The following is a 56,387-nucleotide window of genomic DNA, read 5'->3' as shown; positions in this document are numbered from 1 at the left end:
AGTCTACCCCGGCAACATCGCCCACCAAGACCCCACAGAGCTTGCTCAGCACGCCCGCGAGCCGCAGATGGGTCAGTAGCCGGTCGATGCGGTACAGCGGCTCGTTGATGTCCTCAATGAACAGAATGACACCGTCGGCCTCGATCTCGTATGGCGTGCCCAGGGTGGCGGCAATCAGCGAGAGATTGCCCCCCAGCAAACGACCGCGCGCAACTCCCGGCACAATCGTGGTCAATGGATAAGCCGGCGGATGGAGCAACACGCTCCCGGAGGTTAATTCCCCTCTGAGCATGCCGAGCAACGAGGATTCGGTGGGCTGCTGTTTATCCCCCAGCAGATCGGCGTTGAGCATCGGTCCATGGAAGGTCACGAAGCCCGCATAGCGACTGATCGCCAGATGCAGTGCCGTGAGATCGCTGTAGCCGACAAAAGGCTTGGCATTGCGACGCAGCAGCTCGAAATCGATCCGGTCCAGTATTCGCGGGCTTCCATAACCGCCGCGCAGGCACAGGATCGCGTCGATGCGGCTGTCAGCGAACGCCGCGTGCAGGTCGTTCAAGCGGACCTCGTCACTTCCGGCCAGATAACCGTCTTTCTGCTCGACACCGGGAAAGATCCGTAGCGCGTAGCCCCTGGCCTGCATCCATTGCACAGCCTTCTCGGCATCCAGCGCTGCGGGACCGGCCGGTGCGATCAAGCCGATCACGCCATTGGCTGGCAATGCGGGCACTGGCGTGTGAGCGCAGGCTTTGTCTGTTGATCGAATCGTCATCCGTGGTTCTCCCTGCGTAGACTCTTCAACGCACAGTAGACACGAATGCAGGCAAATAGAAGGGGATTAAGCGCTACAGGATGCGAAGGAAAAGTCTGGTTTGCGGTGGCAATATTGTTCTATCCAACTGAAAATCAGACCGCCCACCAAAATGAAGATTCTGGCGGGCGGTTGCAGATCAGGACATCAAGCTGGCTTTAACCAGTTTCGCCTGTTCGTCGGCGTGGTACGAGGAACGTACCAGCGGGCCTGAGGCAACGTTCTTGAAGCCCATCTTGTAGCCTTCTTCGGCGAACCAGGCGAACACGTCCGGGTGCACGAAGCGCTGCACCGGCAAGTGGCTGCGCGATGGCTGCAGGTACTGGCCGAGGGTCAGCATGTCGATGTCGTGTTCGCGCATGCGCTTCATGACTTCGATGACTTCTTCGTCGGTCTCGCCCAGACCCAGCATCAAGCCGGACTTGGTCGGAATGTGCGGCATCATCTGCTTGAAGCGTTGCAGCAAGGTCAGCGACCACTGGTAATCCGAACCCGGACGCGCAGCCTTGTACAGGCGCGGCACGGTTTCCAGGTTGTGGTTGAACACATCCGGCGGCTCGGCGGCGGTGATTTCCAGCGCCACGTCCATACGGCCACGGTAGTCCGGAACCAGGGTTTCGAGCTGCACGTTCGGCGACAGCTTGCGGATCTCGCGGATGCAGTCGGCAAAGTGCTGGGCACCGCCGTCACGCAGGTCGTCGCGGTCCACCGAGGTGATCACCACGTACTTCAGTTTCAGGTCGGCGATGGCGATGGCCAGGCTTTGCGGTTCATTGACGTCCAGTGGCTTCGGACGACCGTGGCCCACATCGCAGAACGGGCAACGACGGGTGCAGATGTCGCCCATGATCATGAACGTCGCGGTGCCGCCGGAGAAGCACTCGCCCAGGTTCGGGCAGGACGCTTCTTCGCAAACGCTGTGCAGCTTGTGTTTGCGCAGCAGGGCCTTGATGCGATCGACTTCCGGCGAAACCGGAATACGCACGCGGATCCAGTCGGGCTTTTTCGGTAGTTCGGTGGTCGGGATGATCTTCACCGGAATGCGTGCAACCTTCTCGGCGCCGCGCAGCTTGACGCCGGCTTCAACCTTGGCACGCGGGGCCGGACGCTCGGTGACATCCAGCGTCGGGATCATGGTTTGCACTGCATCAGTAGTCATATCAGTCGATTCCGCCCGTTAGGGTCGTCTGCTCAGCATAGTCGAGGTGTTTGACGAGCTGCGCGCGCAGCCGGGCACTTACCTCGGCAAATTCAATCGGTCCTGTGTGATCGCGCAGCTGGGTCATCGCCAGCCCGGCGTAGCCACAGGGATTAATCCGTCGGAACGGCTCCAGGTCCATATCCACGTTCAGCGCCAGGCCATGAAAGGAGCAACCGTGGCGTATCCGCAGGCCCAGGGAGGCGATTTTCGCGCCGTCGACGTAGACACCCGGCGCATCGGCCTTGGCCACCGCCGTGACGCCATAACTGGCCAGCAGCTCGATCAGGCACAGCTCCATCCGGCTGACCAGCTCGCGCACGCCAAACCCCAGCTTGCGCACATCCAGCAGCAGATAAGCCACCAGTTGCCCAGGACCGTGATAGGTCACTTGCCCGCCGCGGTCGACCTTCACTACCGGAATGTCCCCGGGTAGCAGCAGGTGCTCGGCCTTGCCTGCCTGGCCTTGAGTAAAGACCGGCGGATGCTGCACCAGCCAGACCTCGTCAGGCGCCGTGTTGCCGCGCTCGTTGGTAAAGCGCTGCATGGCCTGCCAGACCGGCTCGTAAGCCATCTGACCGAGCTCGCGAAAGCCCAGCGTGTCGGACATCACAGCACCATGTGCACGAAACCGGTAGCCCGCAACTCGCTGTTGATGTCGTACAGCTGCTCTTGACCGGTGGCGATGATGTGCAACTGGATGGTCGTGTACTTGCCGTTGGTACTCTGGCGCTCGGCCAGGGTCTGATGGTCAACGGTTGCGTGTTTTTCAAGGATTGCGATGATCTTGTCCTTGAAACCCACGCCGGTGTCGCCGATTACCTTTATCGGGTAATCCGCGCAGGGGAATTCGATTTTTGGCGCCTTTACTTCAGTATCTGTCATGGCGTAACGGCCTCGTAAGCCGTGGCGACGGACATACCTCCCGCTCTATGTCAGAGCGAGAGGCACGCTGGACCACAATAATCAGTTGAACAAGCCGTAGAAGAATAGACGGATGCTATCCCACATGCGGCGGAAGATACCACCCTCGTCGACGGCGTCCAGTGCGATCAGGTCGGCGCTGTGCACGACTTTATCGTCCAGTTTCACTTCGACTTTACCAATCACGTCGCCCTTGGCGATCGGTGCGATCAGTTGCGGTGTCATGCTCATGCTCGCCTGCAGCTTTTTCAGCTGGCCTTTAGGCATAGTCATGGTCAGGTCTTGAGCCAAACCGGCCTTGACCTGATTGGTGGTGCCTTTCCAGACCGGAGCCTGAGCCAGCTCGGTACCCTTCTGGTAGAAGGTCTGGGTTTCGAAGAAGCGGAAACCGTAAGTCAGCAGCTTCTGGGTTTCAGCAGCACGAGCCTGTTCGCTGTTGGTGCCGAAGACCACTGCGATCAAACGCATGCCGTCACGTACAGCCGAAGACACCATGCAGTAGCCGGCTTCGTCGGTGTGACCGGTTTTCAGGCCGTCGACAGTCTTGTCACGCCACAGCAGCAGGTTGCGGTTCGGTTGCTTGATGCCGTTCCAGAAGAACTCTTTCTGCGAATAGATCGCATAGTGAGCAGGGTCTTCGTGGATGATCGCGCGGGCCAGCACGGCCATGTCATGAGCCGACGAGTAATGCTCCGGGTTCGGCAGACCGGTCGGGTTCATGAAGTGACTGTTGGTCATGCCCAGATCGGTGACGGTTTTGTTCATCATGTCGGCGAACGCGTCTTCGCTACCGGCGATGTGCTCGGCAAGCGCAACGCTGGCGTCGTTGCCCGACTGGATGATGATGCCGTGCAGCAAATCGCTGACCGTTACCTGCGTGCCAACCTTGATGAACATCCGCGAACCGCCGGTACGCCAGGCATTCTCGCTGACGGTTACCGGATCGTTTTCACCGATCTGGCCGCGACGGATTTCCAGAGTCGCCATGTAGGCGGTCATCAGCTTGGTCAGACTGGCCGGCGGCAGACGCTGGTCACCATTGTTCTCGACCAGCACATTGCCGCTGCTGGCGTCCATGAGCACATAGGATTTGGCGGCCAGTTGCGGTGGCGACGGCATCATCTCTATCGCCCAGGCGGCAGGCGTGATGAGCAGCGGGACAAGCAGGCACAGGCGTTTGGCAAAGGTGGTGATGTTCATCCGTCTCTCGAAATTGCTAATGGAAACTTGCCCTCGCGGGCAAAACTAATCTGACAACCGGTCCCGGTTGTCGCGTGTTCAGTTGTTCGCCCTAAACCGTGCTCGGTTTTTTTGTTCTTTGACGAGCCAACAACCGGAACCCGACCCCAGGGCCAGGTCCTCAATCAGATGTCACTTATTCCGCTGTTACCAGCTTTGGCTGGCCGAGATTGGCCAGTCGCACGCTGTTTTGCACTTGCTCGATTTCAGCCGGCGTACCGATCGGCCCCAAGCGTACCCGATGGAGTGTCTGTTGGTTACGCACGATCGAGCTGATGAACACCGGGGTCTGCACCATCCCGCTCAGCTTCGACCTCAACAGTTCGGCAGCGTCCGGGTTGGCGAAGGCGCCCACCTGAAGATACTGGCCAGAGGCTGTTGCAGAAGCGTTTTTTTTTGCATCCAGCGGCACCGGGATAACGGGCGCGGCATGTTGCTGCGGTGGTGGCGTCCATTGCTCGACAGTGCCGGCCGAAGCGCTCATCACCGGAGCGGCAGCTTGCGCCACCCGAGGTTCGTTGAGCATCAGCGGCGCCGGCCGGCCGCGCTGGGCCCACCATTGTTGCGGGTCGATCCCCTCGACCTTGACCCTTGCCGTGCCGGTTTCGGCATAACCGAGCTTCTTGGCGGCAGCGTAGGACAAGTCGATGATCCGGTCCGAGTAGAACGGCCCACGATCGTTGACCCGCAGAATCACGCTCTTGTTATTGTCCAGGTTGGTCACCCGGACATAGCTCGGCAGCGGCAGGGTCTTGTGCGCGGCACTCATGCCGTACAGGTCATAGACTTCGCCGTTGGCGGTATTCTGGCCGTGGAATTTGGTGCCGTACCAGGAAGCCGTACCCGAGGCGACGTAATTCTTCGACTCGCTTATCGGGAAGTAGCTTTTACCCAGCACCGTGTAAGGGTTGGCCTTGTAAGGTCCGGTGTGCAGGGTCGGTGTGGCATCGGGGATGCGCGAAACATCGACATCCCACCACGGCGCGCCATCTTTATGGGCGCGATTGATATCCAGGCCAGGTGTCGCGCGAACGACGGTCGGTGATTTCTGCTGCGGCGCGCGGCTGGTCGAACAACTGACAACCAACAACGACAGTGCAGCAACAGCCGCCAGCTTCAGGGGTTTATGTATCGGCATTGCCCGCATTACTTGACGCCCCGTGCTTGGACCAGCAAATCAGACAGCTGATGCACGGCCATTGCGTACATCACACTGCGGTTATAGCGCGTAATCGCGTAAAAATTATTCAACCCCATCCAATACTCGGGGCCATTGTCGCCTTCCAGCCGAAAAGCCGTGACCGGCATATCATCGCGCAGCGCATCATGACTTGACCAGCCCAGCGCTCGCAACTCCCCGACCGTTTTGACCGGCTCGATGCCCTGGGTCAGACCTTCATCGACCTTGTCACCACGCACCGTGGCCAGGCTGACCACCGGCTCGCCGGCTACCCAGCCGTGATGCTTGAAATAGCTGGCAACACTGCCGATGGCATCGTCCGGGTTAGTCCAGATATTGATATGACCGTCACCGTCGAAATCCACAGCATAGGCGCGAAAACTGCTCGGCATGAACTGCGGCAAGCCCATGGCGCCGGCATAAGACCCCTTGAGCGTCATTGGGTCGACTTGTTCTTCACGGGCCAGCAGCAGGAACTCACGCAGCTCTTTGCGGAAAAAATCGGCGCGCGGCGGGTAGTCGAAGCCCAGGGTCGATAATGCGTCGATCACCCGGTAATTGCCGGTATTACGGCCAAAAAAGGTTTCAACGCCGATGATCGATACAATCACCTGGGCCGGCACCCCGTATTCCTTTTCGGCGCGAGCCAGCACGGCTTCGTGCTGACGCCAGAAATCCACGCCACGCGCGATACGCGCATCGGTGAGAAACATCGGGCGGTATTCTTTCCACTGTTTGACCCGCTCGGCAGGCCGGGAAATCGCGTCGAGGATAGACTGCTTGCGCTCGGCTTCGCGGAACACCCCCATCAGCTGCTCTCCGGCGAATCCGTAGTCGCGGGTCATTTCACCGACGAATTCGGCCACCTGCGGCGTGCCTTCGTAATCGCCGGCCAGCGCCTCCTGTGCTGCACCAAGGATGCCTACCAGGCCGACCCACGGAGCGTATCGAGTCGCCCAGCCACGCATTACTTGCATTGAAATCTTCACCTTATTCAAACCTGCGCGATCCACTTACGATGGGTATGGATCGACATCAAAACCCCAAACGCTGACAGCAGCGTCACCAGCGAAGTTCCTCCATAGCTAATGAATGGCAATGGCACCCCCACTACCGGTAACAGGCCACTGACCATACCGATGTTGACGAAAACGTAAACAAAAAACGTCATGGTCAGGCTGCCGGCGAGCAATTTGCCGAACAATGTCTGCGCCTGAGCGGTAATCACCAGCCCACGGCCGATCAACAGCAAATAGATCAACAGCAAGGCACAGATGCCCACCAGGCCGAATTCTTCGCCCAGGACCGCGATAATGAAGTCGGTGTGGCTCTCCGGCAGAAAGTCCAGGTGGGACTGAGTACCGAGCAACCAACCCTTGCCGAAGACGCCGCCGGAACCGATGGCCGCCTTGGACTGGATGATGTTCCAGCCAGTGCCCAGCGGATCGCTTTCCGGGTCCAGGAAGGTCAGGACCCGCTGTTTCTGGTACTCATGCATGACGAAATACCACATCGCCACGGCCACCGGCACCGCGGCAGCGATCACGCTGACAATCCAGCGCCAGCGCAGGCCGCCCATGAACAGCACGAAGGCGCCACCGGCGAGAATCAGCAACGAGGTGCCAAGGTCAGGCTGGCGCACGATCAGGATAAACGGGACTCCGATCAACATCAGGCTGATGCCGACATGCTTGAGTTGCGGGGGCAGTGAGCGTTTGGCCAGATACCAGGCGATGGTCGCCGGCATGATGATCTTCATGAACTCCGATGGCTGGAAGCGAATCACCCCGGGAATGTTGATCCAGCGCGTAGCGCCCATGGCGTTGTGGCCCATGACGTCCACCACCACCAACAGCACTACGCCGCACACATAGGCCAATGGCACCCAGCGCGCCATGAAGCGCGGCTCGAGCTGGGCGATGACGAACATCGAGACCAGACCGATGCCAAAAGAGGTCGCTTGCTTGCCCAGCAGATCCCAGCTCTTGCCGCTGGCCGAATACAGCACGAACAGACTGCCCGCGGCGAGGGTCAGCAACAGAATCAGCAAAGGCCCGTCGATGTGCATGCGTTGCAACAGCGTCGCGCGGCGACGCATCACATCCTCGCTGGAGAGGATGCGATCAAAATTACTCTTCACGGGCCGTAGCCTCCGCGTTTATAGGGCTGGCGAACTCAGGCTTGAGCCGGCCGGCCTGATCGAGTAACCACGCGTCCATGATCTGGCGAACCACCGGGGCCGCGACGCCGGAGCCGGACTCGCCGTTCTCGACCATGACCGACACGGTGATTTTCGGATTATCGGCAGGGGCAAAACCGACGAACAAGGCGTGGTCACGATGGCGCTCCTGAACCTTGGAACGGTCGTACTTCTCGCCTTGCTTGATGGCGACCACCTGGGCTGTGCCGCTTTTGCCGGCAATCCGGTACTGCGCGCCGATGGCTGCTTTGCGCGCTGTACCGCGCGCGCCATGCATTACCTGCTGCATACCGTGATTGACCCTGGTCCAATCGGCTGGATCGCGCAGGATGATGTCCGGCATCGGGTTTTCATCGAGCGGCTTCTCGCCTTCGATGGTTTTCGCCAGGTGCGGGCGATACCACTTGCCCTTGCTGGCCACCAGAGCAGTAGCCTGGGCCAGTTGCAACGGGGTTGATTGCATATAGCCCTGACCGATCCCGAGAATCAGTGTTTCGCCCGGGAACCAGGCCTGACGCCGGGTCGCGCGTTTCCACTCACGCGAAGGCATCAGCCCCGGCGATTCTTCGAACATGTCCAGCGCGACCTTCTGGCCGATACCGAACTTGCCCATATAGGCCGACAACCGATCGATCCCCAGCTTGTGGGCCAGGTCGTAGAAATAGGTGTCGTTGGAACGCATGATCGCCGTATCCAGATCGACAAAGCCGTCGCCGGTGCGGTTCCAGTTACGGTATTTGTGATCGTAGTTGGGCAGTTGGTAGTAACCCGGATCGTAGACCCGCGTGGAAGCCGTGACCACGCCTGAGTCGAGCCCGGCTATTGCTACCGCGGGCTTGATGGTCGAGCCCGGAGGATAGAGACCTCGCAACACGCGGTTGAATAGCGGGCGGTCGATCGAATCACGCAACTCGGCATAGGCTTTGAAACTGATGCCGGTAACGAACAGGTTCGGGTCGAAACTCGGCTGACTGACCATCGCCAACACCTCGCCGGTGTTCGGATCCAGCGCCACCACTGCGCCACGTCGGCCACCCAGCGCGAGCTCGGCGGCTTCCTGCAGTTTGATGTCGAGGCTCAGGACAATGTCCTTGCCGGGAATCGGATCGGTTCGCTTGAGCACCCGCAACACGCGGCCGCGGGCGTTGGTCTCGACCTCTTCATAACCCACCTGGCCATGCAGCTCTGGCTCGTAGAAGCGCTCGATGCCGGTTTTGCCGATATGGTGGGTGCCGCTGTAATTGACCGGATCGAGACTTTTGAGCTCTTTCTCGTTGATCCGCCCCATGTACCCCACAGAGTGCGCGAAGTGCGCCCCTTGCGGATAATGCCGCACCAGCTGCGCGACCACTTCCACGCCCGGCAAACGGAACTGGTTGACGGCGATGCGGGCGATCTGTTCTTCGTTCAGCTCGAACAGGATCGGCACCGGCTCGAATGGCCGGCGCCCCTGCTTCATGCGTTTCTCGAACAGCTGCCGATCTTCCGGCGTCAGCTCCAGCACTTCGACGATCACATCGAGCACTTGCTGCCAGTCCCCCGAACGCTCGCGGGTCATGCTCAGGCTGAAGCTGGGCCGGTTATCGGCCACCACCACGCCATTGCGGTCGAAAATCAGCCCGCGGGTCGGTGGAATCGGCTGCACATGAACGCGGTTGTTCTCCGACAGCGTGGAGTGATACTCGTACTGGATCACCTGAAGGAAATACAGCCGGGCGATCAGCACCGCGATCAGGCACACCACTGCTATTGCACCGAACACGACCCGGCCACGCACCAGACGGGCGTCTTTCTCGTGGTCCTTGATGCGGATCGGTTGGGACATTTAGTAGGGCGCGATGCTATTTGTGATAGGGGTGCCCGGACAGAACTGTCCAGGCGCGATACAGCTGTTCACCGATCAGAATTCGCACCAGCGGATGCGGCAACGTCAGGGGCGACAGCGACCAGCGCTGATCGGCGCGCGCACAGACTTCCGGCGCCAGCCCCTCGGGGCCACCGACCATGAAATTCACCGTGCGCGAGTCCAGCCGCCAGCGATCCAGTTCGACCGCCAGTTGCTCGGTGCTCCAGGGCTTGCCGTGCACTTCGAGCGTGACAATCCGCTCATTCGGGCCGACCTTGGCCAGCATGGCTTCGCCTTCCTGGCGGATGAAGCGCGCCACGTCAGCGTTCTTGCCACGGGTATTGAGCGGTATTTCCACCAGTTCCAGCGCCAGCTCGGATGGCAGACGCTTGGCATATTCATGCCAGCCTTCTTCCACCCATTTGGGCATGCGTGAACCGACGGCGATCAGTCGCAGTCGCACAGCGGTCCCTTATTGCTGGTCTTTGTTGAGCTTGATGAAGTGCTCGTGGGTATTTTCCGGGCTGTGGTGTGCAGCGTTCATCGCACGGCTTTGTTCCGCACCCGACCACAGACGCTCCAGGTCATAGAACTGACGAGCGTTGGCGGTCATCATATGAACGATGACAGTATCCAGGTCCAACAGAACCCAGTCGCTGTCGCCCTTGCCTTCTTCGCCCAGCGGCTTGACGCCTTTCTCTTTGACCATTTCGCGGACCTTGTCCAACATCGCGCCGATCTGGCGGTTGGAAGTACCTGTCGCGATGATCATGTAGTCGGTGATGCTCTGCTTTTCACGAACGTCGATCACCAGAATGTCCTGGCCCTTGACGTCTTCCAGGGCCGCTACGGCGACCTTGACCAGCTCTTCGCCGAGGAGTGCCGGGCCGGTTTCAGCCGGTACTGGCAGCGGGGCGCTCTTGAACGAGCCTTTGCGCTTTACTTTAGATACGTCTTTGTCAGTCATAAAAAACTCGTTTTGCTCATATGTTCGGGCGTTTCAATACACGTTGTTGCCACGTGCCTTGAAGCACTCCCATTCAGTTCGACGCACGGTAAAGACCGTGCGCATCGATGTAGGCCAGGACCGCGTCAGGCACCAGGAAACGTACCGACTTACCGCTGGCCAGCAGTTGACGGATCTGGGTGGCGGATACCGCGAGCGGTGTCTGCCAGACGAATGCAATCTGTCCGCTCGGCCCTTTCAGGGCCAGCGGGTCGCTCACCGAGCGCGCTGCCAGCAGGTTGCGCAAGGCATCCGGCGGTTCGCTGTCGGCATCCGGGCGTTGCAGCACCAGGATGTGGCAATGCTGGAGCAACTCCTCCCAGCGGTGCCAAGTGGGCAGGCCGCAAAATGCGTCCCAGCCCAAAAGCAGAAACAACTGGTCATCAGCGGCCAACTCGGCCCGCATCAGTTCCAGGGTGTCGATCGTGTACGACGGCTTGTCCCGTTGCAGCTCTCGGGCGTCCACCACCAGCGGCGCAATACCTGCCACTGCACATTCGACCATCGCCAGACGGTCGACGGCCGACACCTGTGGCGTCCCCCGATGCGGCGGTCTGGCACTGGGTGTCAGACGCAGCTCATCGAGCTCCAGCGAGCCGGCCACCTCCAGCGCACTGCGCAAATGACCGATATGCACCGGATCGAAGGTCCCGCCCAGCACGCCAATGCGTCTAGGCTGGGGTTCGCTGGGAGTCACGGCAGCTGACTGGCGGATATCGGCCAAGTCAGACCGACTCCTGACCGCGCAACTGGCCATCACCGACCACGATGTACTTCTCGCAGGTCAGACCTTCGAGGCCCACCGGGCCGCGGGCGTGCAGCTTATCAGTAGAAATGCCAATCTCGGCACCCAATCCATATTCGAAGCCATCGGCAAAGCAGGTCGGAGTGTTGATCATGACCGAACTTGAGTCGACCTCAGCAACGAAACGCCGGGCTTCGCCCTGGTGCTCGGTGACGATCGAGTCGGTGTGATGCGAGCCGTAATGGTTGATGTGTTCGATGGCCTGATCCAGCCCGTCGACCACGCGGATCGACAGGATCGGCGCCAGGTATTCGGTATTCCAGTCTTCTTCGGTGGCCGCAACCACCTCGATGATCGCGCGCGTGCGTTCGCAGCCGCGAAGCTCGACGCCCTTCGCGCGGAACTGCTCGGCCATCGCCGGCAGGAAATCGGTGGCCACCACTTGGTCAACCAGCAAGGTTTCCATGGCGCCGCAGATACCGTAACGGTAGGTCTTGGCGTTGAACGCGATGCGCTGGGCCTTTGGCAGTTCGGCGTGGGCACTGACGTAAACGTGGCAGATGCCGTCCAGGTGCTTGATTACCGGCACCCGCGCATCACGGCTGACTCGCTCAATCAGGCCTTTGCCACCACGGGGCACGATCACGTCGACGTACTCGGGCATGGTGATCAGCGCGCCAACCGCAGCACGGTCGGTTACTTCCACCACTTGCACCACGGCGGCCGGCAAACCCGCCTCGGCCAGCCCCTGCTGAATGCAAATAGCGATGGCCCGATTGGAATGAATTGCCTCGGAACCGCCGCGCAAGATGGTCGCGTTGCCCGATTTCAGGCACAGGCTCGCGGCGTCGATGGTCACGTTCGGCCGCGACTCATAGATGATCCCGACCACACCCAGCGGCACACGCATCTTGCCGACCTGGATACCCGACGGCCGATAGCTCATATCGCGGATCGCCCCAATCGGATCCGGCAGGCTGGCCACCTGACGCAGGCCGACGATCATGCTGTCGATCCGTGCCGGGGTCAGTGCCAGACGCTCGAGCATGGCCGGCTCCAGGCCATTGGCACGGCCAGCGGCCAGGTCCAGCGCATTGGCGGCGGTCAACTCGGCGCGAGCGGCATCCAAAGCCGCGGCGGCAGCGTGCAGTGCGCGGTTTTTCTGCGCGGTACTGGCACGGCCGATCACGCGGGAGGCTTCGCGGGCAGCGCGACCCAAGCGGGTCATGTAGTCAAGAACGGACTCAGTCATGGTCTCAATGGTCTTGGCAAAGAGGAAAGCGGCAGATTATAGCTGTCGCGCTCTCCTACTAACAGCAGTGACGGGCGGATGGTCGAAATGGACAGCAAATAGAGGACGTTCAGCTGTGATTAAGCTTGAAATTGCTATCATCGCGGTTCAATCAGCCTCAAATACACTTAGCCATCATGTCCAATCTGACCGCTCCGAGCATGCCCAAGGCGCTGCCTGACGAGTTTTTCGACCGTGACGCTCAAGTGCTGGCCCGTGAACTGTTGGGCAAAATCATCCGCCATCGGGTCGGCGATCTGTGGCTCAGCGCGCGAATCATCGAGACCGAAGCCTATTACTGCGGTGAGAAAGGCAGCCATGCTTCACTTGGCTACACAGAAAAACGTAAGGCTTTGTTTCTCGATGGCGGCCACATCTATATGTATTACGCCCGTGGTGGCGATTCGCTGAACTTCAGCGCTCATGGACCCGGCAATGCAGTCCTGATCAAATCCGCTTATCCGTGGATCGACGAAGCGTCCGGCCCGGCAAGCCTGGCCCAGATGCTGCTGAACAATCCGCATGCCAACGGTCATCCGCGCCCGTCGCAGAAGCTCTGCGCCGGGCAAACCTTGCTCTGCAAGGCGCTGGGCCTGAAAGTGCCGATCTGGGACGCAAAACGCTTCGATCATGAGCTGCTGTTTGTCGAAGATGTCGGCCTTCCACCGATCCACATCATTCAAACCACTCGCCTGGGCATCCCTCACGGACGCGACGAGCACTTGATGTACCGCTTCGTCGATGCCGCCTACGCCCCATACTGCACCCGGAACCCGCTGCGTCGTGGCCAGGTCGAAGGCCGCGACTATTTCTTGAACTAAAACACCACCCTTACCGGTTAATACACAAAAATGGAGTTGAATCTATGGGCCCATGGCTCGATAGCCTGACCGGATGGTTGACGGCAAACCCGCAATGGCTGGCCGCGACGGTGTTCATAGTGGCGTGCATCGAGTGCCTGGCAATTGCCGGGTTGATTGTGCCAGGGACGGTCTTGTTGTTCGCTGTCGCGGTATTGGCCGGTAGTGGCGCGCTGTCCTTGGGCGAGACCTTGCTGCTGGGGTTTCTCGGCGGTTTGCTGGGAGACCTGGTGTCGTATTTCCTGGGGCGGCGCTTCCACCAGAATATTCGCCGCCTGCCGGGATTACGCCATCACCCCGAGTGGATCGGCGGTGCCGAGGTGTATTTCCAGCGTTATGGCATCGCCAGCCTGCTGGTCGGACGCTTTATCGGTCCGTTGCGACCGATGCTGCCGATGGTTGCCGGGATGTTCGACATGCCGTTCCCGCGGTTTGCCGCGGTGAGCATACTGGCGGCTGCGGGCTGGACCGTGGCGTATCTGTTGCCGGGCTGGGCGACAGGTGCGGCCATCCGCCTGCCCCTGCCGGAAGGTTTCTGGCCGCAAGCCGGGGTAATCGTCGGCAGCATCGTCGTAATGATCGGCCTGAGCATCAATAGCACCTTGCGCCGTCACCGCAGTGCCACACGGTTGATCACAGCCATGAGCTTCGCGATTCTGGCAGGGATGTTTATCGGCTATCGCTACCTCAATCAGTTCGACCAAGGCCTGATGACCCTGATCCAGGAACATCGCAGCAGCACCATGGACTCCGCCGCCGTACTGGTGACCCGCCTCGGCGATTTTCGTACGCTGCTCTTTGCCAGCAGCCTGCTGACGATTTTGCTGCTGGTGGCGCGCCAATGGCGCCAAGCGATCTTCGCTGGCAGCGCCCTGCTCTGCACGGCCCTGGCCAATACCGGCACCAAGTGGTTTTTCGCCCGCATGCGTCCGGAAGTGCTGAGCGACCCGCTGACCAGCTTCAGCATGCCCAGTGGCCACAGCTCCGGCTCGTTCGCGCTGTTCATGACCCTGGCAGTCCTCGCCGGTCGCGGCCAACCACCCCGAATGCGCCTGACCTGGCTGTTGGTCGGGTGCTTGCCTGCCATGGCGATCGCTATGTCGCGGGTTTATCTCGGGGTTCACTGGCCGACCGATGTGCTGGCCGGCGCCATGCTCGCGGCCTGTTTCTGCGCCGCTAGCCTGAACTTGAGCCAACGCCAGACCTCATTGAGTGCAATGTCTGCCAAAGTCTGGTGGCTGGTGCTGCCGGCGCTGGTGGCGTTGTTTGGTTTCTTTGCGTTGAGGCATTTGCCTGATGCGATGGTGCGGTATTCGTATTGAGCTGCCCGCTAAAAGATCGCAGCCTGCGGCAGCTCCTACAGAGTTTGAGTACACCCACACAATGGTGGCTGTGCGCAGGGCACCCTCGGGTGCGCCGGTTTCCCAATCGACCGGTCGACTAACCTGTGCGTAGCTGCCACCCCTTCGTTTAGTCGCGAGACCTGGCAGTTCCAACTTTCTGATTGGAGTTTCGCCACATGGACAAAATTACCCCCGACCCACCCATGCCACCCGTCACCCCATCAATGGACAACGCCTTCACCCGCGACCTGCTCAAGGACCGCGCCGCGCTGTACCGTGCCCTGGATCACTACCTGCCCGATGCCAACCCAACCTCGCCTGACGCCATGCGCTTTTATAACGTCAGCAAGGATGTGAGCATCGAAGACACGCTGCTCTACACCGACGACTTGCTGCGCTGGGCATCGGTCACTGCTTACGAATGCGGGGAGCACTTCAAAGGCACCGAACGCGCCATGGTCTTCGCGGTGTGGCACCTGCTGGAAATTGCCAAAGCCATGGTCGACCAGTCCATCGAACATATGTGGCCGCGTACCCACTGATGCGCCGTTCGATCGCTCCCATGCTCTGCGCGGGAACGATCTTTACAGTGCTGGTGCACTCAGGCAAACAACTCCCCCTGCAACTCATCGAGCAACGCCTGAATCGCATCCAGCCGTTGTTGCGGATCGTCGAGTTGCAGCAGGTCGATCTTGTCCAATTCGGAAAATGGCAGCAGGTAGGCCAGTTGGTTGGCCAGGGATTGTTGCCCGGTGGCTTCGGTGCCCATGTTCAGCGCTTCAACCATCGGGTGCTCGGCCAATGCCCTGAGCAAGGCGACCAGGTCGGCATCTTCATCCTGCAGCGGTTGTTCCGGGGCGTCGTCCATCCACTCGACGTCGGCCACCATCAGTTGATCGCGCTGCACCTCGGTGCGCAGCACCCGGAACCTGCGCCCACCCTCGACACGAATGCCCAGCAGCCCGTTGTCCTGCTGTTTGAAATCACGGATCAGCGCCTCGCAGCCGACCAGGGCATAGCCCTCAGGCGCGACGCCCACCTCTTCTCCCTCGAGAATGCACACCACGCCAAAGCCGCCGTTCTGCTTCATGCAACGACTGATCATGTCCAGATAGCGCGCCTCGAAAATCTGCAGATCGAGGGTGCATCCGGGGAACAACACCGTGTTCAGGGGGAAAAGCGCCAGGCTCATATAGGTTTCCTTAAACCATCATCGACACAGCCAGCGGCAGGAACACCGCCGTAGCCACGCCCATCAAACTCATCGCCAATGCGGCAAAGGCGCCGCATTCCTCACTTTCCTGCAAGGCGACCGAGGTACCGACCGCATGCGCCGTCATGCCCAATGCCATGCCGCGGGCTTCAGGGCTATGGACACCCAAACGAGTCAAAATACTCGGCCCGAAAATCGCCCCGATTACCCCGGTGATCAATACGAAGACTGCTGCCAGCGCCGCCACCCCGCCAATTTGCTCGGCCACCAGCATGGCGATCGGTGAGGTCACCGATTTCGGTGCCATGGTCATCAGAATCATGTGTTCGGCACCGAACCACCAACCCAGCACCACGCCGAGACTGGTCGCCACGACACCACCTATCACCAGCGTAGTAAATATCGGCCAGAACAACTGTCGAATCCGCCGCAGATTGAGGTACAGCGGTACCGCCAGGGCAACAGTGGCCGGCCCCAGCAGAATGCTGAGAATCTCGGTGCTTTTACGGTATTCGGTGTAACTCAGACCACAACCGACCAGCACGACGATCACCAGCAGCATAGACACCAGCACTGGCTGCAAGAAAATCCAGCGGGTTTTCTCGTACCCGATCAGCACCAGCTGGTAGGCCCCCAGTGTGATGCCGATGCCGAACAATGGATGATGAATCACTGCCGCCCACGCGCCCTGCCAATCGAAGGTCATTGGGCATCCTCGCGGCGAGCCTGACGCTGGATCAGCTTGTGCATCAATACCCCAACGAAGGCCATGGAGATCACCAGCGACAGCACCAGCGCGCCGACGATCGCCCAGAAGTCCGCAGCAATGGCGCTGGCGTAAACCATTACACCCACCGCTGGCGGCACCAGCAGCAACGGCAAATAACGCAGCAGACTGCTGGCCGCCAGGTTCAGCGGCTCACCGACTTGCCCGCGACTAATCAGAAACACCAGCAACAGCAGCAGGCCGACAATCGGCCCCGGCAATACCGGTAAAAATAAATGGTTGATAGCCGTGCCCAGTAATTGAAACAGCACCAGCCAGGTCAAGCCGCGTAACAACATCTGTGATCTCCCGCAAAATCGCGCCGGGCATTATAAGCATGCCCAACGCTATGAACCGGCATTCGCAAACACCATAAATGGTTGACCGCAGCCATTGGCCATGATGATCTAAAGCAGTTGCCAGGGGGCTGGAGCCCCCACCCCAAAAAACTATAAAAGCGATGAACCCAAGGAGAGTCTCAATGCCCTATGTTCCAGTTGCAGAGCTCAAAGATTATGTCGGCAAGGAACTCGGACGTTCCGAATGGCTCACTATCGACCAGGAACGCATCAACCTGTTCGCCGAAGCCACGGGTGATTTTCAGTTCATCCACGTTGATCCGGTAAAGGCTGCGCAAACACCTTTTGGCAGTACGATTGCCCACGGCTTTCTGTCTCTGTCGCTGATCCCCAAACTGATGGAAGACATTCTGGTAATGCCGGAAGGTTTGAAGATGATCGTCAACTACGGCCTGGACAGCGTGCGCTTCATCCAGCCGGTCAAGGTCGACTCCAGGGTTCGACTCAAGGTCGATCTGGCCGAAGTTACTGAAAAGAAACCCGGTCAATGGTTGCTCAAAGCCACCGTGACCCTGGAAATCGAAGGCCAGGAAAAACCGGCCTACGTCGCGGAACCGCTGTCTCTCTGCTTCGTTTAAGCCCTTGCGGATGCGGAACAGCCCCACGCTGTTTCGCTCGGCTCTATTTATACGACACATAGCTGCGGCATACTCGGCCCCCTAATTGCCCGGATCCCGCTATGCGCTCACTTGTACCCCTCGCTCTAATCCTGTTGCTCACCGCATGCGGCGACGGCGAATCGCTGTTGCCGCCCGATGCCCGTTTGCCGGACGGTGGGCGCTATCGCGGCGATATGGTCGACGGATTGCTACAGGGCCAGGGTCGCATCGACTACCCGAATGGCGGCTGGTACGCCGGGCAATTCGACAAGGGTCAGTGGCATGGCCAGGGCGAATGGCACGGCAGCAATGGCGAGGTCTACCGCGGACAGTTCGAGCACGGGCTGTTCCACGGCCAGGGCTCCCTGACCACCAGCGGCAGCAGTTACACCGGCGGCTTCAAGCTCGGCCGGCGCGACGGCGAAGGCACACTCAAAGAAGGCGGCATGACCTACCGTGGTGAGTTCAGGGCCGACCAGTATTCCGGACTGGGTCGTCTGGAACTCGAAGACGGCAGCCAGTACCAGGGTCAGTTCGCCGACGGCAAACCCAACGGCGAAGGCCAGCGTGGCGATGCCAGCGGCAACCTGTTCACCGGGCACTTCGTCAATGGCCAACTGGAGGGCAACGGCACCTTCAATAGCGCCGAAGGCGACCAGTATGTCGGCGCTTTCAAGCAAAACCAGTTGCACGGCAAAGGTCGCTACGAAAATGCTGATGGCGACGTCTGGATCGGCCAGTTCAAGGAGGGTGCGCTGACCGGCAAAGGTGAGCTGATCGGTGTCGATGGTAGCCATTACATCGGCCAGTTCAGTGACTGGCGCCTTTCCGGTCAAGGCCGCTTGAACCTCAGCGACGGCAGTTTTTATGTCGGCCAGTTCGACAGTGACACCTACCAGGGCTACGGCACCCTCGTTCTTCACGATGGCGTGGTGCAAAGTGGCTATTGGGTCAACGGCCAACGGGTGCGTGATGCCAGTGGCAAGCTGTTGCCAGATACCCTTGAGGTCGGGATGTTGGCTCAGGGCCACTTGCTTGATCAAGCCTTGGCCAATGTACCCGCGTCCACCCCGGCGGTGGAGCTGTACAGCTTGACGCTGGCCGGCGACGGCAAACAAAGCGTGTTCCTGCGCGAGGCCGACTACGTCAGCAATATGCTCGCCAGCCGCTTTGGCGCCCATGGCCAGATCCGCCTGGTCAATCATCGCGACCATATGGGCGACCGCCCCATGGCGAGCCGAGAGAGCCTGCGGCGCGCAGCGCTGACGCTGGCCGAGCGCAGCGGCCCGGAAGATTTACTGTTCATCTACCTGACCAGCCATGGCACCCACCAACATGAACTGGTACTGGACCAGCCGCGCCTGGAGCTGGCCGATCTGCCGGCCGACGAATTGGCCAGCGTGCTCGCACCCTTGAAAAATCGCGACAAGATCATTGTGATCTCGGCCTGCTATTCCGGTGGCTTTATCCCTGCACTCAAGGATGACCGGACGCTGATCATGACCGCCTCGCGAACTGATCGGGTGTCCTTCGGTTGCTCGGAAGAGGCCGACTTCACTTATTTCGGCGACGCATTGTTCGCCCAGGCACTGAACCAGACCGACGACCTGCAACAAGCCTTCGTCCTGGCCAGGGCAACGGTCGCCGAACGGGAACTGGCCGACAACTTCGAAGCCTCGGAACCCCAGATCTGGGCACCCAAGGGCGTCCTCGCGCGCTGGCAGCTGTTACGCAAGCAACAAGCCCGCAAAGCACTCGAAAACGCCTCTTTAAAAGGCACGCAAGCACAAAAAGCACCCGAAAGCGCCACGCTGAAAGGCACGCAAGCAAAGAACAACTAAGCTGAACAGTATCAAGGGGGAAACACTATGTACTTGACGCCTCAGCATGTCTTGCTTGCCGGAGCCACCGGACTGACCGGTGAACATCTACTTGACCGGTTGCTCAATGAGCCGACGATCAGCCGTGTATTGGCACCCTCACGCAGGCCACTGGCCAAGCATCCTCACCTGGAAAACCCGGTGGGCGACCCCGAAGTCTTTCTTCCACAGCTCAGCGGACGCGTCGACATCGCTTACTGTTGCCTGGGCACCACGATCAAAAAGGCCGGCTCCGAGAAAGCCTTCCGTGCGGTGGACTTCGACATGGTCGTGGCCTTCGGCAAACGCGCCCGGGAAATGGGCGCGCGGCACCTGATCGTGATCAGTGCCATTGGCGCCGATCGCAGGTCCTCGGTGCTCTACAACCGAGTCAAAGGCGAAATGGAATATGCGTTGAAGGCCCAGAACTGGCCGCAGCTGACCATTGTCCGCCCTTCCCTGTTGCTGGGTGAGCGTGCGGAACCGCGGCTGGCCGAACAACTGGCAGCGCCGTTTTCCAGGCTGTTACCCGGCAAATACCACGGCATCGAAGCCTGCCAACTGGCCCGAGCCATGTGGCGCCTGGCGCTGGAAGAACAGGATGGAGTGCGAATCGTCGAGTCGGATGAGTTGCGTAAACTGGGCAAGTAAGATCAAAAGATCGCAGCCTGCGGCAGCTCCTACAGGAGGTCAATGTAGGAGCTGCCGCAGGCTGCGATCTTATAGGTGCTACAACCCACCCGTCGCCTGAAACTCAACCCCAATCACCGTCAACAACGACAATGGCAACAGCAAGGTGTCGAGCAAGGCGCTGGCCGGCAGGTCGAGGCCGGGATAGCTCGGCGCTTCGGCACCGAAACGGTCCATGGCACAACACCCGCCCTGCATCGCATACAAATCCAGACGCGTGCCCGAATACACGAGCGGCGCCCCCGGCTTGGCAGCATCCAGGGTTCGGGCCGTGGCGCAACCGGCCAATTGCAGGGCCAGCACCAGGGCCAGTAGTTTATTCATCGCTGCTTAAATGATGTTCGCCCCAACGCGGCAGCATGTCTTGCGGGATGTTCAGCAGATTGAGAATACGCGCCACCACGAAATCGACCAGGTCGTCGATGGTCTGGGGTTGGTGATAGAAGCCCGGCGAAGCCGGCAAAATGGTAACGCCCATGTTCGACAGCTTGAGCATGTTTTCCAGGTGAATGCTGGAATACGGCGCTTCGCGAGGCACCAGAATCAGCTGCCGACGCTCCTTCAAGGTGACGTCCGCGGCACGCTCGATCAGGTTATTGCACGCACCACTGGCGATTGCCGACAAGGTCCCGGTGGAACAGGGCACCACCACCATCGCACTCGGCGATCCGGAGCCGGAAGCCACGGGTGACATCCAGTCTTCCTTGCCATACACGCGAATCTGCCCGGCGGCGGCGCCGGTGTATTCGGTGAGGAAGGCCTGCATCATCTGGGTCTTCGGCGGCAGCGAAACGTCGGTCTCAGTGGCCATTACCAATTGAGCCGCTTTGGAGATCAGGAAATGCACCTCACGGTCTTCGCGTACCAGACAGTCGAGCAGGCGCAAACCGTATTGCGCACCGGAGGCGCCAGTCATTGCCAGGGTGATGCGTTCCGGGCCGTTGTTCATTGCAGCGCCTCGGCCAGCTTGCCGTGCAGGCCGCCGAAGCCGCCGTTGCTCATGATCACCACGTGGGTGCCGGGTTGGGCCTGGCTTTTCACCCGAGCGATGATGCCTTCCAGTGAATCGCTGACGATCGACGGCACAGTGCACTGCGCCGCAGTCGCACCCAAGTCCCAACCGAGGTTGGCCGGCGCGTACCAGATCACCTGATCGGCATCGACCACACTAGCCGGCAAGCCATCACGGTGCGCGCCGAGCTTCATGGAGTTGGAGCGTGGCTCGATGATCGCGATCAGCGGTGCATCGCCGATGCGTTTGCGCAGGCCATCAAGGGTGGTGGCAATCGCCGTCGGGTGATGAGCGAAGTCGTCGTAGATGGTAATGCCGTGGACTTCGGCCACCTTTTCCATTCGACGTTTGACGCTTTTGAAGGCGCTCAACGCGGCGATACCCATGGCCGGTACTACGCCAACATGCCGTGCCGCCGCCAGGGTCGCCAGGGCGTTGGCGACGTTGTGCTGACCAGTCATGTCCCAGTCGACCACGCCTTGAGCCACGCCTTCAAACATCACTTCAAACTTCGAACCGTCTTCGCTGATCAGCTTGACCTGCCATTGGCCGCCGGCTCCAGTGGTTTGCACCGGGGTCCAGCAACCCATGTCGATCACCCGCTGCAAGGCTGGCTCAGTGGTCGGATGGATCACCAGGCCTTCGCTCGGGATAATCCGCACCAAGTGGTGGAATTGCCGCTCGATGGCTGGAAGATCGGGGAAGATGTCCGCATGATCGAACTCAAGGTTATTCAGGATCGCCGTGCGTGGGCGATAGTGGACGAACTTCGAGCGCTTGTCGAAGAAGGCGCTGTCATATTCATCAGCCTCGATCACGAAGAACGGCGTATCGCCCAAACGCGCCGACACCGCGAAGTTCTGCGGCACACCACCGATCAGGAAGCCCGGGCTCATGCCGGCATGCTCCAGCACCCAGGCAAGCATGCTGCTGGTGGTGGTCTTGCCGTGCGTGCCGGCTACCGCCAACACCCAGCGACCTTGCAGCACATGGTCGGCCAGCCATTGCGGGCCGGAAACGTACGGCAGGCCTTTGTTCAATACGTATTCGACCGCCGGATTGCCACGAGACATGGCATTGCCGATCACCACCAGATCCGGTGCCGGATCGAGCTGAGCTGGATCATAGCCTTGAGTCAACTCAATGCCCTGCGCCTGCAACTGGGTGCTCATCGGCGGATAGACGTTGGCATCGGAGCCGGTCACGCGATGGCCCAGCTCTTTGGCCAGAACCGCCATCGAACCCATGAAGGTGCCGCAAATACCAAGAATATGAATGTGCATAGTCGACCTCGTAAAACATCGAGGCAGGTTAGCGTAGGGCGGGGAAAATCGCACTCTTTAGGTGATGGGGCGGGTTGGGATTGGTTATTCGGGATGTGTGTCTGACGGTAGATCGACACCCCAGCCCTATCCCCAGCGGGGAGAGGGTTGTGAGGGGGCGATCTAACCGACTACCGCGCTATCCCATGCTTGCGCAGCTTTCTATAAAGGGTATTGCGGCTGACCCCCAACTGCTCGGCGGTATGAGTCATGTGCCAGCGCTGTTGCTCCAGGGCGTTGAGCAACGCCAGGCGTTCGGCGTCGTCCAGCGGGCGCTCGGAAGGCTCGTCGACGGCCATCAGCAGCGCAGCCGGCCGGCTTTGGCGGATCATCACCGGCAAGTCCTCGAAGCTGATCCGCTCGTCCTCGCACAGCGCTGCCAAAGTTCGCAGTACATTGCGCAATTGCCGCACATTTCCCGGCCAGGCGAAGTCCAGCAGCGCCTGGCGCGCTGGCCCGTCGAGCAGGACGTTTTGCTCGCCAGCCTCTTCGGCCAGCAAAAAATCCAGCAACTGCGACTTGTCGCTGCGCTCACGCAAGGCCGGCAAGGCCACTTCCAGGCCGTTGAGCCGGTAGTACAAGTCCTCGCGAAAACTGCCGTCTTGCACCCGATCGAGCAAATTCCGGTGGGTCGCGCTGATGATTCGTACGTTGACCGCCAAGGGCTCACCGCCGATGGGCACCACCAGCCGATCCTCCAGCACCCTTAATAGACGGGTCTGCAACGCCAGCGGCATGTCGCCGATTTCATCGAGGAACAAGGTGCCGCCATCGGCCTGTAGCAACTTGCCACGCATGCCTTCCTTGCGTGCGCCGGTAAAACTGCCACCGCGATAGCCGAACAGTTCACTCTCGATCAGGCTTTCCGGGATCGCCGCGCAATTGAGCGCAACGAAGGCTTTATCCGCTCGCTGGCTGGCCTGGTGCACGGCCTTGGCGAAGGCCTCTTTGCCGGAGCCGGTTTCGCCATTGATCAGCAGCGGCACATCACGTTCGAACACCCGCAAGGCTTTGCGGAAGTCGTTTTGCAGCGCCGCATCGCCGAGGCAGATGCCGGACAGCCGCACACGCTCGGTCACCAGCGGAGCTGAATTAACCGGGGTCGGCACACTACGTGGCTGACCCCGCAATACTGCGAACAAGCCGCGGCCGTCGCGGGTGCGTAGCGGCCAACTGGCGCTGGCGCTCACACTGGCGCGACCCAGCAGTTCATCCAGGGCGCAATCAAAAAAGGCCTCCACCGGTTTGCCCAGCAGCCCACCGCGCACATGCCCCAGCAGGTTCAAGGCGCTCTGGTTGACCGCACTGATCCGCCCCTCGCCGTCAAACGCCAGCAATCCTTCGCTGAACAACCCCACGGACTCGGCCTGCAAGTGAAAGCGCAGCAACCATTGGTTGTCGAAGTAGCGCAGGAAATAACAGCTCTCGATCATCTTCGCCGAGAGGTTGACCAGCGCCATGGTATGGAACTGGCTCTGACGCGAGACTTCATGGCGCGCCGACGACACATCAAGCACCGCCAGCAGCTCACCATGGGGATCGAACACCGGGCTCGCCGAGCAGGTCAGCCCGGTGTGGCGACCGCGAAAGTGTTCGTCCTGATGAATGGTCAGCGACTGGCGCTCTACCAGGCAGGTACCGATACCGTTGGTGCCTTCGCAAGCCTCGCTCCAGTCCGCACCGAGCCAGAGCCCGGCACGCTCGAAAATCTTCCGTTCTGCGGGCGCGGTGACGCAGTTGAGGATCACCCCACGGGAATCGGTCAGCAGCACGGCATGGCCGGCGCCGGAGAGTTGCTGATGCAGGCTGGCCATTTCGTTGCCGGCGATCTGCAGCACTTGCTGCAAGCGCTCGCGGCTTTCCAGGACCCGTCCATGCTCGAGCACCGTCGGCGCGATGCTCAGGGCCGGGTCAAGGTGATAGTCCTCAAGGCAGCGCAGCCAGGAACGGGCTATGGACGGATCGCTACCCGGGCCATGCAAGTGGGTTTTGCCCTGAGTCACGGTCAACACCTGCTGGGCGTGTCGACTCAGATGATTGTTGTGCATTTCTTATTGTTCTCCCGGCAGAGCCTGGCCCGCTCCGTGTAGCAGCTGCCGAAGGCTGCGTTCGGCGGCGAAGCGGTCGTGAAACCTGAATCCCATATCTCACTGAATAATTGAGATCAACCCGATTGCGAGCGCCCAGCATCCTCCAGCCGTGCACTCATTGCAATCCTGACCCGACCCACCCGTCACAGGCTGTACCGCTTGTGGCACAAAGTGTCACTCAGGCCGTGCCACAACTGTCACAACGCAGGTCCACTCGTCTCTCGGACAACTCGTAACCCATTGATTTAAATGACCTGCAAAGCACTGGCCCGACCTTTGCTCTACGCTTATATAAGCGCTACAGCGCGTCCTTCCCAATAACAAAAGCCAGGAGATACCCACCATGCGTTACGCTCACCCCGGTACTGAAGGCGCAATCGTTTCGTTCAAGAGCAAATACGGTAACTACATCGGCGGCGAATTCGTCGCGCCTGTCAAAGGTCAGTACTTCACCAATACCTCGCCGGTAAACGGCCAACCTATTGCAGAATTCCCGCGCTCCTCCGCCGAAGATATCGACAAAGCGCTGGACGCCGCCCACGCTGCGGCGGACGCCTGGGGCTCGACCTCGGTGCAGGCCCGCTCACTGGTGCTGCTGAAAATCGCCGACCGCATCGAACAGAACCTGGAAGTCCTCGCCGTCAGCGAATCCTGGGACAACGGCAAAGCCGTACGCGAAACCCTGAACGCCGATATCCCGCTGGCCGCTGACCACTTCCGCTACTTCGCCGGCTGCATTCGCGCCCAGGAAGGCAGCGCCGCGGAAATCGACGGCAACACCGTGGCTTATCACATTCATGAACCACTGGGTGTGGTCGGGCAGATCATCCCGTGGAACTTCCCGATCCTGATGGCCGCCTGGAAACTCGCTCCAGCCCTGGCCGCCGGTAACTGCGTAGTCCTCAAGCCGGCAGAGCAAACCCCGCTAGGCATCACCGTGCTGATGGAATTGATCGGCGACCTGCTGCCGCCGGGCGTGCTCAACGTGGTGCAAGGTTTCGGCCGTGAAGCCGGTGAAGCCCTGGCCACCAGCAAGCGCATCGCCAAGATCGCCTTCACCGGTTCCACCCCGATTGGCTCGCACATCATGAAATGCGCGGCTGAAAACATCATTCCGTCGACGGTTGAACTGGGCGGCAAGTCGCCGAACATCTTCTTCGAAGACATCATGCAAGCCGAACCGACTTTTATCGAAAAAGCTGCCGAAGGCCTGGTACTGGCGTTCTTCAACCAGGGCGAGGTCTGCACCTGCCCATCACGGGCACTGGTACAAGAGTCGATCTACGACGACTTCATGAAAGTGGTGATGAAGAAGGTCCTGGAAATCAAACGTGGCGACCCGCTGGACACCGACACCATGGTCGGCGCTCAGGCGTCCGAGCAGCAATTCGACAAGATCCTGTCCTACCTGGAAATTGCCAAGGGTGAAGGCGCGGAGCTGCTGACCGGCGGCAAGGTGGAAAAACTCGAGGGCAACCTGGCGACTGGGTACTACATCCAGCCGACCCTGCTCAAGGGCACCAATAAAATGCGTGTGTTCCAGGAAGAAATCTTCGGCCCGGTGGTGAGCATCACCACCTTCAAGGACGAAGCCGAAGCCCTGGCGATTGCCAACGACACCGAGTTCGGCCTGGGCGCCGGTCTCTGGACCCGTGACATCAACCGCGCCTACCGCATGGGCCGGGCCATCAAGGCCGGTCGTGTCTGGACCAACTGCTACCACCTGTATCCGGCACACGCCGCGTTCGGCGGCTACAAAAAATCCGGCGTCGGTCGTGAAACCCACAAAATGATGCTCGATCACTACCAGCAGACGAAAAACCTGCTGGTGAGCTACGACATCAATCCACTGGGCTTCTTCTAAGCAAGCCCGCGGGTGATACAGGTGAAGCTGTATCGCCCTCTGGATTGCTTTCGCGAGCAAGCTCGCTCCTACAGGAGCGGGTTTACCCGCGAAAGCGGTCTTCCAGGCAACAAAGATTCAGCCCCGCTACACCGATCCGCCCAAAAGGTCGGACAAAAAATAAAAACAGGTGAACTGCTATGCCTAGCGAACCTATCGGCGCCCCGGCGGCCGGCTCTTCCGTCGACTTCGAAAAAGTCGGCTCCGAATACTTTCAGCAACGCGAATTGAAAAAAGGTGCCGCTGGCTGGGTCCTGCTGGTCGGCCTGGGCGTTGCCTATGTGATTTCCGGTGACTATGCCGGCTGGAACTTCGGCCTGGCGCAAGGCGGTTGGGGCGGGATGTTTCTCGCCACCCTGCTGATGGCCACCATGTACCTGTGCATGTGCTTCTCGCTCGCCGAGTTGTCCTCGATGATTCCCACCGCAGGCGGCGGTTACGGCTTTGCCCGTAGCGCCTTCGGCCCCTGGGGTGGCTTCCTGACCGGCACGGCGATCCTCATCGAGTACGCCATCGCGCCCGCGGCGATTGCGGTTTTCATCGGTGCCTATTGCGAATCGCTGTTTGGCATCGGCGGCTGGATGATCTATCTGGCGTTCTACATCATTTTCATCGGCATCCATATTTTCGGGGTCGGTGAAGCGCTCAAGCTGATGTTCATCATCACCGCCGTGGCGGCCATTGCCCTCGCGGTGTTCCTGATGGCAATGGTCCCGCACTTCAGCGTCGCCAATCTGCTGGACATCCCGGTCACCAGCGCCAAAGGCGCCAGCAGCTTCCTGCCGTTCGGTTATGTCGGTGTGTGGGCGGCGATCCCCTACGCGATCTGGTTTTTCCTGGCCGTCGAAGGCGTGCCACTGGCGGCCGAAGAAACCAAAAACCCGAAACGCGACCTACCACGCGGCTTGATCGGCGCAATGCTGGTGCTGGTGAGCTTTGCCTTGCTGATTCTGGTGATCGGTCCCGGCGGCGCCGGTGCCAATGCACTGATGACGTCCGGTAATCCCTTGGTGGAAGCCCTGTCCAAAGCCTATGGCGGTTCGACCTGGATGGGCCACTTCGTCAATCTGGTGGGCCTGGCCGGTTTGATCGCCAGTTTCTTCTCGATCATTTACGCCTACTCGCGGCAGATTTTTGCCCTGTCCCGCGCCGGCTACCTGCCGCGCAAGCTGTCCGAGACCAACAAAAGCAAAGCACCGGTATTGGCCCTGATCATCCCCGGCATCATCGGTTTCGGCCTGTCGCTGACCGGCCAGGGTGATTTGCTGATTCTGGTGGCCGTATTCGGCGCCACCATCTCCTACGTGCTGATGATGGCCGCTCACATCACCCTGCGCATTCGCCGCCCTAAAATGGAGCGCCCATACCGTACACCGGGAGGCATCTTTACCTCCGGAGTGGCCCTGGTGCTGGCCTGTGTCGCGGTAGTGGCGGGCTTCCTGGTCGATCCGCGGGTGGTCATTGGTGCGGTGATCATCTATGGAGTATTAATTGCTTACTTTGCCTTCTACAGTCGCCATCACTTGGTAGCAGGCACGCCGGAAGAAGAATTCGCGGCCATTCAGAACGCTGAAAAAGCCCTGCACTAAACGCCGAAAAACACGACGCAGGCACTGACTGCGTCGTCATGGAGAACCTGTATGGCAAGTTTTTCCCACTCGGTCGGCACCCAGACCTATCGCTTCGACAGCCTCAAGGAGGTCATGGCCAAGGCCAGCCCGGCCCGCTCCGGAGACTTTCTGGCCGGTGTCGCCGCGCTCAACGATGGCGAACGGGTCGCCGCGCAGATGGCCCTGGCCAATATCGAACTCAAGCACTTCCTCGAAGAGATGCTGATCCCCTATGAAGCCGATGAAGTGACCCGGCTGATTATCGACAGCCACGACAGCGCTGCTTTTTCCGTGGTCAGCCACCTCACTGTCGGCGGTTTCCGCGACTGGCTGCTCAGTGATGCGGCAGACGAGCAGAGCCTACGCGCCCTGGCGCCGGGCCTGACTCCGGAAATGGTCGCCGCCGTGTCGAAGATCATGCGCGTGCAAGACCTGGTGCTGGTGGCGCAGAAAATTCGTGTGGTCACCAAGTTCCGCGGCACCATGGGCCTGCGCGGTCGCCTGTCGACCCGCCTGCAACCGAACCACCCCACCGATGAACCGGCCGGGATCGCCGCGAGCATCCTCGACGGCCTGCTCTACGGTAACGGCGACGCGATGATCGGGATCAATCCGGCCACCGACAGCACCGCCTCGATCTGCGCCATGCTGGAAATGCTCGACGCGATCATCCAGCGCTACGAAATCCCCACCCAGGCTTGCGTATTGACCCACGTCACCACCTCAATCGAGGCGATCAACCGCGGCATACCGCTGGATCTGGTGTTCCAGTCGATTGCCGGCACCGAAGCGGCCAATGCCAGTTTCGGGATCAATCTGAATGTCCTGCAGGAAGGCTACGACGCCGGCTTGAGCCTCAATCGCGGGACGCTGGGGCAGAACCTGATGTATTTCGAGACCGGCCAGGGCAGCGCACTGTCGGCCAACGCCCACCATGGCATCGACCAGCAAACCTGCGAAACCCGCGCCTACGCCGTGGCACGGCACTTCAAGCCGTTTCTGGTCAACACCGTGGTCGGCTTCATCGGCCCGGAATACCTCTATAACGGCAAACAAATCATCCGCGCCGGGCTGGAAGATCACTTCTGCGGCAAGCTGTTGGGTGTACCCATGGGCTGCGACATCTGCTACACCAACCATGCCGAAGCCGATCAGGATGACATGGACACCCTGCTGACCCTGCTCGGCGTGGCGGGAATCAACTTCATCATGGGCATTCCCGGCTCCGACGACATCATGCTCAACTATCAGACCACCTCGTTCCACGACGCGCTCTATGCCCGCCAGACCCTGGGCCTCAAGCCCGCGCCGGAATTCGAGCAATGGCTGGCGAAAATGGGCATCTTCACTCAAGCGGATGGCAAGGTGCAGTTTGGCAACAGCCTGCCGCCGGCCTTCCGCCAGGCTATGGCGCACCTGGGATGAATGATCGAGTGATGGATAAGCCCCCTACCGACAACCAAAACCCCTGGCTGGAACTGCGCCGCCTGACCCCGGCCCGGATTGCCCTCGGCCGCGCCGGCACCAGCATGCCGACTGCTGCACAGCTGGATTTCCAGTACGCACACGCGCAGGCCCGGGATGCGGTGCATTTACCCTTCGATCATGCGGGCCTGGGCACGCAACTGGCCGAGCGTGGGCGTGACAGCCTGTTGCTGCACAGTGCCGCCATCGATCGCAACAGCTACCTGCAACGCCCCGACCTCGGCCGACGGCTGAGCGTCGACTCGGCGCAGAAGCTGCGCGAGCATGCCCAAGCCAACCCCGGCGGCATTGACCTGGCGGTGGTAGTGGCCGATGGTTTGTCAGCGCTGGCTGTGCATCGTCATACCCTACCGTTTCTGGCGCGCATGGAAGAACAGACCCAGGCCGAAGGCTGGTCGCTGTCGCCGGTCATCCTGGTGGAACAGGGCCGGGTCGCGGTGGCCGATGAAATCGGCGAGTTGCTCGGCGCCCGGATGGTAGTGATCCTGATCGGCGAACGCCCCGGCCTCAGCTCGCCGGACAGCCTCGGCCTGTACTTCACCTACCAGCCCAAGATCGGCCTGACCGACGCCTACCGCAACTGCATTTCCAATGTGCGGCTGGAGGGGCTGAGTTACGGCATGGCTGCCCATCGCCTGCTGTATTTGATGCGGGAAGCCTGTCGCCGGCAGCTTTCCGGGGTCAATTTGAAAGACGATGCACAGGTTCAGACGCTGGACTCGGACACTTCCAGCCACTCAAATGGCAACTTCCTACTCTCAAAACCGCTGTAATGGCAGTATCCTGATTGCGCTTTTTGCAGGCTTTAGGCAGCATCGGATCACGGCTGCCCGAGTAATGATCCGTTTGCCGTCACACCCACTTGAAGTTGAGGCCTACCATGCGCATTACTCAAGCGACGCTGGAACACCTGGACCTGCTGACCCCCTTATTCGTCAAATACCGTGAGTTCTATGGTGCGCTGGCGTATCCCGACTCCTCCCGGGCCTTCCTCGAAAAGCGCCTGCGACGCAAGGAATCGGTGATCTACCTGGCCTTGTCCGATGAAGACAGCAGCAAGCTGCTGGGCTTTTGTCAGCTGTACCCGAGCTTCTCCTCCCTGTCGCTAAAACGCGTGTGGATCCTCAACGATATTTATGTCGCCGAAGAGTCCCGTCGACAGCTGGTGGCCGACAACCTGATCCGCACCGCAAAAAAAATGGCCAAGGAAACCCACGCCGTGCGCATGCGGGTATCCACCAGCAGCAACAACGAAGTGGCGCAGAAAACCTACGAATCCATCGGTTTTCGCGAAGACACCGAGTTCAAGAACTACATACTGCCTATCAGCGAAGAGTAATCACCAGGCGAGAGGCGGTGGTGAAGGCCGTGGTGAGCGGCTTTTTGTGGCGAGGGGGCTTGCCCCCGCTCGGCTGCGAAGCAGTCGTAAAACCGGCGACGCATTATGTCAGATATACCACATGAGTCCAATTTGCGACCGCTGCGCGCTCGAGCGGGAGCAAGCTCCCTCGCCACAAGGGTATGTCCAACACCGTCAGATCCCTGAAAGCCCTATCCCGCCTCCCCCAGGCGAAATCCCCCGCTACAATCTCGACACGCAATCCACCTCTCAGACCGTATAATGCCGACCTCTGCAGCCTGTAAGAAAAATTACAGCGCTGTGTAGCCACCTATTTCGAAGCCTTCGCACGGATCTGCCAAAGCGGGCCATCACCACAGGTACCTCCATGGATTTCAACCCGCTCGACCTTATCTTGCATCTCGATGTCTATCTCGATTTGCTGGTAACCAACTACGGGTCATGGATCTACGCCATCCTGTTTCTGGTGATCTTCTGCGAAACCGGTCTGGTGGTGATGCCATTCCTGCCTGGCGATTCGCTGCTGTTCATCGCCGGAGCCGTAGCGGCAGGCGGCGGCATGGACCCGGTATTGCTGGCAGGCCTGTTGATGGTGGCGGCGATCCTTGGTGACAGCACCAACTATATAATTGGCCGAACGGTCGGCGAACGCCTGTTCAGTAATCCCGACTCGAAAATCTTTCGCCGCGACTATTTGCAGCAAACCCACGATTTTTATGACAAGCATGGCGGCAAGACAGTAACTCTCGCGCGTTTCATGCCGATCATTCGGACCTTCGCGCCGTTCGTCGCCGGCGTGGCGAAGATGCCCTACCCACGGTTTCTGGCTTTCAGCGTTGCCGGCACCCTCCTCTGGGTCGGCGGGCTGGTGACACTCGGCTTCTTCTTCGGCAATGTCCCGTTCATCAAGCAGAACCTGTCGCTGCTGGTGGTGGGCATTATCCTGCTATCGCTGCTGCCGATGATTATCGGCATCGTCCGCAGCCGCCTGGCCAACTCAGCCTCCAAAGCCGGATCACGCTGATTGCCCATGTGGTCACTCACTGCCTGGCGCCGCCAGCGCACGCTGGCCAAGCATCCCGTTGCGCTTGAAACCTGGCGACGAGTGCGTGAACACCTGCGTTTTCTCGATGGCCTGAGCGACGCTGAAGACCAATGGTTGCGCGAGTCCAGCGTACTGTTCCTGCAAGCCAAGCACCTCACCACCCTGCCTGGTGTCGAACTTCACCAGGAGGAGCGACTGCTGCTGGCGGCGCAGGCGCAATTGCCGCTGCTGCATCTGGGCGAACTGAACTGGTATCAGGGCTTTCACGAAATCGTGCTGTACCCGGATGACTTTCTCAGCCCGCAGCGGCATCGCGATGCCGCCGGCGTCGAGCATGAGTGGGAGGGCGAACACAGCGGCGAAGCCTGGCAACAGGGGCCGGTTATTCTGGCCTGGCCCGGGGTCCTTGCCAGCGGCGGCTGGGAAGGTTACAACTTGGTTATCCACGAACTGGCGCACAAACTCGACATGCTCAACGGCGACGCCAATGGCATGCCGCCACTGCACAGCGACATGCGAGCCAGCGAATGGTCATCGGTGATGCAACACGCCTACGACGACCTCAATCGTCAACTGGATCGCAATCCCGACGCCGAAACACCAATCGATCCGTACGCCGCGGAAAACCCCGCCGAGTTCTTTGCCGTCACCAGCGAATACTTCTTCAGTGCTCCAGACCTGCTCAGTGGCGCTTATCCGCAGGTTTACCAGCAATTGCAGCTGTTTTATCGTCAGGACCCATTGGCCAGACTCAAGCAACTGCAGACAGTCCATCCGGACTATCGGGTACACGACTAAGGTCTACACGACCTCTGGTACGTGGCATCGACGGCGGAATATGCCTATAATCGCCGCCACTTTTAGGTCAATCCGGCCAAGTCATTTGGCCAATCACGGGGGCACCGCCCAATGAGCTACAGCAAGATTCCGGCTGGCAAAGACCTGCCGAACGACATCTACGTCGCCATCGAGATTCCGGCCAACCACGCGCCGATCAAATACGAAATCGACAAAGACAGCGACTGCCTGTTCGTTGACCGTTTCATGGCCACCCCAATGTTCTACCCGGCCAACTACGGCTTCATCCCCAACACCCTGGCTGACGACGGTGACCCCCTCGACGTGCTGGTCGTGACCCCTTACCCGGTTGCTCCTGGTTCGGTGATCCGCGCACGTCCGGTCGGCATCCTGCACATGACCGATGATGGCGGTGGCGATGCCAAAGTGATCGCAGTTCCACACGACAAGCTGTCCCAGCTGTACGTCGACGTCAAAGAGTACACCGACCTGCCAGGTCTGCTGCTCGAGCAGATCAAGCACTTCTTCGAGAACTACAAAGACCTCGAAAAAGGCAAATGGGTGAAGATCGAAGGTTGGGGCGACGCAGAAGCCGCTCGCACCGAGATCATGAAGTCGGTCGCAGCCTATAAAGGCTGAGCCTGTCTTCGCTCGTAGCGTCGCAGCATAAAAAACCCCGGTTATCCGGGGTTTTTTAATGCCTTGAACAACACAACAACTTACACACCCCCAATTAAACACAAATAGTACTATTTGTTTATGGCGCACTTAATACTGTAAAAACAGCCTAAACCCTACTAACTAATTCCTATAAAAATTGAACACTTTGTTTATTTAAACAATTATCGCGCCTCCGTAAAATCCGTTTTCATGAATACATCCGGCGATCGCTTCAAGGCACTCCTCAAAGAGGTCAACCTCAAGCCCACAGAGTTTGCAAAATTTTGCAATGCAAAGCCTCAGCACGTGAACAACTGGTACAAGCGCGGCGTGCCGCTCTGGCGAATGGACGAGTTTGCCCGGCTGTTATCCGTCAACAGCAAGTGGTTGTACACCGGCGAAGGCCCGAAATACCCAACTAAACTTGCAACAACGGAAACTATCGGGATTTATAAAGACGACCTGCAGCCGACGGATGTAGAAATCCCTTGTTATAAAGAGACGTCCACCCAACCCGATGCAAACACCATCGAAATAACCGGTCACAGTGTGCGATTGCCGAGACACTATCTGGAATCACTGGAGGTCGATCCGGATAAAGCCGTCTGCGCGCCCATGAGCGGCAACAACATGGCGGAAAAGATTCAGGACGGTTCCACCATTGCCATTGACCGAAGCCTGACCCAGATCGTCGACGGCGAAATCTACGCCCTCCAGCACCACGGAAGGCTGCGGGTGAACTACCTGTACCGCCTACCCACTGGCACCCTTCGACTGTGCAGCCACAACGACACCGAATACCCGGACGAATTGTTCAGCACCGAACAGATCAAGGCGCAAAACATCCAGGTCCTCGGCTGGGTATTCTGGTGGTCAACACTCACCAAACGCCGACCGAACGTAGCGCTCCAATAAGCCTTTGGGCGATTTTTCAGCACGCGATAGCTCTGGATCGCCCTTTAGGCTGGGAATTTTTCAAAAAAATCAGTATGCTGCGCCCTACATTCGCGCATCGTCCGTCCAGCACGGCCAGATCGCCCCGACGCGGCAGATGATTTTCTCGCCAAGTCCCACAGCCGGACGCAAGATCCGGGTGTACGTTTTGAAGGCTGGCGCGGCTTACCAAAAATGAGCCAAGCCAGTCCCCGAGAAGCCGGCCACAAGCCGGCTTTTTAATGCCTGAAACAAAGTGATTCACACGGGAAATCGCTCAAGCCCCACCTGCATTCAGCGCATAAAACTCATGCAGCTTGGCCTGCAACAGTTTCTTGTCCGGCAGCTGAGTCTGATATTCCGCGATCAATGCCGGCGAAAGTGAACGGTTGAGGGCGTACTCGACGACTTCATCATCTTTGCTTGCGCACAGCAAAACCCCGAGCGCCGGGTTTTCATGAGGTTTGCGGACATTGCGATCCAGAGCCTCCAGGTAGAAATCCAGTTTGCCCACGTACTCCGGCTCGAAGCGCCCGACCTTCAGCTCAATCGCCACTAGACAATTCAATCCCCGATGGAAGAACAGCAGATCCAACGCAAAATCGCGGCCGCCAACCTGCAACGGATACTGCGAGCCAACGAAACAAAAGCCCCTTCCCAACTCGATGAGAAAATCCCTGAGCCTTCGCAGCAACCCACCCTGCAAATCCGCCTCGACATGCCCCTGTGCCAGGTCGAGAAACTCGACCATGTACGTGTCCTTGAACACACTCAAGGCTTCTGGATGCATTTGTCTCACCAGTGGTGAGAGTTTTGCCGGGCTTATGACGGAACGCTCAAATAGCGCGGCCTTGAACTGGCGTTCGAGCTCCCGGCTCGACCATTTTTCCTGAATCGCCATCCGCAGGTAAAACTCGCGCTCTTCAGGGCGCTTGCTTTGATTGAGAATGATCAGGTTTTGGGTCCAGGGTAATTGTCTCAGCAGTGCTGAGACTTTTGCGTCATGCCGGTATGCCTCGTAAAACTGGCGCATACGAAAGAGATTAGGACGTGTAAAATCGCGCAATCCGGGCTGAGTTCGCGCGAGGTGAGTGGCCAATTGAGCAACCACGCCATCACCCCACTCCGCGGCTTCGATCTTGTGGCTGATATAAGCCCCAACCTGCCAGTGCAGCTCGATCAGCTCGGTATTGACGGCCTGCACCGCTCGCTGCCGAGCGGAAACAATCAGTTGGGTGATTTCGCTAAAACTTGCATCCGAGGGCGGGGTATTGGAGCTAGACGCTGAGCCGAATAGCCCACACAATCGGCTCACTAAATGAGCCGAATAACTTCCATATTCGGCTCATCGTCAAGAGCACGAACCTATGGACCACCTTCGTTGGATCTGGCAACAGCCTGATTGGCCGCATTTTCAATGGCAGTCCGAGCGACTCGCCCCGTTGTTGCGCGAGTGCGTGCAGGCGCAAGGACGGCTGTTGGGCATGTCCGGTTCCGCAGGGGGAGAACTCAGCGCACAAAGCGAGTTGGACACGCTGTTGCAGAACATCGTGACTTCATCCGCCATTGAAGGTGAGCAGTTGAACGTCGGTTCGGTGCGTTCATCTCTGGCGCGTCGCTTGGGCATGAAACAGTTCGATGGCAACCACGTGAGCAAGCGCAGTGAAGGGCTGGCGGAGTTGATGCTGGACGCGACCCAGCATTTCGACCAGCCACTAACCCTCGCGCGCTTGCTGCATTGGCATGAATGGTTGTTTCCCACCGAAGACGAAAAACCTATCCCGCAACACCTTCGAGTTGGCGCGCTGCGTGGCGATGAACCGATGCAGGTGGTATCGGGTCGCCTGGACAGACCCACCGTCCATTTTGAAGCACCTGCGCGCCAAGGCCTGGAACAACAGTTCAACGCCTTCCTCGACTGGTTCAAAACCAGCCGTACCCAACCCCGGCTTGATCCCTTGTTGCGGGCAGGCATCGCTCACTTCTGGTTCGTCACGCTCCATCCCTTTGACGATGGCAACGGCCGCCTCACCCGGGCAATCACAGACTTGGCCCTCGCCCAGGCCGAGGACCAGGCCATCCGCTTCTACGCCATGTCGGCGAGCATCCTCGACGATCGTTCTGGCTACTACCGTGTATTGGAAGCCAGCCAGAAAGCCACCCTGGATATTACTGACTGGCTCGAATGGTTCCTCCATACGTTATTGCGTAGCCTGCAACAAGCCATGGCCCGTATCGAGTTGGTACTCGGCAAAGCCCGTTTCTGGCAGAACCACCGCGGTCAGGTTCTGTCCCCGGAACAGGCCAAGGTGCTCAACCGCCTGCTGGATGGTGGCGAGAAAGGATTTGAAGATGGCATCAGCGCCGCTCAGTACCAGGCCGTAGCAAAAGTCTCCAAGGCGACTGCGACTCGCCACTTGGCCGACCTGCTGGACAAGGGTTGCCTGGTCCGCCTGCCCGGAGGTGGCCGTAGCACCCGCTACCAGATCAACTACCCGAGCAATGGCAAACGCTGATGGGTGAGCCTAACGCCGAACTCCACAAGGCATTCCTGGCACATCCATCTGTCCACTCATTTGCCCAAAAAGCCTCTCTCTGCTAGTGTCGCGCCGGTTTACCGTCAACCGGAATTGCCGCCATGGCCCGCAAAAAAGCTGCACTGGATTTCGAACAATCCCTCGCTGACCTGCAAACGCTGGTCGAGCGTCTGGAGAACGGCGAGCTGTCGCTGGAAGACTCGTTGACGGCCTTCGAACAGGGCATCGGCCTGACCCGCGATTGCCAGACGGCGTTGGCCCAGGCGGAGCAGAAGGTGCAGATCCTGCTGGAACGCGATGGCGAGCTGGCCGAGGAACCCTTCGACCCGGAACAGCCAGAATGATTGCCGCCTATCAGGCCAGCAGTCAGGCCCGGGTCAATGCTGCACTGGAAACCCTGTTCCGCGCTCCGAGCCCTGAGCTGGCCCGCCTTTATGCCGCCATGCGCTACAGCGTAATGAATGGCGGCAAGCGCGTGCGACCGCTGCTGGCTTACGCGGCCTGCGAAGCGCTCGGTGGTGTACCGGAACACGCTAACGGCGCGGCCTGCGCGGTGGAATTGATTCATGCATATTCACTGGTGCATGACGATCTGCCGGCGATGGACGATGACGATCTGCGTCGCGGCCAGCCGACCACTCATAAGGCCTTCGACGAAGCCTGCGCGATTCTTGCCGGTGACGGTCTGCAAAGCCTGGCATTCAGTGCCTTGCTCGAGCCGCGGCTGAGCGCAGTGGATTGCGAAACCCTTTTGCGCATGGTCAGCACCCTGGCATTGGCGGCAGGTCCTGCGGGCATGGTGGGCGGTCAGGCCATCGACCTCGGCTCGGTCGGCCTCAAACTCGATCAGCAAGCACTCGAATACATGCATCGGCACAAGACCGGCGCGTTGATCGAAGCCAGCGTCAAGCTCGGCGCCCTGGCCAGCGGCCGTGCGCAACCAGACGAACTGAAGTCCTTGCAGACTTATGCCCGAGCCATCGGCCTGGCGTTTCAGGTGCAAGACGACATTCTCGATGTCGAGAGCGATACCGCGACACTCGGCAAACGCCAGGGCGCCGATATCGCCCGAGACAAACCGACCTATCCGGCCTTGCTCGGCCTGGACGCAGCTAAAGCCTATGCCCTGGAGCTGCGCGATCAAGCCTTGCACGCTCTGCGACCGTTCGACGCGGCGGCTGAGCCGTTGCGCGACCTGGCGCGCTACATCGTTGAACGTCGCAGCTAAACCGCTGCTACGCCCGACTGCATATTCTTGGCCAACTTCCGAGCTCTGCGTGGGCAGCTTGCGATCCATAAGGTAAACTGCCGCCTCTTCTATACCTATAACGATTCGCCTGATGCCCACGACGTTTCATGAGATTCCACGCAAACGCCCGACCACGCCCCTGCTCGACCGTGCCGACACGCCGGCCGGCCTGCGCCGGTTAGGCGAAGCCGAGCTCGAAACCCTGGCCGATGAGTTGCGCCAGGAGCTGCTCTATACGGTCGGCCAGACGGGCGGGCATTTCGGTGCCGGTCTGGGCGTCATTGAGCTGACCGTTGCGCTGCACTATGTCTTCGACACCCCGGACGACCGGCTGGTGTGGGACGTTGGCCATCAGGCTTATCCGCACAAGATTCTCACCGGCCGTCGCGAGCGCATGGGCACCCTGCGCCAAAAGGACGGCATTGCGGCCTTCCCGCGTCGTTCCGAGAGCGAGTACGACACCTTTGGCGTCGGCCACTCCAGCACCTCGATCAGTGCCGCGCTGGGCATGGCCATTGCCGCCCGCCTGCAAAACAGCGAGCGCAAGGCTATCGCGGTGATCGGCGACGGCGCATTGACCGCAGGCATGGCCTTCGAAGCGCTGAACCACGCGCCGGAAGTCAACGCCAACATGCTGGTGATCCTCAACGACAACGACATGTCGATCTCGCGCAATGTCGGCGGCCTGTCCAACTATCTGGCGAAAATTCTTTCCAGCCGCACTTACGCGAGCATGCGTGAAGGCAGCAAAAAAGTGCTGTCGCGCCTGCCCGGCGCCTGGGAGATTGCCCGGCGTACCGAAGAATACGCCAAGGGCATGCTGGTCCCGGGCACGTTGTTCGAAGAGCTGGGCTGGAACTACATCGGCCCGATCGACGGCCACGACCTGCCGACGCTGATCGCTACCCTACGCAACATGCGCGACCTCAAGGGTCCGCAGTTCCTGCACGTGGTCACCAAGAAAGGCAAAGGCTTCGCTCCGGCGGAAGTCGACCCGATCGGCTATCACGCGATCACCAAGCTCGAACCCCTGGATGCTCCAGCGGCTGCGCCGAAAAAAGCCGGCGGACCGAAATACTCCAGCGTGTTCGGCGAGTGGCTGTGCGACATGGCCAGCGCCGATCCGCGATTGGTCGGAATCACCCCGGCGATGAAGGAAGGCTCCGACCTGGTGGCCTTCAGCGAGCGATTCCCGCAACGTTATTTCGATGTGGCGATCGCCGAGCAGCACGCCGTGACCCTCGCCGCCGGTATGGCCTGCGAAGGCGTCAAACCGGTGGTGGCGATCTATTCGACCTTCCTGCAACGCGGCTACGACCAGCTGGTGCATGACGTTGCGGTGCAGAACCTCGATGTGTTGTTCGCCATCGACCGCGCAGGCCTGGTGGGCGAAGACGGTCCGACCCACGCTGGCAGTTTCGACCTGTCGTTCCTGCGCTGCATCCCCGGCATGCTGGTGATGACCCCGAGTGACGAGAACGAACTGCGCAAAATGCTCAGCACCGGTCACCTCTACAACGGCCCGGCCGCAGTGCGTTACCCGCGCGGCACCGGTCCGAATGCGACCATCGAGAAAAACCTCGAACCGATCGAGATCGGCAAAGGTGTGATTCGCCGTCAGGGTAGCAATGTCGCGCTGCTGGTATTCGGCGTGCAACTGGCCGAAGCGCTGAAAGTCGCAGAGAAGCTCGACGCCACGGTGGTCGACATGCGTTTCGTCAAACCATTGGACGAAGCCCTGGTTCGGGAAATCGCCGGCAGCCATGAGTTGCTGGTGACCATCGAAGAAAACGCGATCATGGGCGGCGCCGGTGGCGCGGTCAGCGAGTTTCTTGCCCGGGAAAACATCCTCCAGTCGATGCTGCATCTGGGCTTGCCGGACGCTTACGTTGAACATGCCAAGCCGGCACAAATGCTGGCCGAGTGTGGGCTGGACGAAGCCGGTATCGAAGCTTCGGTTCGTGAGCGCCTGAAACTTCTAGCGCTGTAAACCCGATCCCCCTGTAGGAGCTGCCGCAGGCTGCGATCTTTTGATCTTGCCCTTCGACAGCTCCGAAATCGCCAAAAGATCGCAGCCTTCGGCAGCTCCTACATAGGGGGCAGCGTCGAATCTGAATTCGCTAATGGATTACCGATGAAACTCTCCCGCCTCGCCCTGACGCTGACGTTGCTGCCTGCGGGGCATCTCCTTGCCGACACCTTCGAACGCGACCAGGCCCTGAAACTGCCCGATGTGCTGATCAGCGCCAATCGCCAGGTTGAAGCCCGCAACGACAGCAGCGCCGCCAACACAGTGTTCACCCGTGAAGACATCGACCGCCTGCAACCGAGCAGTGTGACTGACTTGCTGAGTCGGGTCCCGGGTGTGCAGGTCGCGCAAGCGGGTGGGCGTGGCAGTCTGCCGGGGATTTTCATTCGCGGCACCAAATCGGCGCAGAGCCTGGTGCTGGTGGACGGCCAGCGCATTGGCAATTCGACTTCGGGCGATAGCAATCTGCAACACCTGAACATCGATCAGATCGAACGTGTGGAAGTGCTGCGCGGTTCACGCTCGGTGATCTACGGCAGCGACGCGATTGGCGGGGTGATTCAGATCTTCACCCGCCGTGGCGCCGAACAGGGCCTGCAACCCCGTCTGCAGCTGGGTTTTGGCAGCAATCAGGCCTGGGAGCGTAGCCTGGGATTGTCCGGTGGCGATGCGCAAACCCGCTTCAATCTCGGGGCCAGCCTCGATGAAACTGCCGGGATCAATCGCACTCATGAGTCCTTCCCCAGCGACGGCGACCACGATGCTTACCGCAACAAATCCCTGAGCCTGAGCCTTAGTCACGCCTTCAACGATGACCTCGAAGCGGGCCTGAACCTGCTGGATAACCGTGGCAAAAGCGAGTTCGACAGCCCCTTCGGTCGCTTCGACATGAACACTTTCGAATCAGTCCAGCAGCAGCCCTACAGCGATTTCACCGTGAGCAGCGTCAGCAGCTACGTCGACGCGCGTATCAATGACATCTGGAAATCCCGCGTCGAGTTCGGCCATAGTGAAAACCGCGAAAAAACCATCGACACGCTCAGCGACGAACGCAGCGTATTCAACACCTATCGCGATTCGCTCAACTGGCAGAATGACCTGACACTCGATGACCGCAACAGCCTGATCCTCGGCGCCGACTGGTACGAAGACCGGATCAATAGCAGCACCGCCTTCGATGAAGACAGCCGCTGGAACCGCGCCGCGTTTATCCAGCATCGATTCCAGGCAGAAAGCTTTTCCACCGAGCTGGGCCTGCGCCGCGACCAGAATCAGCAATTTGGCAGCCAGAATAGCTGGAGCGGCACCATCACCCTGCCGTTGAACCCGGACAACGATGTGCTGCTGACCTACAGCGAAGGCTTCCGCGCACCGACCTTCAATGACCTCTACTATCCGGATTTCAGCAACCCGGACCTCAAGCCCGAGACCTCGAAAAGCTATGAGCTGCAGTGGCGCAGTCAGTTGAGCAATACCAGCCGCCTGGAGGCTTCGCTATACCGCACCGACCTTGAAGACGCGATTATCTTCGGCAAGAACTCTCGCCCGGAAAACGTCGCTTCGGCGCGAATCAATGGCGTCGAAGCCACACTCAAACAAGAGTTGTTCGGCTGGCAGAGCAACCTCGGCCTGGCGATCATCGACCCGCGCGACCGCGATACCGGTCACACCCTGAGCCGCCGCGCCCGACGCACCTTGAGCCTGGACCTCGATCGGCAATTCGACCGACTCGGCGTTGGCGCCAGCTGGCAAGCGGTGAGCAGCAGCTACGACGATGAGGACAACCAGAACCCGCTAGGCGGTTATGCCTTGCTCGGTTTGCGCAGCAGTTGGGCAGTGAATCGCCAGATCCGGCTGGAACTGAAAGTCGATAACCTGCTGGACAAGGCTTACAGCCGGGCGCTCTACAGCTTCGACGGGAATAACTATGGTTATCGCGAAGAAGGGCGGGCGTGGATGTTTGGGGTGACCTGGACGCCGGAGATCTAACCATGGATTGTGGGTGTCCCCACTGGCCTCATCGCGAGCAAGCTCGCTCCCACAAGTTATCAGGCGCTCACAGAATTGATGTCAGGCTCATACCCTGTGGGAGCGAGCTTGCTCCGGGCGGCGTTCCGACGATGCAGGCGCCTCGGTCTCACCGACCCGGCGCTATCAACTCACACAGTTTGGCCGTGGCATTGATCATCTGCCCACTCGGCCGCTCCAGGCCCTTGTCCGTCACCAATAGCAATCGCCCCTGAGCCACCGCCCTCACCTGCGGCCAGGCTTTCCAGGCATCGAGCTGCGCCTGATCGCCGGCCAGGATGACCTCGGGATTGCGCTGCAGCACCGATTCCAGATTGACCTGCGGCGCCGGCAGTTGCAGCTCGGCAAACACGTTACGAGCGCCGCAGACCTCCAGCGCATCGCTGATGATCTGCCCGCCGCCGACGGTGTACAGCGGCTGATCCCAGACCTGATAGAACACCTGCAATGGCTCGTTCCGCTGATAGCGCTGACGCAGCTCTGCCAGCTGCTTGCGCAGGTCCCCAGCGAGTTGTTGGCCACGCTGCGGCCGCCCGAGTTGTTCGGCAATGGCTTCGATCTGGGTGGTGAGTTGCTCGAGGCTGTGGGGTTCGGCGACGTAGGTGGGAATATTCAGCCGTTTGAGTTGCTCGCGCTGCGCCGGACCGACGCTGCCGGGCCAGAGCAACAGCAAGTCGGGCTTGAGGCTGAGCAGACGCTCCATGTCCAACTGACCGTAGCGCCCGACCGAGGGCACAGCGTTCAACTCAGGAGGTCGCTCACCGGCGTCGAGCACACCGACCAGCAGATCGGTAGAGCCCAGCTCTACGACGATTTCAGAGAGCGACGGTGCGAGGCTGACCACCCGTTCCACGGCCAGCGTCGAACCACTGAGGGCCAGCAGCAGAAGCGCCAGCCATCCGCGCATCAACCGAGCTGACGCGGAATACGGTAGAGGTAGAACAGCACCGTCGTCGACAGCGCCAGCAGAATCAGCGGCAGCGCTTCCAGGCCGACGAACACGGCTAATGCAGCGATCCAGGCAGGGAGCCCGGCAGCCAGGAACGCCGTGCGACGCTTGGCCGCCAAATTCACCCAGGCGGCAGGTTCTTCAGGAGTGTCGAGGGCTTTCTCGGTAGCGATCAAGCCGTGCTTGTAGCCACCAAAGAAACGCAGGCTGACAAACATCGACGCCAGGCCGGCGATAAAGAATGGCATGGCCAGCACCGGCAATACGGGCTCGGTCTGGCCGAACACCGCATTGATCACGAACAGCGGCAGCAAGGCCATCGCCAGGTACTGCCACCAGTTGACGGACAGGCGCCGTTTTACTTGACCGCGGGTCACGCCCGATCAGCCTCGCCCTGGTGCTCGTTGCCCATCATGTGGTCGAGCTTGCTGGCCTTGGTCGCCAGGTAGAGTTTGTTGTGCGGGTTGTGGCCAGTGTGCAGCGGGACGCGCTCGGCGACCACGATGCCCATGTCGGTCATGGCTTTGACCTTGCGCGGGTTGTTGGTCATCAACCGCAGGGATTTCACACCCAGGTGCTCGAGCATCGGCAGGCAGATGGCGTAGTCACGCTGGTCGGCGGCAAAGCCCAGACGCTCGTTGGCCTCGACCGTGTCGGCACCGCCATCCTGCAATTCATAGGCGCGGATCTTGTTCAGCAAACCAATGCCGCGGCCTTCCTGACGCAAATACAGCAATACGCCACGGCCTTCACGGGCAATGGCCTGCAAGGCCGCCTCGAGTTGCGAACCGCAGTCGCAACGCTGGCTGAACAACGCATCGCCGGTCAGGCATTCGGAATGCAACCGGCCGAGCACCGGTGCGCCATCAGCGAACTCACCCAGGCTGAGTACAACGTGCTCGCGGCCAGTGGCTTCATCGAGAAAGCCATGCATGGTGAATTGCGCAAAAGGGGTTGGCAGCTTGGAAGCAGCGACGAAAACGACGGGCACCGTGTGCTCCTGATCTGTATGAGGACTGGAGATTCGCAGAGGCGGCATTGTAACAGCAGGTTCCTACAGAAGCTTAGGCTGAATTATCGGCCATAAAGATCAAGAAGTTTGATCACTGCCCCGAAAAACCAGGTAACCACAAACCCCGTAGCAGCTGGCGAAGCCTGCGTTCGAGCGCGCAGCGGTCGCAAAATGTTCGACCGGGTTTACCCTGATGGAACCCGAATAGCGGAATACGACTGCTTCGCAGCCGAACGCAGGCTTCGCCAGCGGCTACATTTCTTCGAACGGGTAAGGTTGTTTCCAGCGTTCGAAGATCGGTCGCAACTGACCGTTTTTCACCAATAACGTCATGCGTTGATCGAACAGCGCCAAGAGTGCCCGGCCTCCAGGGGTGTCGGAGAACCCCAGAAACAACGGTAATCGAGCCAGGTACGTGCGTTTGTATAACGACGGATCCCGCGCTTCACTCAGTACGTAGTCGATCTCGCTCCGGGCGTCGAGATAATAATCGGCGTGACCGTGCTTGAGCATCGGCAAAATGCCGGTGCGGCGCTCGATTTGATTGAAACCGTGGATATTGGGCAAGTATTTCTCGTACTTGTAGCCGCGCACCCAGGTCAGTCGATATTTACCCAGAGTGGCCAGCGTCGGTGCCGGATTGCTGGCCAGGCCCAGTGCGTAAATGGGGTCGGCATCGTAGTGCCAGCGTGGATACAGCACATCGCCGACCTCATCTCGGTAGGATCCGACCACGGCATCCACTTCACGGCGCTGCACCAGCCCGATCGAGCGAGTGTAAGGTACCAAGCGGATCTGCAGCGTGACCCCGGCCGGTTCGAAGACTGCGCGCAACACATCCCAGGCCAGACCATGACCATCGGCGGCGGTGTAGTCGTTCCACTCCTCGCTGGCCAGGCGGATCTGGGAGGGAACTCTCGGCGATTCATGCGCCCGTGCCGCAGTGCACGACAACACGCAAAGCAGTATCAATAGCCAACGGCCAGTCATCCTTGTTCCCTCAGACGAAAAACCACACCAATCCCTGCATGGCCAACCAGGCAAACACCCCCGCCAACACATCGTCGAGCATGATCCCGACACCACCGTGGACATGCCGATCGATCCAGTGAATCGGCCACGGCTTGAGAATGTCGAAGAAGCGGAACATCAGGAAACCCGCCAATAGCCAGTACCAACCTTCCGGCACCAGCCACAGGGTTATCCACATTCCGACCATTTCGTCCCAGACGATGCCTTCGTGGTCATGTACCCGCAGGTCATCCGCCACCTTGCCGCACAGCCAGAAGCCGAACAGCATGGTGATGCCGAGCATCAGCCAGTAACCCCAGTCCGGCAACATCTGCCACAACGGGATAAAGGGTAGCGCCACCAGCGACCCCCAAGTGCCCGGCGCTTTTGGCAGGGTGCCTGAACCGAAGCCGAACGCCAGGAAATGCCAGGGATTACGCCAGACCGAAGGCGGCACGAACTCTGCCGGGACCTGCTTGGGGTGATCTGTCACGGTGTCTCCCGAAAATGTTGATAACCCCGGTTTGCCGGGGTGATATCTCGCCCATCGGCGTCCAAAAGCGTTACGCCCTGACCGCACACGACCCGTCCGAGTACCTGCACCGGCCAGCCATCGGCCAGTAAGTGCGGCAGCTCGACAGGAGGTAGGGTAAAGGCCAGCACATAATCGTCACCACCGCTCAAGGCGGCCTCTTCGGCGGCTTGCTGGCCGAGAAACGCTACCAACGCCCGGGACAGTGGCAGCTTGTCCCGTTCAACCTGCAAACCGACGCCGGAGGCGAGCGCGATGTGCCCACAGTCCGCCAGCAATCCGTCCGAGATATCCAGCGCCGAGGTCGCTTTGCCACGCAGTGCCAGGCCCAACGCCAGCTGTGGCTGCGGCGACCAGTAGTGCGCCAGCAACGGCTCGGCGATGGCAGGTTCGGCTGTACGCTGCCCCAACACCAGCGGCAAGGCACCCGCCCCATTACCCAGCTCGCCACCGACGCACAACAGATCCCCCGGCTGCGCGCCGCTGCGGGTCAGGGCCAAACCGGCGGGCACGCGGCCGAACACGGTCATGGTCAGGCTCAGCGGGCCACGGGTGGTATCGCCGCCCACCAGACGCACACCGCAGCTTTGCGCCATGGCGTTCAATCCACGGGCGAAGGCTTGCAGCCAATCGGCAGCAACCGTCGGCAAGGTCAGAGCAAGGGTAAACGCGAGAGGTGTTGCTCCCATGGCTGCCAGATCACTGACCGCCACCGCCAGCGAACGCTGGCCGAGCAGAAAAGGCTCGCAGGGGTCTGCGAAATGTACACCGGCCACCAGAGTGTCGGTGGAGATAGCCAACTGTTCCCCCGCGGGAACAGCCAGCAGAGCGCAGTCGTCACCGATCCCCAATGCCACGCCAGCGCCGACCAGCGCACAAGGCGCGGTGGCGAAGTAGTTACGGATCAGCTCAAACTCGCCCATGACGGTGTCCTGTCTCACCAATACTGTTCCTTTTTGGCGGCATCTGTTGTCGCCATACTGCGTTGCCGCTCCTCGCCATAGCGGGCTATGACGTGTCGCGGCGCCTTGTCTGGCAACAATAGCCACTCACCAAAAAACGCAACGTATTGGCGAGACAGGACACTGCAAGCGCGAATTAGCGCTTGAACGCCTTCACTTCAGCTTCACGCAGGCGTGGGGCCAGCTTGTCGAGCACACCGTTGACGAACTTGTGGCCATCGGTGGAACCGTAGACCTTGGCCAGTTCGATACCTTCGTTGATCACCACGCGGTATGGAACATCGACGCGCTTGAGCAGCTCCCAGGTGGACAGGCGCAAAACCGCCAGTTCAACCGGGTCGAGCTCGTCGATGGTGATGTCCAGGCACGGAGCGAGGGCAGAATCGATCTCGGTCTTGTGCGCCGGCACGCCGTGCAGGATGTCGTGGCAGTAGGCGGCATCGACATCGCTGAAATCGTTATCGACCCGGAACTGCGCTTCGATTTCGTTCAGCGAAGTTTTGGCCATGTGCCATTGATACAACGCCTGAGTCGCGAGCTGACGGGCTTCGCGACGCTTGACGCTCTTGGATGGCTTGCCAGCGTCCGCAGGTTTCGGATCGCGCGGGTTGAAACGATCGCTTTCGTCGCTAATCACTTGGCCTCCAACTGCGCCAGCAGGCTGACCATTTCCAGAGCGGACAGGGCCGCTTCGGCACCTTTGTTACCGGCCTTGGTGCCGGAACGTTCGATGGCTTGCTCGATCGAGTCGACAGTCAGCACGCCAAAGGCAACCGGCACGCCGAACTCCATGGACACCTGGGACAAGCCCTTGGTGCATTCGCCCGCCACGTATTCGAAGTGCGGAGTGCCGCCACGAATGACCGCGCCCAAGGCGATGATTGCCGCGTATTCGCCCTTTTGAGCGACTTTCTGCGCAACCAGCGGAATTTCGAAGGCGCCAGGCGCACGGATGATGGTGATGTCGCTTTCGCTCACGCCATGGCGAACCAGGGCATCAACGGCACCGCTTACCAGGCTTTCGACGACGAAGCTGTTGAAGCGGCCGACCACCAGGGCATAGCGGCCTTTGGGGGCGATGAAGGTACCTTCGATGGTCTTCAGGGTCATTCGATAAATCTCTTAAAGAGCCAGAGCGCGTTCAGTACGCGCTCTATTAATGATATTTGAACCGCGAATCAAAGGCCGGAACTGCCGGTCTTTATTCGGAGGGCACGTATTCTACAACTTCCAGATCGAAACCGGATATCGCATTAAATTTCATGGGTGCGCTCATCAAGCGCATTTTGCGCACGCCGAGGTCACGCAGGATCTGCGAACCGGCACCGACGATGCTGTAGGTGGTCGGTTTTTTTGCCGGAATGTGCTCCGCGGTTTCGCGGATATGCGCCAGTACCACGTCACCATCGAGTGGGTGCCCGAGCAACAGCACCACACCGCTGCCGGCTTCGGCTACTGCGCTCATGGCGGCGCGCAGGCTCCAGCGGCCGGGCTGCTTGACCATCAGCAGGTCACGCAGCGGGTCCATATTGTGTACACGAACCAGGGTCGGCTCATCGGCGCAAATGGTGCCCAGGGTCAGCGCCATGTGCACGTCGCCTTCCACTGAATCACGATAGGTCACCAGGTTGAACTGACCCAGTTCGCTGTCCAATGGCTGCTCGGCAATCCGCTGAACGGTACGTTCGTGGATCATCCGGTAATGAATCAGGTCGGCGATGGTGCCGATCTTGATGTTGTGTTCGGCGGCAAAGGCTTCCAGCTCTGTGCGACGGGACATGGTGCCGTCGTCGTTCATCACTTCGCAGATCACCCCGCTCGGCTCGAAACCGGCCATCCGCGCCAGATCGCACGCAGCTTCGGTGTGACCGGCGCGAGCCAGGGTGCCGCCGGCCTGGGCCATCAGCGGGAAGATGTGACCAGGGCTGACGATGTCTTCGGCCTTGGCGTCCTTGGCGGCGGCAGCCTGCACGGTGCGCGCACGGTCGGCAGCGGAGATGCCGGTGGTCACGCCTTCGGCGGCTTCAATAGAGACGGTGAACTTGGTGCCGAAGCCGGAACCGTTGCGCGGCGCCATCAATGGCAGCTTGAGCAGTTCGCAGCGCTCGCGGCTCATCGGCATGCAGATCAGGCCGCGGGCGTGCTTGGCCATGAAGTTGATGTGCTCGGGCAGGCAGCACTCGGCGGCCATGATCAGGTCGCCTTCGTTCTCGCGGTCTTCGTCATCCATGAGGATGACCATCTTGCCTTGGCGGATGTCTTCGACCAGTTCTTCGATGCTATTGAGCGCCACGCGGCACCCCCTTGGGTCAGGATTTGAGGTAGCCGTTTTCGGCCAGAAAGCTTTCGGTGATGTTACTGGACGGTCTTTGCGAAGAGTCAGACTCTGCGGCCTTGTCACCCATAAGAAGGCGTTCCAGATAACGTGCCAGCAAGTCGACTTCGAGGTTCACCCGGCGACCTGGCTGGTAAGACGCCATGATGGTTTCGCTCAGGGTGTGGGGAATGATCGTCAGCAAGAACTCGGCGCCATCGACCGCGTTCACGGTCAGGCTGGTGCCGTCGACGGTGATCGAGCCTTTATGGGCAATGTATTTGGCCAGTTCTTTCGGCGCACGGATGCGGAATTCCACGGCACGGGCATTCTCGGTACGGGCGACCACTTCACCCACGCCATCGACGTGACCGCTGACCAGATGCCCGCCGAGGCGAGTAGTCGGGGTCAGGGCTTTTTCCAGGTTCACCGGGCTGCCGCTTTTCAAGTCATTCATTGCGGTGCAGTCGAGGGTTTCGCGACTGACGTCTGCCGCAAAGCCATTGCCTGGCAGCTCAACCGCGGTCAGGCAGACGCCGTTTACCGCAATGCTATCGCCCAGTTTGACGTCGCTCAGATCGAGCTTGCCGGTTTCTACGTGTACTCGCACATCTCCGCCTTTTGGAGTCAATGCACGAATACTGCCGATGGATTCGATGATGCCGGTAAACATGGAGTCCTCCTCGAGAACAGGGCCGTCGCTTGGCGCAGGCCGGGAATTATACGCCCGCAGGTGGCAAAGGAACGGCAGTGACTCGCCAGTCATCGCCAACCGCGCGGATTTCAATGATTTTCAGCTGCGGCGCCTCACTCATCAGTTCCAGCGGCCAGTCCAGCAATGGACGTGCCGATGAACCGAGAACCTTGCCGGCGATGAAGATTTGATACTCATCCACCAGCCCTTGCTGAGCGAAAGCCCCCGCCAGACGCGGACCGGCTTCCACCAGCACGTCATTGACGCCACGGGCCGCCAGAGCAATCAGCAGCTTGCGCAGGTCAACCTGGCCATCGTCACCAGGCACGATCAGACACTCCGGGCCATTGGCGTACTGCTCTTCCACCGCGACACAGGTGGCGACCAGCGCCGGCCCGGCCTTGAAAAACGGCGCGTCGAGGGGCACCCGCAAGCGGCCGTCGATCAATACACGCAAGGGTGGTCGGCTCAGCGCCAGCGCGGTTTGCTCAGGATCCAGTCCCAGTTCGCCAGCACGCACCGTCAACCGGGCGCCGTCCGCCAATACCGTGTCGGCGCCGGTCAAGACCACACTGGCCTGGGCTCGCAGGCGCTGCACCGCAGAACGCGCGGCGGGGCCGGTGATCCATTGGCTTTCACCGCTGGCCATGGCCGTACGACCATCCAGGCTCATGGCCAGCTTGACCCGCACAAAGGGCAGACCGTGCTCCATGCGCTTGAGGAAACCTTGATTGATCGCCCGCGCCTCGCCTTCCAGCACACCGCTGTGGATCGCAATGCCGGCCCGTGCCAGGCGCTGCATGCCACGACCGGCAACCTGCGGATTGGGGTCCTGCATGGCCGCGACGACCCGCGCCACGCCGGCATTCACCAGTGCATCGGAACACGGCGGCGTACGGCCGTGATGGCTGCACGGTTCCAGGGTCACATAGACCGTGGCACCGCGGGCGTTTACCCCGGCGGCGCGCAAGGCGTGGACTTCGGCGTGTGGCTCGCCGGTACGCACATGCCAGCCTTCGCCGACAATCTGGCCGTCACGCACGATCACGCAACCCACTCGCGGATTAGGGTGAGTGGTGTAAAGGCCTTTGCGCGCCAGCTTCAGGGCTCGCGCCATGTAGTGGGCGTCGAGAACGGCCTGCTCTGAGGAAATAGTCATTCTTTGGCGGGCTCACGGGCGAGGCGATCGATCTCTTCGCGGAACTCATTGAGGTCCTGGAAGCGTCGATACACCGAGGCGAAACGAATGTAGGCGACTTCATCGAGCTTTTGCAGCTCGGCCATCACCAGCTCACCAACGACCAGGGATTTGACCTCGCGCTCGCCGGTGGCTCGCAGTTTGTGTTTGATATGCACCAGCGACGACTCCAGGCGCTCGACGCTCACCGGACGTTTTTCCAGGGCGCGCTGCATACCGGCACGCAGTTTTTCTTCGTCGAACGGCTGACGGCTGCCGTCGGTTTTGATCAGGCGCGGCAACACCAGCTCGGCGGTTTCGAAGGTGGTGAAACGCTCACCGCAGGCCAGGCATTCGCGCCGACGACGCACCTGCTCGCCCTCGGCGACCAGACGCGAGTCGATGACTTTGGTGTCGTTGGCACCGCAGAAGGGACAGTGCATGGTGGCAGGCAACAAAAAAAGGGAGGGCCATGGTAGCGCATCCCACTGGCAAGACAAGCCATAGGCTTTACGGTATATAGACTGCCTACTATGTACGCACACGGAACTTAGCCTTGCTGGAGCTACACATGCCGCTACGACCGCTCGTTTTGCTCAGTCTTTTCAGCCTGCTGGTCGCGTGCAGCAGCGCACCCAAACCCGCGGCACCGGTACCGGGGCCCGCGCCAGAGCAGGCGCAGAAGAAAGCCCGGGCGTCGGCCGATCTCGGTCCGCTGCCGGCCTACCAACGGGAGTTGAGCGGCAGCCTGCAAGGGGTGCCGGCTGGCGCCGAGGTCGAACTCGCGCTGCTGGTGGTCGACGAACGCGACCGGCCACAACAACTGCTCGCCAGTTCCAATCTGATTGGCAACAACCAGGTGCTGCCGTTCCGCCTGCGTTTCAATCCAGAGTCCTTCCCGGTCGGCGCTCGCGTCGAATTGCGGGGTCGCGCCAGCCAATCCGGGCAGCTGATTCTGCACCTGCCGACGCAACGCATCAGCCAACCGACCACCCAGGCCCTGGGCCAACTGCAATTCGTCAAAGCGCCATGAATGCACCGCTCGACCTGCAACAAGCGTTGGGCGAACTGCTCGGTGACGCGAAACTTGTTTCCTGTCCGTTGCCCGAGACCGAGCTTCGGCTCTGGCTAATCGATGCCGAAAACATGGATCGCGCCTTCACCCCGGATGAAACCCGGCGAATCCTGCATGAACCGCCTTACTGGGGTTTCTGCTGGGCCAGTGGTCTGGCATTGGCGCGTTATCTGGCCGAACGCCCGTACTGGGTCGAAGGCAAACGGGTGCTGGATTTCGGCGCTGGGTCCGGGGTTGCCGCAATTGCGGCGGCCAAGGCCGGTGCGCTGGAAGTCGTGGCCTGCGATCTTGATCCCCTGGCCATTGCCGCCTGTCGGGCGAATGCCGAGCTCAATGGCGTGGAACTGAGCTATTCAAGTGACTTTTTCGACGAGGCAGATCGTTTCGACCTGATCCTGGTGGCGGATGTGCTGTATGACCGAACCAACCTGCCGTTGCTCGACGAATTTCTGAGCCGAGGCCGGGAAGCCCTGGTGGCGGATTCGCGGGTGCGGGATTTCCGGCATCCGCTGTATCAGCGACTGGAGATGCTGGAAGCCTTGACCTTGCCGGATCTGGCCGAGCCGGAAGAGTTTCGGCATGTGAGCCTGTACCACGCGCGGCGTGGCTGATACCGCCAAAAGATCGCAGCCTGCGGCAGCGCCTTGTCGACCGCGATCTTTTTCGGTATCCGCGTGTAAACCCGGTCCGTAAGAGCTGCTGGAGGCTGCGATCTATTGCGCCAGCCCTTGTAGGAGCTGCCGAAGGCTGCGATCTTTTGCGCCAGCCCTTATAGTGAGCCCATTCACGCTCCCAAGAGATCCCCCATGAGTCAGGACACGCCGTATATCTTCGACGCCAGCACTGCCGATTTCGACCAGTCGGTGATCGAAAACTCTTTCCACAAACCGGTGCTGGTGGATTTCTGGGCCGAATGGTGTGCGCCGTGCAAGGCGCTGATGCCGATGCTGCAGCAGATTGCCGAGAGCTATCAGGGCGAGTTGCTGCTGGCCAAGGTCAATTGCGACGCCGAACCGGACATTGTCGCCCGCTTCGGCATTCGCAGCCTGCCGACCGTGGTGCTGTTCAAGGACGGCCAACCGGTAGACGGTTTTGCCGGTGCGCAACCGGAGTCCGCGGTCCGGGCGTTGCTCGAGCCCCATGTACAAATGCCGCCGCCAGCAGCTACCGATCCCTTCGAGCAGGCTCAGGCGCTGTTCAGTGAAGGTCGTTTCGCTGACGCCGAAGCCGCGCTGAAAACCCTTTTGAGCGAAGACAGCAGCAACGCCAAGGCGCTGATCCTCTATGCCCGCTGCCTGGCCGAACGCGGCGAGCTGAGCGAAGCACAGACCGTGCTCGACTCCGTCCAGGGCGATGAACACAAAGCCGCGCTGGCCGGTGCCAAGGCGCAACTGAAGTTTCTCGGTCAAGCTGCTGACTTGCCGGATGTCGCGGACCTGAAAACCCGCCTGGCGCAAAACCCGCTGGACGATGAAGCGGCCTACCAACTGGCCATTCAGCAACTGGCCCGCCAGCAATACGACGCGGCATTGGATGGGTTGCTAAAGCTGTTCATCCGCAATCGCAGCTACAGCGAGGGCCTGCCGCATAAAACCTTGCTGCAAGTGTTCGACCTGCTGGGTAACGATCACCCACTGGTCACCACGTACCGCCGCAAGCTGTTCGCCGCGTTGTACTGATCGGGTTTGCACGCGGACCGTGTAGGAGCTGCCGCAGGCTGCGATCTTTTGATCTTGCTTTTACGGCGGTTGAATCGCCTGAAGATCAAAAGATCGCAGCCTTCGCCCGCTCCTACGCTGGCTCGCGCCAGCTGTAGATCGGCGTATCCCCACCGCTCACCACCTTGACCTCGGCACAATGGCGCAAACGCACCAGCAGGCGTTTGCCAGCCGCCGCGCTGCCGGTCAGGGCCTCCATCTGCTCAAGCAGATCCGGCCCGCTCAATTGCCCGGCCTTGCGCAACAGGTCCTTGGCGGTTTGCCACAGCGCATCGTCCTGATTCGCCGGCATGGCCGCAGGCGCAGCGCTCTCAGGCTTGGCCGCCTGCAACTGCGCACCCAACTGCGCCCAATCACCTGCATCGAGCTCCAGAGTCAAATCCACCGGCCATTCACCGATGCTTCCACGAATCCGCAACATAGGTTTTCCCTCAGGTTTCTGATGAGCATGCTCCCATGCGTCTTGCATAACGCCAAGCAGGCGGTCAAACTCCCGCCGATATTGTTATAAGATCACATAACATAATCTTCATCTTCTTTCTCGGAGACCTGCCATGCGCCGTCTGCTACTCGCCTTGCCGTTTGCCCTGTTGCCGCTGGCTGTCGCCCAGGCTGCCGAGGTCCATGACCATGATCACACGCATGAACACGGCAGCCTCGGCACCCACGAACATGGCGTCGGGCGATTGAATGCGGCGCTGGACGGCCAGACCCTGGAGCTGGAACTGGAAAGCCCGGCGATGAACCTGGTGGGCTTTGAACACGTGGCCAGCACCGATGCCGACAAGGCCAAGGTCGCCGCCGTCCGTGCGCAACTGGAAAAACCCCTGGTGCTGTTCAACCTGCCGAAAGCCGCCGGTTGCATGGTGGCTAAGCAGGAACTGGAAAGCCCCTTGTTCGGCGACAAGCCGGATGCCGAAGACGACCACGACGAAGAGGCCAAGGGCTCCGATGGCCATGAGCATCACAATGATCACAGCGAAATCCACGCCCATTACCAGTTCACCTGTGCCACCCCTGGCGCGCTGAAGAACCTGGACCTGGCGAACATCTTCAATACCTTCCCGGCGACCCAGAAGATTCAGGTACAACTGATCAGCCCAGGTGGGCAGCAAGGGGTTGAAGTGATGGCCAAGGCTGCCACTCTGAAGTTCTGAATCACGAGATCTCGGGCTTGACACTTAACCTGTGGGAGCGGGCTTGCCCGCGAAGAAGTCACTGCGGTTTTTCAGGTACACCGCGTTATCGTTCTTCGCGGGCAAGTCGGATCGCCGCACCGCCGCCCCCACAAGGACCGCGTATGACTTCACAGACGATATCTATTTCACATGACCCAAGCACTTATCGAACTGTCTGACCTGAGCTTCAGTTGGCCAGGACATCCGCAGTTGCTGGACATCCCGGCGTTTCGCCTGGACGCCGGTGAAACGCTGTTCCTCAAAGGTCCCAGCGGCAGCGGCAAGACCACACTGCTCGGCCTGCTCGGCGGGGTGCAAAAGCCCGATCGCGGCAGCATTCGCCTGCTCGGCCAGGAATTGACCGAACTTTGCGCCGGCGCCCGCGATCACTTTCGGGTCGATCACACCGGCTACATCTTCCAGCAGTTCAACTTGCTGCCGTTTCTCTCGGTGCGCGAGAACGTTGAACTGCCCTGCCACTTCTCGAAACTGCGCGCCAGCCGTGCTATCCAGCGCCACGGCAGTGTCGATCAGGCCGCTGCCACGCTGCTCGCGCACCTGGGGCTGAAAGATCCAGCACTGCTTGGCAGACGTGCCGATTCATTGTCCATCGGCCAGCAACAACGGGTTGCCGCGGCCCGGGCGCTGATCGGCCAGCCGGAGTTGGTGATCGCCGACGAGCCGACTTCGGCGCTGGACTATGACGCCCGCGAGGCGTTTATCCGTTTGTTGTTCGCCGAATGCCGCGATGCAGGGGCCAGCCTGTTGTTCGTCAGCCACGATCAAAGCCTGGCGCCGTTGTTCGATCGCAATCTGTCGCTGGCCGAACTCAATCGCGCCGCCACACCGTTCGAGGTTTGAGATGTATTTGTTTCGTCTAGCCATGGCCAGCCTGGCTAACCGCCGCTTCACCGCGATCCTTACCGCGTTCGCCATCGCCTTGTCGGTGTGCCTGTTGCTGGCGGTCGAGCGTGTGCGCACCGAAGCCCGCGCCAGTTTCGCCAGTACTATCAGCGGCACGGACCTGATCGTCGGCGCCCGTTCCGGATCGGTCAACCTATTGCTGTACTCGGTGTTCCGCATTGGCAACGCCACCAATAATATCCGCTGGGACAGCTTCGAACATTTCGCCAGCAACCCGAAGGTGAAGTGGGCGATCCCGATGTCCCTCGGCGATTCCCATCGAGGTTATCGAGTGATGGGCACCACCGACGCCTACTTCCAGCACTACCAGTACGGTCGTCAACAACGCCTGCAACTGGCCGGAGGCCGCGCCTTCGCCAGCGACCCGTTTGAAGTGGTACTCGGTGCCGAGGTCGCTGACGCCCTGCATTACAAACTCGGCGACAAACTGGTGCTGGCCCACGGCGTGGCGGTGATCAGCCTGGTCAAACACGACGACAAACCGTTCACCGTGGTCGGCATTCTCAAGCGCACCGGCACCCCGGTGGACCGCACGCTGCACATCAGCCTCGGCGGCATGGAAGCCATCCATATCGACTGGCAGAACGGCGCGCCGGCCAGGGGCAACGGTCGCATCAGCGCCGATCAGGCACGCAACATGGACCTGACACC

Annotated in this window: 60 protein-coding genes (1 of these 60 running past the window's edge); 26 read left to right on the top strand and 34 right to left on the bottom strand. The window is 60.2% G+C overall.

The window, feature by feature from the left end:
• The 13 genes from F8N85_RS08535 to F8N85_RS08475 form a co-directional block, all read right to left on the bottom strand.
• A protein-coding gene (locus F8N85_RS08535; protein WP_150803200.1) for a S66 peptidase family protein crosses the window boundary here: on the bottom strand, positions 1–772 show its 5' portion. It extends 179 nt beyond the left edge of the window; 772 of the gene's 951 nt are visible here — the first part of the coding sequence; it begins with the start codon at positions 770–772; its stop codon lies off the left edge, out of view.
• A 178-nt stretch (positions 773–950) separates the two neighbouring features.
• Positions 951–1,970, bottom strand: coding sequence for a lipoyl synthase (gene lipA, locus F8N85_RS08530; RefSeq protein WP_150803199.1), 1,020 nt, complete (start codon positions 1,968–1,970; stop codon positions 951–953).
• Position 1,971: 1 nt separating this feature from the next.
• A complete protein-coding gene (gene lipB / locus F8N85_RS08525; RefSeq protein WP_150803198.1) occupies positions 1,972–2,619 on the bottom strand; it encodes a lipoyl(octanoyl) transferase LipB in 648 nt (215 codons plus the stop codon).
• Positions 2,619–2,894: a DUF493 domain-containing protein gene (locus F8N85_RS08520; RefSeq protein WP_150641215.1), complete on the bottom strand. Its 276-nt coding sequence runs from the start codon at positions 2,892–2,894 to the stop codon at positions 2,619–2,621. The genes lipB and F8N85_RS08520 overlap by 1 nt, the downstream gene beginning before the upstream one ends.
• Before the next feature lie 81 nt (positions 2,895–2,975).
• A complete protein-coding gene (locus F8N85_RS08515) occupies positions 2,976–4,133 on the bottom strand; it encodes a D-alanyl-D-alanine carboxypeptidase family protein (protein WP_150803197.1) in 1,158 nt (385 codons plus the stop codon).
• A gap of 175 nt (positions 4,134–4,308) precedes the next feature.
• Complete coding sequence (locus tag F8N85_RS08510; RefSeq protein ID WP_150803196.1) at positions 4,309–5,319, bottom strand: septal ring lytic transglycosylase RlpA family protein; 1,011 nt, start codon at positions 5,317–5,319, stop codon at positions 4,309–4,311.
• Positions 5,319–6,329: a lytic murein transglycosylase B gene (mltB, locus tag F8N85_RS08505; protein ID WP_150803195.1), complete on the bottom strand. Its 1,011-nt coding sequence runs from the start codon at positions 6,327–6,329 to the stop codon at positions 5,319–5,321. Before mltB ends, F8N85_RS08510 begins: the two co-directional genes overlap by 1 nt.
• Positions 6,330–6,346: 17 nt before the next feature.
• Positions 6,347–7,450, bottom strand: a complete 1,104-nt coding sequence (gene rodA / locus F8N85_RS08500) for a rod shape-determining protein RodA (RefSeq protein ID WP_191636146.1) — start codon at positions 7,448–7,450, stop codon at positions 6,347–6,349.
• A 31-nt stretch (positions 7,451–7,481) separates the two neighbouring features.
• Complete coding sequence (gene mrdA / locus F8N85_RS08495) at positions 7,482–9,377, bottom strand: penicillin-binding protein 2 (protein WP_150803193.1); 1,896 nt, start codon at positions 9,375–9,377, stop codon at positions 7,482–7,484.
• A 16-nt stretch (positions 9,378–9,393) separates the two neighbouring features.
• Entirely contained in the window at positions 9,394–9,861 is a 468-nt protein-coding gene (rlmH, locus tag F8N85_RS08490; RefSeq protein WP_003185785.1) for a 23S rRNA (pseudouridine(1915)-N(3))-methyltransferase RlmH, read from the bottom strand.
• Positions 9,862–9,870: 9 nt separating this feature from the next.
• Complete coding sequence (rsfS, locus tag F8N85_RS08485; RefSeq protein WP_150803192.1) at positions 9,871–10,365, bottom strand: ribosome silencing factor; 495 nt, start codon at positions 10,363–10,365, stop codon at positions 9,871–9,873.
• 73 nt (positions 10,366–10,438) lie between these two features.
• On the bottom strand, positions 10,439–11,161 hold the full coding sequence (gene nadD / locus F8N85_RS08480; protein WP_150803191.1) for a nicotinate-nucleotide adenylyltransferase: 723 nt from the start codon (positions 11,159–11,161) through the stop codon (positions 10,439–10,441).
• Positions 11,130–12,401, bottom strand: a complete 1,272-nt coding sequence (locus F8N85_RS08475; RefSeq protein ID WP_150803190.1) for a glutamate-5-semialdehyde dehydrogenase — start codon at positions 12,399–12,401, stop codon at positions 11,130–11,132. Before F8N85_RS08475 ends, nadD begins: the two co-directional genes overlap by 32 nt.
• Positions 12,402–12,577: 176 nt before the next feature.
• Here F8N85_RS08475 and F8N85_RS08470 point away from each other — a divergent pair, with 176 nt between their 5' ends.
• From F8N85_RS08470 to F8N85_RS08460, 3 genes are all read left to right on the top strand, one after another.
• A complete protein-coding gene (locus F8N85_RS08470) occupies positions 12,578–13,261 on the top strand; it encodes a DNA-3-methyladenine glycosylase (RefSeq protein ID WP_150803189.1) in 684 nt (227 codons plus the stop codon).
• Between the two features lie 44 nt (positions 13,262–13,305).
• Complete coding sequence (locus tag F8N85_RS08465) at positions 13,306–14,622, top strand: bifunctional DedA family/phosphatase PAP2 family protein (RefSeq protein WP_150803188.1); 1,317 nt, start codon at positions 13,306–13,308, stop codon at positions 14,620–14,622.
• Positions 14,623–14,819: 197 nt separating this feature from the next.
• Complete coding sequence (locus tag F8N85_RS08460; RefSeq protein WP_150803187.1) at positions 14,820–15,185, top strand: DUF6124 family protein; 366 nt, start codon at positions 14,820–14,822, stop codon at positions 15,183–15,185.
• A 59-nt stretch (positions 15,186–15,244) separates the two neighbouring features.
• Here the strand turns inward: F8N85_RS08460 and F8N85_RS08455 are convergent, their stop codons facing one another.
• From F8N85_RS08455 to F8N85_RS08445, 3 genes are read right to left on the bottom strand one after another with little or no spacing between them, the layout of a single operon-like run.
• The gene (locus F8N85_RS08455; protein ID WP_150803186.1) at positions 15,245–15,835 is read right to left on the bottom strand and encodes an LON peptidase substrate-binding domain-containing protein; all 591 of its coding nucleotides are present in this window, start codon (positions 15,833–15,835) and stop codon (positions 15,245–15,247) included.
• Between the two features lie 10 nt (positions 15,836–15,845).
• The gene (locus tag F8N85_RS08450; protein ID WP_150803185.1) at positions 15,846–16,562 is read right to left on the bottom strand and encodes an LrgB family protein; all 717 of its coding nucleotides are present in this window, start codon (positions 16,560–16,562) and stop codon (positions 15,846–15,848) included.
• On the bottom strand, positions 16,559–16,921 hold the full coding sequence (locus tag F8N85_RS08445) for a CidA/LrgA family protein (protein WP_150803184.1): 363 nt from the start codon (positions 16,919–16,921) through the stop codon (positions 16,559–16,561). The genes F8N85_RS08450 and F8N85_RS08445 overlap by 4 nt, the downstream gene beginning before the upstream one ends.
• A 182-nt stretch (positions 16,922–17,103) precedes the next feature.
• Here F8N85_RS08445 and F8N85_RS08440 point away from each other — a divergent pair, with 182 nt between their 5' ends.
• The 3 genes from F8N85_RS08440 (at position 17,104) to F8N85_RS08430 (ending at position 20,090) form a co-directional block, all read left to right on the top strand.
• The gene (locus F8N85_RS08440; RefSeq protein WP_150803183.1) at positions 17,104–17,559 is read left to right on the top strand and encodes a MaoC family dehydratase; all 456 of its coding nucleotides are present in this window, start codon (positions 17,104–17,106) and stop codon (positions 17,557–17,559) included.
• Between the two features lie 101 nt (positions 17,560–17,660).
• On the top strand, positions 17,661–19,421 hold the full coding sequence (locus F8N85_RS08435; RefSeq protein ID WP_150803182.1) for a C13 family peptidase: 1,761 nt from the start codon (positions 17,661–17,663) through the stop codon (positions 19,419–19,421).
• Between the two features lie 27 nt (positions 19,422–19,448).
• Positions 19,449–20,090 (top strand): oxidoreductase, encoded by a 642-nt coding sequence (locus F8N85_RS08430; RefSeq protein WP_150803181.1) that lies wholly within the window; start codon positions 19,449–19,451, stop codon positions 20,088–20,090.
• 78 nt (positions 20,091–20,168) lie between these two features.
• On the opposite strand, the gene F8N85_RS08425 is transcribed toward F8N85_RS08430, so the two are convergent.
• From F8N85_RS08425 to F8N85_RS08410, 4 genes are all read right to left on the bottom strand, one after another.
• Positions 20,169–20,453, bottom strand: coding sequence for a YceK/YidQ family lipoprotein (locus F8N85_RS08425; RefSeq protein ID WP_150803180.1), 285 nt, complete (start codon positions 20,451–20,453; stop codon positions 20,169–20,171).
• Complete coding sequence (ubiX, locus tag F8N85_RS08420) at positions 20,446–21,078, bottom strand: flavin prenyltransferase UbiX (protein WP_150803179.1); 633 nt, start codon at positions 21,076–21,078, stop codon at positions 20,446–20,448. Before ubiX ends, F8N85_RS08425 begins: the two co-directional genes overlap by 8 nt.
• Positions 21,075–22,424, bottom strand: a complete 1,350-nt coding sequence (gene mpl, locus F8N85_RS08415; RefSeq protein WP_150803178.1) for a UDP-N-acetylmuramate:L-alanyl-gamma-D-glutamyl-meso-diaminopimelate ligase — start codon at positions 22,422–22,424, stop codon at positions 21,075–21,077. Before mpl ends, ubiX begins: the two co-directional genes overlap by 4 nt.
• Positions 22,425–22,594: 170 nt before the next feature.
• On the bottom strand, positions 22,595–24,511 hold the full coding sequence (locus tag F8N85_RS08410) for a sigma-54-dependent Fis family transcriptional regulator (RefSeq protein ID WP_150803177.1): 1,917 nt from the start codon (positions 24,509–24,511) through the stop codon (positions 22,595–22,597).
• Between the two features lie 385 nt (positions 24,512–24,896).
• On the opposite strand from F8N85_RS08410, the gene F8N85_RS08405 reads away from it, so the two are divergent.
• The 9 genes from F8N85_RS08405 (at position 24,897) to F8N85_RS08365 (ending at position 34,329) form a co-directional block, all read left to right on the top strand.
• The gene (locus F8N85_RS08405) at positions 24,897–26,417 is read left to right on the top strand and encodes an aldehyde dehydrogenase family protein (protein ID WP_150803176.1); all 1,521 of its coding nucleotides are present in this window, start codon (positions 24,897–24,899) and stop codon (positions 26,415–26,417) included.
• A gap of 179 nt (positions 26,418–26,596) precedes the next feature.
• A complete protein-coding gene (eat, locus tag F8N85_RS08400; protein WP_150803175.1) occupies positions 26,597–28,045 on the top strand; it encodes an ethanolamine permease in 1,449 nt (482 codons plus the stop codon).
• 51 nt (positions 28,046–28,096) lie between these two features.
• Positions 28,097–29,491, top strand: coding sequence for an ethanolamine ammonia-lyase subunit EutB (locus F8N85_RS08395; protein WP_150803174.1), 1,395 nt, complete (start codon positions 28,097–28,099; stop codon positions 29,489–29,491).
• A gap of 11 nt (positions 29,492–29,502) precedes the next feature.
• Positions 29,503–30,324 carry an ethanolamine ammonia-lyase subunit EutC gene (gene eutC, locus F8N85_RS08390; RefSeq protein ID WP_150803173.1) on the top strand — a complete coding sequence of 274 codons (822 nt, stop codon included), beginning with the start codon at positions 29,503–29,505 and terminating at the stop codon, positions 30,322–30,324.
• 107 nt (positions 30,325–30,431) lie between these two features.
• Entirely contained in the window at positions 30,432–30,890 is a 459-nt protein-coding gene (locus tag F8N85_RS08385) for a GNAT family N-acetyltransferase (protein ID WP_150803172.1), read from the top strand.
• Between the two features lie 388 nt (positions 30,891–31,278).
• The gene (locus tag F8N85_RS08380) at positions 31,279–31,935 is read left to right on the top strand and encodes a DedA family protein (protein WP_150803171.1); all 657 of its coding nucleotides are present in this window, start codon (positions 31,279–31,281) and stop codon (positions 31,933–31,935) included.
• Between the two features lie 6 nt (positions 31,936–31,941).
• Positions 31,942–32,754: a zinc-dependent peptidase gene (locus F8N85_RS08375; RefSeq protein ID WP_150803170.1), complete on the top strand. Its 813-nt coding sequence runs from the start codon at positions 31,942–31,944 to the stop codon at positions 32,752–32,754.
• 111 nt (positions 32,755–32,865) lie between these two features.
• Entirely contained in the window at positions 32,866–33,393 is a 528-nt protein-coding gene (gene ppa / locus F8N85_RS08370; RefSeq protein WP_150645456.1) for an inorganic diphosphatase, read from the top strand.
• Positions 33,394–33,624: 231 nt separating this feature from the next.
• Entirely contained in the window at positions 33,625–34,329 is a 705-nt protein-coding gene (locus tag F8N85_RS08365) for a helix-turn-helix transcriptional regulator (RefSeq protein ID WP_150803169.1), read from the top strand.
• A gap of 295 nt (positions 34,330–34,624) precedes the next feature.
• Here the strand turns inward: F8N85_RS08365 and F8N85_RS08360 are convergent, their stop codons facing one another.
• Positions 34,625–35,587: a PDDEXK nuclease domain-containing protein gene (locus F8N85_RS08360; RefSeq protein WP_224795665.1), complete on the bottom strand. Its 963-nt coding sequence runs from the start codon at positions 35,585–35,587 to the stop codon at positions 34,625–34,627.
• Between the two features lie 127 nt (positions 35,588–35,714).
• On the opposite strand from F8N85_RS08360, the gene F8N85_RS08355 reads away from it, so the two are divergent.
• The 5 genes from F8N85_RS08355 to F8N85_RS08335 all read left to right on the top strand — a co-directional run bounded on the left by F8N85_RS08355 (position 35,715) and on the right by F8N85_RS08335 (position 42,151).
• Entirely contained in the window at positions 35,715–36,863 is a 1,149-nt protein-coding gene (locus tag F8N85_RS08355; protein WP_150803168.1) for a Fic family protein, read from the top strand.
• 122 nt (positions 36,864–36,985) lie between these two features.
• Positions 36,986–37,228, top strand: a complete 243-nt coding sequence (locus tag F8N85_RS08350) for an exodeoxyribonuclease VII small subunit (RefSeq protein ID WP_150803167.1) — start codon at positions 36,986–36,988, stop codon at positions 37,226–37,228.
• Positions 37,225–38,112, top strand: a complete 888-nt coding sequence (locus F8N85_RS08345; RefSeq protein ID WP_150803166.1) for a polyprenyl synthetase family protein — start codon at positions 37,225–37,227, stop codon at positions 38,110–38,112. The genes F8N85_RS08350 and F8N85_RS08345 overlap by 4 nt, the downstream gene beginning before the upstream one ends.
• A gap of 112 nt (positions 38,113–38,224) precedes the next feature.
• Entirely contained in the window at positions 38,225–40,123 is a 1,899-nt protein-coding gene (gene dxs / locus F8N85_RS08340; RefSeq protein WP_150803165.1) for a 1-deoxy-D-xylulose-5-phosphate synthase, read from the top strand.
• 144 nt (positions 40,124–40,267) lie between these two features.
• A complete protein-coding gene (locus tag F8N85_RS08335) occupies positions 40,268–42,151 on the top strand; it encodes a TonB-dependent receptor domain-containing protein (protein ID WP_150803164.1) in 1,884 nt (627 codons plus the stop codon).
• A 148-nt stretch (positions 42,152–42,299) separates the two neighbouring features.
• Here the strand turns inward: F8N85_RS08335 and F8N85_RS08330 are convergent, their stop codons facing one another.
• The 12 genes from F8N85_RS08330 to nrdR form a co-directional block, all read right to left on the bottom strand.
• Positions 42,300–43,097: a cobalamin-binding protein gene (locus F8N85_RS08330; RefSeq protein ID WP_150803163.1), complete on the bottom strand. Its 798-nt coding sequence runs from the start codon at positions 43,095–43,097 to the stop codon at positions 42,300–42,302.
• On the bottom strand, positions 43,097–43,516 hold the full coding sequence (locus F8N85_RS08325) for an MFS transporter (protein ID WP_150803162.1): 420 nt from the start codon (positions 43,514–43,516) through the stop codon (positions 43,097–43,099). Before F8N85_RS08325 ends, F8N85_RS08330 begins: the two co-directional genes overlap by 1 nt.
• Positions 43,513–44,130, bottom strand: coding sequence for a GTP cyclohydrolase II (gene ribA, locus F8N85_RS08320; protein ID WP_191624369.1), 618 nt, complete (start codon positions 44,128–44,130; stop codon positions 43,513–43,515). The genes F8N85_RS08325 and ribA overlap by 4 nt, the downstream gene beginning before the upstream one ends.
• A gap of 273 nt (positions 44,131–44,403) precedes the next feature.
• A complete protein-coding gene (locus tag F8N85_RS08315) occupies positions 44,404–45,141 on the bottom strand; it encodes a substrate-binding periplasmic protein (protein ID WP_150803160.1) in 738 nt (245 codons plus the stop codon).
• A gap of 10 nt (positions 45,142–45,151) precedes the next feature.
• Complete coding sequence (locus F8N85_RS08310) at positions 45,152–45,655, bottom strand: phosphatidylglycerophosphatase A (protein ID WP_008073949.1); 504 nt, start codon at positions 45,653–45,655, stop codon at positions 45,152–45,154.
• Entirely contained in the window at positions 45,652–46,617 is a 966-nt protein-coding gene (thiL, locus tag F8N85_RS08305; RefSeq protein WP_150803361.1) for a thiamine-phosphate kinase, read from the bottom strand. Before thiL ends, F8N85_RS08310 begins: the two co-directional genes overlap by 4 nt.
• A 175-nt stretch (positions 46,618–46,792) precedes the next feature.
• A complete protein-coding gene (nusB, locus tag F8N85_RS08300) occupies positions 46,793–47,293 on the bottom strand; it encodes a transcription antitermination factor NusB (RefSeq protein WP_150803159.1) in 501 nt (166 codons plus the stop codon).
• Positions 47,290–47,766: a 6,7-dimethyl-8-ribityllumazine synthase gene (gene ribE / locus F8N85_RS08295; RefSeq protein WP_074871273.1), complete on the bottom strand. Its 477-nt coding sequence runs from the start codon at positions 47,764–47,766 to the stop codon at positions 47,290–47,292. The genes nusB and ribE overlap by 4 nt, the downstream gene beginning before the upstream one ends.
• 91 nt (positions 47,767–47,857) lie before the next feature.
• Entirely contained in the window at positions 47,858–48,949 is a 1,092-nt protein-coding gene (ribBA, locus tag F8N85_RS08290; RefSeq protein ID WP_150643971.1) for a bifunctional 3,4-dihydroxy-2-butanone-4-phosphate synthase/GTP cyclohydrolase II, read from the bottom strand.
• 16 nt (positions 48,950–48,965) lie between these two features.
• Positions 48,966–49,643: a riboflavin synthase gene (locus F8N85_RS08285; RefSeq protein ID WP_150803158.1), complete on the bottom strand. Its 678-nt coding sequence runs from the start codon at positions 49,641–49,643 to the stop codon at positions 48,966–48,968.
• Between the two features lie 46 nt (positions 49,644–49,689).
• On the bottom strand, positions 49,690–50,823 hold the full coding sequence (gene ribD / locus F8N85_RS08280; RefSeq protein WP_150803157.1) for a bifunctional diaminohydroxyphosphoribosylaminopyrimidine deaminase/5-amino-6-(5-phosphoribosylamino)uracil reductase RibD: 1,134 nt from the start codon (positions 50,821–50,823) through the stop codon (positions 49,690–49,692).
• Positions 50,820–51,284 carry a transcriptional regulator NrdR gene (nrdR, locus tag F8N85_RS08275; RefSeq protein WP_191624370.1) on the bottom strand — a complete coding sequence of 155 codons (465 nt, stop codon included), beginning with the start codon at positions 51,282–51,284 and terminating at the stop codon, positions 50,820–50,822. Before nrdR ends, ribD begins: the two co-directional genes overlap by 4 nt.
• A gap of 128 nt (positions 51,285–51,412) precedes the next feature.
• On the opposite strand from nrdR, the gene F8N85_RS08270 reads away from it, so the two are divergent.
• The 3 genes from F8N85_RS08270 to trxA all read left to right on the top strand — a co-directional run bounded on the left by F8N85_RS08270 (position 51,413) and on the right by trxA (position 53,595).
• Positions 51,413–51,874 carry a YbaY family lipoprotein gene (locus tag F8N85_RS08270; protein WP_150803156.1) on the top strand — a complete coding sequence of 154 codons (462 nt, stop codon included), beginning with the start codon at positions 51,413–51,415 and terminating at the stop codon, positions 51,872–51,874.
• Complete coding sequence (locus F8N85_RS08265; protein WP_150803155.1) at positions 51,871–52,527, top strand: class I SAM-dependent methyltransferase; 657 nt, start codon at positions 51,871–51,873, stop codon at positions 52,525–52,527. Before F8N85_RS08270 ends, F8N85_RS08265 begins: the two co-directional genes overlap by 4 nt.
• A 195-nt stretch (positions 52,528–52,722) precedes the next feature.
• A complete protein-coding gene (gene trxA / locus F8N85_RS08260) occupies positions 52,723–53,595 on the top strand; it encodes a thioredoxin (RefSeq protein ID WP_150803154.1) in 873 nt (290 codons plus the stop codon).
• Between the two features lie 112 nt (positions 53,596–53,707).
• On the opposite strand, the gene F8N85_RS08255 is transcribed toward trxA, so the two are convergent.
• Positions 53,708–54,055, bottom strand: coding sequence for a hypothetical protein (locus tag F8N85_RS08255; protein ID WP_150803153.1), 348 nt, complete (start codon positions 54,053–54,055; stop codon positions 53,708–53,710).
• 133 nt (positions 54,056–54,188) lie between these two features.
• Between F8N85_RS08255 and F8N85_RS08250 the strand changes: the two genes are divergently transcribed.
• The 3 genes from F8N85_RS08250 to F8N85_RS08240 form a co-directional block, all read left to right on the top strand.
• Entirely contained in the window at positions 54,189–54,791 is a 603-nt protein-coding gene (locus F8N85_RS08250; protein WP_150803152.1) for a DUF2796 domain-containing protein, read from the top strand.
• Positions 54,792–54,962: 171 nt separating this feature from the next.
• Positions 54,963–55,673 carry an ABC transporter ATP-binding protein gene (locus F8N85_RS08245; protein WP_150803151.1) on the top strand — a complete coding sequence of 237 codons (711 nt, stop codon included), beginning with the start codon at positions 54,963–54,965 and terminating at the stop codon, positions 55,671–55,673.
• 1 nt (position 55,674) lies between these two features.
• Positions 55,675–56,387 (top strand): ABC transporter permease (locus F8N85_RS08240; protein ID WP_150803150.1); only part of this gene is annotated, 713 nt, incomplete at its 3' end.

This window comes from Pseudomonas fluorescens, from assembly GCF_902497875.1.
Taxonomy (GTDB): domain Bacteria; phylum Pseudomonadota; class Gammaproteobacteria; order Pseudomonadales; family Pseudomonadaceae; genus Aquipseudomonas; species Aquipseudomonas fluorescens_BR.
Note: the sequence above shows the minus strand (reverse complement) of the source record. Positions and strands in the feature narration are given on the sequence as shown.

Coding starts and splice junctions, on each gene's coding strand:
- dxs (WP_150803165.1), top strand. CDS start 38,225: ATGCCCACGACGTTTCATGAGATTCCACGCAAACGCCCGACCACGCCC.
- F8N85_RS08265 (WP_150803155.1), top strand. CDS start 51,871: ATGAATGCACCGCTCGACCTGCAACAAGCGTTGGGCGAACTGCTCGGT.
- eat (WP_150803175.1), top strand. CDS start 26,597: ATGCCTAGCGAACCTATCGGCGCCCCGGCGGCCGGCTCTTCCGTCGAC.
- F8N85_RS08520 (WP_150641215.1), bottom strand. CDS start 2,894: ATGACAGATACTGAAGTAAAGGCGCCAAAAATCGAATTCCCCTGCGCG.
- nrdR (WP_191624370.1), bottom strand. CDS start 51,284: ATGCACTGTCCCTTCTGCGGTGCCAACGACACCAAAGTCATCGACTCG.
- F8N85_RS08460 (WP_150803187.1), top strand. CDS start 14,820: ATGGACAAAATTACCCCCGACCCACCCATGCCACCCGTCACCCCATCA.
- rsfS (WP_150803192.1), bottom strand. CDS start 10,365: ATGACTGACAAAGACGTATCTAAAGTAAAGCGCAAAGGCTCGTTCAAG.
- mltB (WP_150803195.1), bottom strand. CDS start 6,329: ATGCAAGTAATGCGTGGCTGGGCGACTCGATACGCTCCGTGGGTCGGC.
- ubiX (WP_150803179.1), bottom strand. CDS start 21,078: ATGAACAACGGCCCGGAACGCATCACCCTGGCAATGACTGGCGCCTCC.
- F8N85_RS08445 (WP_150803184.1), bottom strand. CDS start 16,921: ATGTTGTTACGCGGCTTGACCTGGCTGGTGCTGTTTCAATTACTGGGC.
- thiL (WP_150803361.1), bottom strand. CDS start 46,617: ATGGGCGAGTTTGAGCTGATCCGTAACTACTTCGCCACCGCGCCTTGT.
- nadD (WP_150803191.1), bottom strand. CDS start 11,161: ATGGCCAGTTGCGCGGTCAGGAGTCGGTCTGACTTGGCCGATATCCGC.
- F8N85_RS08255 (WP_150803153.1), bottom strand. CDS start 54,055: ATGTTGCGGATTCGTGGAAGCATCGGTGAATGGCCGGTGGATTTGACT.
- F8N85_RS08510 (WP_150803196.1), bottom strand. CDS start 5,319: ATGCGGGCAATGCCGATACATAAACCCCTGAAGCTGGCGGCTGTTGCT.
- F8N85_RS08455 (WP_150803186.1), bottom strand. CDS start 15,835: ATGAGCCTGGCGCTTTTCCCCCTGAACACGGTGTTGTTCCCCGGATGC.
- F8N85_RS08315 (WP_150803160.1), bottom strand. CDS start 45,141: ATGACTGGCCGTTGGCTATTGATACTGCTTTGCGTGTTGTCGTGCACT.
- F8N85_RS08335 (WP_150803164.1), top strand. CDS start 40,268: ATGAAACTCTCCCGCCTCGCCCTGACGCTGACGTTGCTGCCTGCGGGG.
- ppa (WP_150645456.1), top strand. CDS start 32,866: ATGAGCTACAGCAAGATTCCGGCTGGCAAAGACCTGCCGAACGACATC.
- F8N85_RS08450 (WP_150803185.1), bottom strand. CDS start 16,562: ATGACCTTCGATTGGCAGGGCGCGTGGGCGGCAGTGATTCATCATCCA.
- lipB (WP_150803198.1), bottom strand. CDS start 2,619: ATGTCCGACACGCTGGGCTTTCGCGAGCTCGGTCAGATGGCTTACGAG.
- F8N85_RS08405 (WP_150803176.1), top strand. CDS start 24,897: ATGCGTTACGCTCACCCCGGTACTGAAGGCGCAATCGTTTCGTTCAAG.
- F8N85_RS08425 (WP_150803180.1), bottom strand. CDS start 20,453: ATGAATAAACTACTGGCCCTGGTGCTGGCCCTGCAATTGGCCGGTTGC.
- F8N85_RS08330 (WP_150803163.1), bottom strand. CDS start 43,097: ATGCGCGGATGGCTGGCGCTTCTGCTGCTGGCCCTCAGTGGTTCGACG.
- F8N85_RS08350 (WP_150803167.1), top strand. CDS start 36,986: ATGGCCCGCAAAAAAGCTGCACTGGATTTCGAACAATCCCTCGCTGAC.
- F8N85_RS08395 (WP_150803174.1), top strand. CDS start 28,097: ATGGCAAGTTTTTCCCACTCGGTCGGCACCCAGACCTATCGCTTCGAC.
- F8N85_RS08410 (WP_150803177.1), bottom strand. CDS start 24,511: ATGCACAACAATCATCTGAGTCGACACGCCCAGCAGGTGTTGACCGTG.
- F8N85_RS08475 (WP_150803190.1), bottom strand. CDS start 12,401: ATGACTGAGTCCGTTCTTGACTACATGACCCGCTTGGGTCGCGCTGCC.
- F8N85_RS08345 (WP_150803166.1), top strand. CDS start 37,225: ATGATTGCCGCCTATCAGGCCAGCAGTCAGGCCCGGGTCAATGCTGCA.
- F8N85_RS08245 (WP_150803151.1), top strand. CDS start 54,963: ATGACCCAAGCACTTATCGAACTGTCTGACCTGAGCTTCAGTTGGCCA.
- F8N85_RS08365 (WP_150803169.1), top strand. CDS start 33,625: ATGAATACATCCGGCGATCGCTTCAAGGCACTCCTCAAAGAGGTCAAC.
- lipA (WP_150803199.1), bottom strand. CDS start 1,970: ATGACTACTGATGCAGTGCAAACCATGATCCCGACGCTGGATGTCACC.
- rodA (WP_191636146.1), bottom strand. CDS start 7,450: ATGCGTCGCCGCGCGACGCTGTTGCAACGCATGCACATCGACGGGCCT.
- F8N85_RS08470 (WP_150803189.1), top strand. CDS start 12,578: ATGTCCAATCTGACCGCTCCGAGCATGCCCAAGGCGCTGCCTGACGAG.
- ribD (WP_150803157.1), bottom strand. CDS start 50,823: ATGACTATTTCCTCAGAGCAGGCCGTTCTCGACGCCCACTACATGGCG.
- F8N85_RS08250 (WP_150803152.1), top strand. CDS start 54,189: ATGCGCCGTCTGCTACTCGCCTTGCCGTTTGCCCTGTTGCCGCTGGCT.
- F8N85_RS08385 (WP_150803172.1), top strand. CDS start 30,432: ATGCGCATTACTCAAGCGACGCTGGAACACCTGGACCTGCTGACCCCC.
- F8N85_RS08435 (WP_150803182.1), top strand. CDS start 17,661: ATGCGCTCACTTGTACCCCTCGCTCTAATCCTGTTGCTCACCGCATGC.
- F8N85_RS08440 (WP_150803183.1), top strand. CDS start 17,104: ATGCCCTATGTTCCAGTTGCAGAGCTCAAAGATTATGTCGGCAAGGAA.
- F8N85_RS08270 (WP_150803156.1), top strand. CDS start 51,413: ATGCCGCTACGACCGCTCGTTTTGCTCAGTCTTTTCAGCCTGCTGGTC.
- mrdA (WP_150803193.1), bottom strand. CDS start 9,377: ATGTCCCAACCGATCCGCATCAAGGACCACGAGAAAGACGCCCGTCTG.
- F8N85_RS08285 (WP_150803158.1), bottom strand. CDS start 49,643: ATGTTTACCGGCATCATCGAATCCATCGGCAGTATTCGTGCATTGACT.
- F8N85_RS08375 (WP_150803170.1), top strand. CDS start 31,942: ATGTGGTCACTCACTGCCTGGCGCCGCCAGCGCACGCTGGCCAAGCAT.
- F8N85_RS08355 (WP_150803168.1), top strand. CDS start 35,715: ATGGACCACCTTCGTTGGATCTGGCAACAGCCTGATTGGCCGCATTTT.
- F8N85_RS08380 (WP_150803171.1), top strand. CDS start 31,279: ATGGATTTCAACCCGCTCGACCTTATCTTGCATCTCGATGTCTATCTC.
- F8N85_RS08430 (WP_150803181.1), top strand. CDS start 19,449: ATGTACTTGACGCCTCAGCATGTCTTGCTTGCCGGAGCCACCGGACTG.
- F8N85_RS08515 (WP_150803197.1), bottom strand. CDS start 4,133: ATGAACATCACCACCTTTGCCAAACGCCTGTGCCTGCTTGTCCCGCTG.
- mpl (WP_150803178.1), bottom strand. CDS start 22,424: ATGCACATTCATATTCTTGGTATTTGCGGCACCTTCATGGGTTCGATG.
- eutC (WP_150803173.1), top strand. CDS start 29,503: ATGGATAAGCCCCCTACCGACAACCAAAACCCCTGGCTGGAACTGCGC.
- F8N85_RS08465 (WP_150803188.1), top strand. CDS start 13,306: ATGGGCCCATGGCTCGATAGCCTGACCGGATGGTTGACGGCAAACCCG.
- ribE (WP_074871273.1), bottom strand. CDS start 47,766: ATGACCCTGAAGACCATCGAAGGTACCTTCATCGCCCCCAAAGGCCGC.
- trxA (WP_150803154.1), top strand. CDS start 52,723: ATGAGTCAGGACACGCCGTATATCTTCGACGCCAGCACTGCCGATTTC.